Here is a 57,365-nt window from a genome sequence, read left to right as displayed (position 1 = left end):
GGCCTCGTTCAAGCTCGGCGGCGGCAGCAACTGACCCCGACGGGGCGACCCGACGCCGGCCGGGCCCGGGCCGACGCGACACCGGCCCGGCCGGGCCGACGCGACGTGGTGATCCGCCGCCGTGCTATCAAGAGCCATGGCGGCGGAACCCACTGACCTTGACGACACCCGCGACCGCGACGACGCACGCGGGCTCGACGACCTTCGCGACCGGGCCCGGCGGTGGCTCGACGACGACCCCGACCCGGCCAGCCGCGACGAGCTGCAGGCCGTGCTCGACGGGCTGCCGGCGAGCGCGCCCGAGCTGGCCGACCGGTTCGCCGGGCCGCTGACCTTCGGCACCGCCGGGCTGCGCGGCCCGCTGCGCGCCGGCCCCAACGGGATGAACCTCGCCGTCGTCACCCAGGCCGCCGCCGGGCTCGTCGCCTGGCTCGCTGCCCAGGACGCCACCGGCCCGCTGGTCATCGGGTACGACGCCCGGCACGGCTCGCGGGAGTTCGCCGAGCGCACCGCCCAGGTCGCCACCGGCGCGGGCCGCGCCGCCCTGCTGCTGCCCCGCCCGCTGCCCACCCCCGTGCTCGCGTACGCGGTGCGGCAGCTCGACGCGGCGGCCGGCGTGATGGTGACCGCCAGCCACAACCCGCCGCAGGACAACGGCTACAAGGTCTACCTCGGCGCGCAGCTCGGCGGCGAGCTGGGCGCGGGGGCGCAGATCGTGGCGCCCGCCGACACCGGCATCGAGGCCGCCATCCGGGCGGTCGGTCCCCTCGCCGACGTGCCGCTGGGCCCGGCCGGTCAGGTCGTCGGCGACGACCTCGTCGTCTCGTACGTCGACCGGGCCGCCGCCGTGGTCGAGCCGGCGGGAGCCCGGCGGCTGAAGGTGGCCTACACGCCGCTGCACGGCGTCGGCGCGGCCGTGCTGACCGCCGCCTTCGCCCGCGCCGGCTTCGGCATCCCCGGCGTGGTGCCCGACCAGGCGGTGCCGGACCCGGACTTCCCCACCGTCAGCTTCCCCAACCCAGAGGAGCCGGGGGCGATCGACCGCCTCGTCGGCCTCGCCCGGCGCACCGACGCCGACCTGGCCATCGCCAACGACCCCGACGCGGACCGCTGCGCGGTCGCCGTCCGCGACGGGGGTGCGGCGGGCGCTGCCGGCCCGGCGACCGTTGCCGGCCCCGCGGGCGCGAACGGGGGCGGCGGCTGGCGGATGCTGCGCGGCGACGAGGTGGGCGCGCTGCTCGCCGACCACCTCATGCGCCGGGGCGTGCAGGGTCTCTACGCCACCACCATCGTGTCGTCGTCCCTGCTGCGGGCCATGTGCGCCGCCCGGGGCCTGCCGTACGACGAGACGCTCACCGGGTTCAAGTGGATCGTCCGGGCCGGCGGCGGTTCCGCGCCCCTCGTCTACGGCTACGAGGAGGCGCTGGGCTACTGCGTCGCCCCGGACCACGTACGCGACAAGGACGGCATCACCGCCGCGCTGACCGTCGCCGAGCTGGCCGCCGGGCTCAAGGCGCAGGGGCGCACCCTCACCGACCGGCTCGACGAGCTGGCCGCCGAGTTCGGCGTGCACCACACCGACCAGCTCTCGGTGCGGGTCGACGACCTGCGGATCATCGCCGACACGATGGCCCGGGTGCGGGCGGCAACCCCGACGACGCTGCTCGGGCAGCCGGTGACCGAGGCGCTGGACCTGCTCCCCGAGGCGGACGTGGTGATCCTGCGCAACGAGGCGGCCCGGGTGGTGATCCGCCCGTCGGGCACCGAGCCGAAGCTGAAGGCGTACCTGGAGGTGGTGGAGCCGATCGCGGACGGCGACGTGCCGGCGGCCCGCAGCCGCGCGGCGACGGCGCTGGCGGCCCTCCGCACGGAGATCGCCGCTCTGGTGCAAGGAAGGGCACCTTATTAACGCCTGCGGTATAGAAGGGTCCCCTTCTTACAGTTGAGGCGAGTGGCGGGGCGGCGCCCATTCTCGAATGGGCTCGGTTTGGCACGGCGAGTGTGCGGTGGGCCCGGAGAGGGCGTTGCGGGCGGCGTCCGTGGCCGCCTCGCCGGGCCCGCTGGCTGCGCGGACCACGGCGGCCGGCGGTGCCGGGGCCGACACGGCAACACACCAACCCGGCGTGACCCCTTGCTTACCGAAGGTTCGACTCACTAGCATCGGCGCATCAGTTCCCCCATTTCCCGGCCCTCTTTGGCATTCGCATTCTTCGACGTTGCGAATGCGGTGTCCGGGTGTTGCATTTCTGGCGGAAAGGTGTTGCACGGTGCGTGAAACACACGGCTCGACCGTGCCGCGGCGGCAGCTCGGCAGGCTGCTCACCCAGCTCCGCGAGAGCGCCCACGTCAGCATCGACGCGGCGGCCGGCGAGCTGGACTGCTCGCGGCAGAAGCTCTGGCGGATCGAGCGCGGCCTGACCTCGGCCAAGACGCCCGACGTGCGGGTGCTCTGCGAGCTCTACCAGGCGACCCCCGACCAGGCGCGCGTGCTGCTCGGGCTCGCCGAGGTCAGCCGGGCCGAGGGGTGGTGGCACGCCCACGGCAGCTCCGTGCCGTCGTGGTTCTCGCTCTACGTCGGCCTGGAGAACGCCGCGAGCAGCATTCGCTACTACCACGCCGAGCTGGTGCCAGGGCTGTTGCAGACCCCCGGCTACGCCACGGCGCTGTTCCAGCACAACCGGCCCGAGCTGGCCGAGGAGGAGCGCAAGAAGGCGGTCGGCTTCCGGCTCCAGCGGCAGGGGCTGCTCACCCGACGGCTGCCCCCGGCCCCCGAGCTGACCGTGATCCTCAGCGAGGCGGTGCTGCGCCGTCCGGTGCCGGGCCGGTCGGTGATGGCCGACCAGCTCCGCCACCTGCTGGCCGTCGGCGAGCGGCACAACATCACCGTCCGGGTGCTGCCGCTGGCCGCCGGGCCGCCGCTGGCCGCCGAGGCCGGCACGTTCGTGCTGCTCGACTTCCCGCTCTCGGCGCTCGGCGCACCGACCGAGCCGCCGACCGTCTACGTCGAGGGGCTCACCGGCGCGCTCTACCTCGACCAGCCGGCGGAGATCGCCGCGTACGAACGGGTCTGGCAGGGGCTGGAATCCCTCGCCCTCGGCGAGGGACAATCAGCGGAGCTGATCGATGCCATCCGGGGAGAGTGCTATGAGTGACCTGACCGGCGCCCGCTGGCGCACCAGCACCCGCAGCGGCACCAACGGCGGCGAGTGCGTCGAGGTCGCCGACAACCTCGCCGGCATCGTCGGCATCCGCGACAGCAAGGACCCGGGCGGGCCGGCCCTCACCGTCCCGCCCGCCACCTGGTCCGCCTTCGTCGCCGGGGTCAAGGCGGACCGCCTCGCCCCCTGACGACCCCTCGCTCCCTCAGGGGCGCTGCCCCAGACGCGCCGCCTCAGGGGCCGCCGCCTCAGGCACACTGTCTCCGGGGGCGCCGCCTCGGGGGGCCGCCGCCTCAGGCGCGCTTGCCGAGGGCGGCGTCGACCGCCTGGCCGAGGGCGGTGACGACCAGGGCCACCGAGGGGCGCACCACCGAGTCGTCCAGGCTGACGGTGCCGGAGAAGCCGGCCCCGCCCGCGATCTCCTCCAGCCGCCGCCGGGCATCGACGGCGGCATCGCCGGTCAGGCCGAGCGCCGGTTCCATCCGCAGCACGGCGACCAGGGTGGCCAGCGCCGCCGTCGCCTCGTCGGGGAGCTGGCCGCCGGCCAGCGCCTCGGCGAGCCGCCGCCGGGTGTCCTCCTCCACCGTGGCGTCCGCCGTCGGGTAACGGTGCACGTGGATGAAGCCCAGCTCCGTCTCCTCGACGTCGCGCACCACGCCCTGGGCGACCAGGGTCGCCAGGATCCGGTCGCGCAGGCCGTGCCGCAGCCGCTGCACCCAAGACGACGGCGTGTGCGGGGTGTCGGCGGCCATCCGGCCCAGGACCTCGTCCAGGATCGGCTCGCCGGTGGGCGCCGGGTCCGTGACCACCAGGTTCCCGTCGGCGTACGCGACCCGGCCGGCGAGGGCCAGCTCGATCAGTACGGCGGCGGCCATCCCGAGGTCGAGGCTGATCCGCGGCATGGTCGCCTTGCCGGATTCATCGTCGTACGCGAGGAGCAGCAACTCCTCGGCCAGCGCAACACCAGTCATGGCCGGAGACGGTAGCGCCTGAGCGCACCTCCGCGCGCCCCAACTCGCCCCGACGAGCGCACCCGCCCGACGGGCCCGCCCGCCCCGCGCCTCCCGCCCGGGTGAGAAGGGGACCCCTCTATACCGTAAGCGTTAATAAGGGGCCCTTCCTTACACATCAGAAGCGGGGCATGCCGCCGAACTGGCGGTCACCGGCGTCGCCGAGGCCCGGAACGATGAACATCTTGTCGTTGAGCCCCTCGTCGATCGAGGCGGTGACCAGGCGCAGCGGCAGGCCGGACTCCTCCAGCCGCCGGATGCCGACCGGTGCGGCGAGCACGCAGAGGACGGTGATGTCGGTGCAGCCCCGGTCGGCGAGCAGCCGGCAGCAGTGCTCCAGGGAGCCGCCGGTGGCGAGCATCGGGTCGAGGACGAGCACGGGCAGGCCGGCGAGGTCGCGGGGCAGCGACTCCATGTAGGCGCGCGGCTCGTACGTCTCCTCGTCGCGGGCGAGGCCGACGAAGCCCATGGACGACTCGGGGAGCAGCCCGAGCGCGGCGTCGGCCATGCCGAGGCCGGCCCGCAGCACGGGCACGAGCAGCGGCGGGTTGGCCAGCCGGGTGCCCTCGGCGCCGGTGACGGGGGTCTGCACCGGGTACTTCTCGACGGGGAAGGAGCGGGCGGCCTCGTACACGAGCATGGTGGTGAGCTCGTGCAGCGCGGCCCGGAAGGAGGAGGAGTCGGTGCGCGCGTCCCGCATGGCGGTCAGCCGCGACTGGGCGAGCGGGTGATCGATGACGTGTACGTCCACGATCGGTCAACCTACCGAACGGTCGGGTCCCGGGACATGGGGAGCGACGCCGCTCACCTCCACGGCCGACGGGGCGGTCGCGTGACCAAGATCACGCGGCGCGCGGGTGCGTAGACTTCCGGGCATGACGGCGACAGCGACGTCGGCCCGGTCGGACCTCTCCGAGCTGGGACGATCCGAGACCGCTCTGCGGACCTTCCTGCACGGCCTGCCGGGCGTGGACCAGGTCGGCGCGGAGCAGCGGGCGGCCCAGCTCGGCACCCGCTCCATCAAGACCACGGCCAAGGCCCAGGCGATCGACCTGGCCATCCGGATGGTCGACCTGACCACCCTCGAAGGGGCCGACACCCCCGGCAAGGTGCGGGCGCTCGCGGCCAAGGCGCTGCGCCCCGACCCGGCCGACCCGTCCTGCCCGCACGTCGGCGCGGTCTGCGTCTACCCGGCGATGGTCCCGCACGTGGCCGAGGTGCTGCGCGGAAGCGGCGTGCACCTGGCCAGCGTGGCGACGGCGTTCCCGTCCGGGCAGGCGCCGCTGGAGGTCAAGCTCGCCGACACCCGGGCGGCCGTGGCGGCCGGCGCGGACGAGATCGACATGGTGATCAACCGGGGCGCGTTCCTGGCCGGGCGTTACCAGGAGGTCTACGACGAGATCGTGGCCACCAAGCAGGCGTGCGGGGACGCCCACCTGAAGGTGATCCTGGAGACCGGCGAGCTGGCCACCTACGACAACGTGCGCCGGGCGTCCTGGCTGGCGATGCTGGCCGGCGGCGACTTCATCAAGACCTCCACGGGCAAGGTGCCGGTCGCGGCCACCCTGCCGGTGACCCTGGTGATGCTGGAGGCGGTCCGCGACTTCCGCGCCGCCACGGGGCGGCAGGTCGGCGTGAAGCCGGCCGGCGGGATCAAGACCACCAAGGACGCGATCAAATACCTGGTCATGGTCAACGAGACCGTCGGCGGCGACTGGCTGGACCCGGACTGGTTCCGGTTCGGCGCGTCCAGCCTGCTCAACGACCTGCTCATGCAGCGCACCAAGCTGACGACCGGCGTCTACTCCGGTCCCGACTACTTCACCCTGGACTGAGCGTGATCTTCGAATACGCCCCTGCGCCCGAGTCGCGCGCGATCGTCGACCTCAGGCCGTCCTACGGTCTGTTCATCGACGGCGAGTTCGTCGCCGGCGAGGATCTCCACAAGACGGTCAACCCGGCCACCGAGGAGGTGCTCGCCGAGGTCGTCTGGGCCGGCGGGGCCGAGGTGGACCGCGCGGTCCGCGCCGCCCGCACCGCGTACGAGAAGGTGTGGGGCCCGATGCCGGGCCGGGACCGGGCCAAGTACCTGTTCCGGATCGCCCGGCTCGTCCAGGAGCGCTCCCGCGAGCTGGCCGTGCTGGAGTCCCTCGACAACGGCAAGCCGATCCGGGAGTCCCGGGACGTCGACCTGCCGCTGGTCGCCGCGCACTTCTTCTACTACGCGGGCTGGGCCGACAAGCTGTCCCACGCCGGGTTCGGCCCCGACCCGAAGCCGCTGGGCGTGGCCGCGCAGGTCATCCCGTGGAACTTCCCGCTGCTCATGCTGGCCTGGAAGATCGCCCCGGCGCTGGCCGCCGGCAACACGGTGGTGCTCAAGCCGGCGGAGACCACCCCGCTGACCGCGCTGCTGTTCGCCGAGATCTGCCAGCAGGCCGACCTGCCGGCCGGCGTGGTCAACATCGTCACCGGCGCGGGCGACACCGGCCGGGCGCTGGTGGAGCACCCGGGCGTGGACAAGGTCGCCTTCACCGGCTCGACCGAGGTCGGCAAGGCCATCGCCCGGTCGGTCGCGGGCACCCGCAAGAAGGTGACGCTGGAGCTGGGCGGCAAGGCCGCCAACATCGTCTTCGACGACGCCCCGGTCGACCAGGCGGTCGAGGGGATCGTCAACGGCATCTTCTTCAACCAGGGGCACGTGTGCTGCGCCGGGTCGCGGCTGCTGGTGCAGGAGTCGGTCGCCGAGCAGGTGCTGGAGTCGCTGAAGCGCCGGATGGCACTGCTGCGGGTCGGCGACCCGCTGGACAAGAACACCGACATCGGCGCGATCAACTCGGCCGAGCAGCTCGCCCGCATCCGCGAGCTGTCCGACGCGGGCGCGGCCGAGGGGGCGCAGCGCTGGTCGCCGCCGTGTGAGCTGCCCGAGCGCGGGTTCTGGTTCGCGCCGACGATCTTCACGGGGGTTACCCAGGCGCACCGGGTCGCCCGGGAGGAGATCTTCGGCCCGGTGCTGTCCGTGCTGACGTTCCGCACCCCGGCCGAGGCCGTCGAGAAGGCCAACAACACGCCGTACGGGCTGTCGGCCGGGATCTGGACCGACAAGGGTTCCCGGATCCTGTGGATGGCCGACCGGCTGCGCGCCGGGGTGGTGTGGGCCAACACGTTCAACAAGTTCGACCCGACCTCGCCGTTCGGGGGCTACAAGGAGTCGGGCTACGGTCGCGAGGGCGGCCGGCACGGGCTGGAGGGGTACCTCGATGTCTGAGCGGGTCGCGGTGCGCAAGACGTACAAGCTCTTCATCGGCGGGAAGTTCCCGCGCAGCGAGTCGGGACGGTCGTATCTCGTGCAGGACTCCAACGTGTCGCTGGCCTCCCGCAAGGACGCACGGGACGCCGTCGTGGCGGCCCGCGCCGCCGTGAAGGGGTGGGCGGGGGCGACCGCGTACAACCGGGGTCAGATCCTCTACCGGGTCGCCGAGATGCTGGAGGGCCGCCGCGAGCAGTTCGTGGCCCTGGGCGTGCCGGCCGACGAGGTCGACGCGGCGATCGACCGCTGGGTCTGGTACGCGGGCTGGTCCGACAAGCTCCCCCAGGTGTACGGCGGCGCGAACCCCGTCGCCGGGCCGTACTTCAACCTGTCGGCGCCCGAGCCGACGGGCGTGGTGGCCGTGGTGGCCCCCGCGTCCCCGGCGCTGCTGGGCCTGGTCAGTGTGATCGCCCCGGCGATCGTCACCGGCAACACGGTGGTGGTGGCCGCGTCGCCGACGCAGCCGCTGGCGGCGGTGACCCTGGCCGAGGTGCTGGCCACCTCCGACCTGCCGGGCGGGGTGGTGAACATCCTCACCGGTGCGCTCACCGAGACCGTGCCGACGCTGGCCGCGCACATGGACGTCAATGCGATCGACCTGACCGGGGTGGGCGACGCCGCGCTCGCCGCCGACCTGGAGGTCAGGGCGGCGGAGAACCTGAAGCGGGTGCTCCGGCCGGCCCCGGCCGACCACGACTGGCACGCCGACCCGGGCGTCACGCGGATGACGACGCTGCTGGAGACGAAGACGGTCTGGCACCCCAAGGGGGTCTAGGGTGCCGGCCCTGGGAGTCGGGTCTACTACGGGGGGTAGGATTCATGTCGTGACGCGGTTGGGTGATCTTGAGCGAGCGGTGATGGACGTGCTGTGGGACACCGTCCCGGGCACGTCGGACGGGGTGACCGTGCGCGAGGTCGCCGAGGCCCTCGACGGCCGCGAGCTGGCGTACACGACGGTGATGACCGTGCTGGACCGGCTCGCCGGCAAGGGCATGGTGTGCCGCCAGCGGGAGGGGCGGGCCTGGCGCTACCAGGCCGCGGCCAGCCGCGAGGCGCACATCGCCCAGCTCATGCTCGACGCGTTGGACCTCGGCGGCAGCCGGGACGCCGCGCTGGTGCGCTTCGCCCGGTCGGTGACCGGCACCGAGGCCGAGGTGCTGCGCGCCGCCCTCGGCGCGGAGGCGGGCGCCCCGTCGACCGAGCGCACCGGGGCGGAGCCGCTGACCGGCCGGGTCGACGCGCCGCGTGCCGACCGGGCCGGGCAGCCGGCCCTCGCCGACGAGGCGACGGACCGGTAGGGCCGGCGTCATGGCGTACGCCGTGCACTTCGCCGCGACGGTCCTGGCCTGCTACCTGACCGCGCAGGTCCTGGCGGCGTCGACCTGGACGTGGCGGGCCCCCCGCGTGGCGATCGTCTGCTGGCAGGCGGTCGGGCTGGCGCTGGGGCTCTCCGCGATGGGCCTGCCGATGGCACTCGGCGTGGCCCCGTACGACCGGCCGACCGGGAGCGCGCTGCTCGCCCTCGCCGACGACCTGGCCCACGGCACCCTGCCGGCCGGCGTGGGGGCGGTGCACCTCGGCCTCGTCGGGGTCGGGTTCGGCATCGGGGCGGTGCTGCTCGGCACGACCGTACGCAGCGTGCACGCCACCGTCCGGGCGCAGCGGCGGCACCGGGACCTGCTCGCCCTGGTGGCCCGGCGGGACCCGGAGGTGCCGGGGGCGCTGGTGCTGGACCATCCGAGCGCGGCGGCGTACTGCCTGCCGGGAGTGAAGCCCCGCGTGGTGGTGAGCGCCGGGGCGCTCAGCATGCTCGACCGGGCCGAGTTGGCGGCGGTGCTGACCCACGAGCGGGCGCACGCCCAGGAGCGCCACGACCTGGTGCTGCTGCCGTTCACCGCGCTGTGCCGGGCGCTGCCCTGGTTCGGGTGGGTACGCGACGCGCACGAGCGGGTCGCCCTGCTGGTCGAGATGCGCGCCGACGACAAGGCCCGCGAGCTGCACGCCGAGGCTCCCCTGGCGGGGGCGCTGCGCCGGTTCGCGGCGGCCGGCCACCGCATCGCCCCGGCCGGCACGCTCGGCCTCGGCGACCGGGACCTGGACGTGCGGGTCCAGCGGCTGCTGGTCGCCGACCGGCCGCCCCGGCTGCTCGGGGCCGCCGCGCTGACGGTGGCGGCCACCCTGGTCTCGCTGCCGGTCTCCCTCTTCCTGAGCTGAGTCCTCGCCTCCCGACGGAGGCCCGCCCGCCGGCCTCGCCCTGCCCCCCGGCCTCGCCCTGCCCCCGGCCTCGCTCGGCCCGCGGGCCGGGACCTGATCGACTCCACGTCGGCGACATGGGGGCATCTGGCTCTCGGGATACCCCCATGTCGCCGACATCGCCGGCGCGCCAAGCGCGGCGGCGCGGGTCGGCCCGCGTCCCCCGTTGCCGAACGCGTCCCCCGTTGCCGGATCGCCGACATGCGGGCCGATATGTAGCGAGCACGCGGTCACCCCGTTCACGGCCCTCGCCGGGCTGGCGATGGCGGCCCTGATGGCGGCGCACGGTGCGACGTTCCTCACGCTCCGGCTGCCGGCCAAGGCCGCCGGGCCGCTGACCCGTACCGCGCGCCGGCTGGTCGCGGCGGCGCTCGCCGCGGTCGCCCTGGCCGCCGCCGCGGGCCTGCTCTCCGATCGGGTACGCGCCGCGACACAGCGCCCGCTGCCGGCCGTAATGCTGCCGTTGGTGCTGGTGGCGGCGCTGCTGGCGGCCCGGGCGTCGCTCGGGCGACGGCGGCCCGGGGTGGCCTTCGCCGCCACCTCGGCGGCGCTGGCCCTGCCGGTGGCCGGGGTCGGCGCGGCACTCTGGCCCTACGCGCTGGTCTCCACCGTCGCACCGACGGCGTCACTCAGCGTGGCGGACGCGGCGGCCAGCGGGCCGACGCTGACGCTGCTGGGTTGGCTGGTGCTGCCGCTCCTGCCGGCCCTACTAGGCTTCCAGGCGATGTGCTGGTGGGTGTTCCGGGGACGGACCGACGGCAGGACACCGGTGTACTGGTGAACCGCCGTCCCTTCGACCCGCGTCTGCTGCGCCGGGTCCCCGCGGCCCGGCGCGACCTCGCCGTGCTCGCGGTCCTCGGCGGGCTCACGGCGCTGCTGGTCGTGGGGCAGGCCACCGCCCTGGCCACGGTGCTGGCCACCGCGCTCGACGGGCGGCTGGCCCGGCCGGCGCTCGCCGGGTTCCTGGTCGCCGTGGCGGGGCGGGCGCTGGTCGCCTGGGCGCAGGGCACGGTGGCGGCGCGGGCCGCCGCGACGGTCAAGGCCGCGCTCCGGGCCGACCTGCTCGCCGCCGTCGGCCGGCACGGGCCCGGCTGGGTCGCCGGGCAGCGGGCCGGGCAGCTCGCCACGCTGGCCGGGCGCGGGCTGGACGCCCTGGACGCGTACTTCACCGGCTACCTGCCGCAGCTCGTGCTGAGTGTCACCGTGCCGGTGGCCGTGCTGGCCCGGATCACCTTCGCCGACTGGGGCTCGGCCGTCATCATCGCGCTGACCCTGCCGCTGCTCCCGGTCTTCGGGGCGCTGCTCGGCTGGCAGGCGCAGGCCGCCACCGAGCGGCAGTGGCGGCGGCTGTCCACGCTGGGCGGGCACTTCCTCGACATGGTCGCCGGGCTGCCCACGCTGCGCGCGTTCGGCCGGGCCCGCAGCCAGGTCGAGGTGGTCCGCCGGATGGCCGACGGGCACCGGGCCGCGACGATGCGGACGCTGCGGATCGCGTTCCTGTCCGCGCTGGTGCTGGAGCTGGTCGCCACGCTGTCGGTGGCGCTGGTCGCGGTGCCGGTCGGCATCCGGCTGCTCGGCGGCGGGATCACGCTCTCCACCGCGCTGCTGGTGCTGCTGCTCACCCCGGAGGCCTACCTGCCCTTGCGGGCCGCCGGCAGCCGGTTCCACGCCAGCATGGAGGGGCTCACCGCGCTGGACGAGGCGCTGACCCTCTCCGCCACCGACCCGAGCGCCCCCGCCGGGCCCACGGACGCCGCGACGGCCGCCGGGGCGCGACCCGCCCCCGACGGGCGCGGCGAGATCCGGTTCGAGGGCGTGACCGTCGCGTACGAGCGGACCGTGGCGCTGCGGGACGTCACGCTGACGATCCGGCCCGGCGAGCGGATCGCCATCGTCGGGCCGAGCGGGGCGGGCAAGAGCACCCTGCTCAACCTGCTGCTCGGCTTCGTCGCCCCGACGTCCGGCCGGGTCACCGTCGGCGGCGTCGACCTGGCCGGCGCGGACCCCGACGGGTGGCGGCGCCAGGTCGCCTGGGTGCCGCAGCGGGCCCACCTCTTCGCCGCCCCGCTCGCCGACAACATCCGGCTCGGCGCACCCGGCACACCCGACGCCGCGCTCGCCGACGCGGTCACCGCCGCCGCGCTGGACGAGGTCGTCGCCGCCCTGCCCGACGGGCTCGACACCGTGCTCGGCGAGCGCGGGCACGGCCTGTCCAGCGGCCAGCGGCAGCGGGTCGCGCTGGCGCGGGCGTTCCTGCGGGACGCGCCGGTGGTGCTGCTGGACGAGCCGACCGCGCGCCTGGACACCGCCAGCGAGGCCGGGGTGCTGGCCGCCACCCGCCGGCTCGTCGCCGGGCGGACCGCCCTGCTGGTGGCCCACCGTCCGGCGCTGCTCGCCGACGCCGACCGGATCCTGCGGATCGACGACGGCCGGGTCACCGAGCTGACTCCCGCCCCGGCGGCTCCCGCAGCGGGGGTGGCTGCCACGTCGGCCCCTCCCGGCTCCGGTGCGGGAGTGGCCACCGCGCCGGCCGGAGAGGAGAAGGCCCGGTGAGCAGCGGGAGCAGCCGGGCTGGCGACAACAGCGGCCAGCCTGGCAACGGGAGCGTCCGGGCAGGCGACAACAGCGGCCGGGCTGGCGACGGGAGCGTCCGGGCCGCCGAGCGGGCCGTGCTGCGGCTGGCCCGGCCGTACCTGGGCCGGCTGGTCGGCGCGGGGCTGCTCGCCGCCGCCACCGAGTTCGCCGGGCTGGCCCTGATGGCCACCGCCACCTGGCTGCTGATGAGCGCCGCCGGCCGGCCGCCGCTGGACCGGCTCACCGTGGCGATCGTCGCGGTGCGGGCGCTGGCGATCAGCCGGGGCGTGTTCCGCTACACCGAGCGCCTCGCCGGACACGACGCCGTACTGCGGATGATCACCGACGTGCGGGCCGGGGTCTTCGCCGCCCTGGCCGCCCGGCGCGACGCCGCCCGGCAGCGCACCGGGGACGCCCTGAGCCGGCTCGTGTCCGACGTGGAGGCCGTGCAGGACCTGCTGCTGCGGGTGCTCGTCCCGGGGGCCGCCGCCGCGACGGTCAGCGTGCTGGCCGGGGCCGGGGCCGCCGCCGTGTCGCTGCCCGCCGCCGGGGTGCTGGCGCTGGGCCTGCTCGTCGCCGGGGTGGCCCTGCCGCTCGCGGCCACCGCGCTGACCCGGCACGCCGCCGACCAGGTGGCCCCGCTGCGCGGCGCCCTCGCCACGGACGCCGTGGACCTGACCCACGGCGCGGCCGACCTGGCCGCGTTCGGGGCCACCGGGCACGCGCTGGACGCCGCCGCCGACCGGGCCCGCCGGCTGGCCCGGCTGGAACGGCGGCTCGCCGCGACCGGCTTCGCCGTGGACGCCGCCGGGGTGCTGGTCGCCGGTGCTACCGCCGGCGCGGTGGTGGTCACCGCGCTGCGCGGCGGCGTCGGCGGGGTGCTGGTCGGCGTGCTGGCGGTGGGCTCCCTGGCCGCCGTCGAGGTGGCGCTCGCGCTGGTCGGGGCCGCCCGGCAGCGCACCCAGCTGCGGGCGGGGCTGGTCCGGGTGGCCGCCCTGCTGACCGCTCCGGAGACCGACGCGGCCGCTGCCGGGGTCGGGGCCGGGGCCGAGGTGGGGGCCAGGGCCGGGGCCGAGGTGGGGGCCGCTCGGGCCGCCGGGGTCACCGCCGTCGTCCCGGGCTCGCACGACGTGCGCTTCGACGAGGTCACCGTGCGGTACCGGGCCGGCGCCGCCCCGGCCCTCGACCGGTTCACCCTGGATCTGCCGGCCGGTCGCCGGATCGCCTTGGTCGGGCCCAGCGGCGCCGGCAAGAGCACCCTCGCCGCCGTCCTCACCGGCTCGGTGGGCCCGGCGGAGGGCCGGGTCACCCTCGACGGGGTCGACCTGTCGGCGTACCCGGCCGAGGAACTCCCCCGGGCGGTCGGTGGCCTGCTCGCCGAGGCGTACGTCTTCCACGCCACGGTCCGGGAGAACCTGCTGCTCGGCCGGCCCGCCGCCGACGAGGCGGAGCTGGCCGCCGCGACCCGGGCGGCCGGGCTGCTGGACTGGGTGCACGCCCAGCCGGCCGGCTGGGACACGGTGGTCGGCGAGGAGGGCGGTCAGCTCTCCGGCGGCCAGCGGCAGCGCCTCGCGCTGGCCCGGGCGCTGCTCGCCGCGCCCGGGGTGCTGGTGCTCGACGAGCCGACCGAGGGGCTCGACCCGGCCGCCGCCGACGCGGTGCTCGCCTCGGCGCTGGCGGCGACCCCCGCCGGGCACTCGGTGCTGCTGATCAGCCACCGGCTCAGCGGGCTCGCCGACCTCGACGAGATCGTGGTGCTCGACGCCGGCCGGGTGGTCCAGCGCGGCCGGCACGACGAGTTGGTCGCCGCGCCGGGCTGGTACCGGGACCAGTGGCTGCTCCAGGAGGCGGCCGAGCGCGGGTACCTGGCCCTGACGCCCCGCCCCTGAGCCGGCCTCCGGGATTCCCCCGGACGCGCCGCCCGCCGCCGCGTGGCAGGCTCGGTCGCATGGCGCGCGGCGACGACGTACTCGTGGAGGAGCGGCTGCGCGAGCTGGGCGACCGGCTGCACGGCCCGGCGCGGCTGAAGGCCGATCTGCTCACCGAGGCCCGCCACGCGTTGCAGGACGCCGTGGAGGCGTACCGGGACGGGGGTCTGCCGGCAGCGGAGGCCGCGCGGCGGGCGGTGGCCGAGTTCGGCGAGCCGGCCCGGCTCGCCCCGGCGTACCAGGCGGAGCTGGCCACCGGGTCGCTGCGCGGCCTGTCCCTGCGGGTGCTCGCGGTCGCCGGCGTGCTGGTCGTCGCGGGCGACCTGACCTGGCAGGGGTCGAGCTGGAGCGGCGGGCCCGGCCCACCGGTGGCCTACCGCCTGCTGTCGGGCGCGGTGAACGGCATCTGGCTGGGCGCGGCCGTGCTGGCGGTGGCGGGGCTGACGGTGGTCGCCGCGTCGGCCCGGTCGGCGCACCCGGCGCTGCCCCGCCTCGCCCGGCTGACCGGCTTCGCGCTCACCGCCGCGCTCGTCCTCGGCGCGGCCAGCGGCGCGGCCCTGTACGGCTGGTCCGTCGGGCTGTGGGAGGCGGCCCGCACCTGGCCACCGATGCTGGTCGGCGCGCTGGCCAGCGGCGCGGGGTTCCTGTGGATCGGCCGGGCGGCCCGGTCCTGGCTGCTCGCGACCCGCCGCCGGCCGGCCGAACCGGCATAGGGTGCGCCCGAGCCGGCTCGCCGGCTCGCCGACCCGCCGACCCGCCGCCCCGGCGTGGGTCCGGCGCTCCGCCGGAGTCGGCCGCGCCCGGACGCACCACGTCCCACGCACCCACGCCCCCGTTCGTCACTCCCCGCAACGGCCCCGCCCAGCACCACCACGCCCACTTCACCCCTTTGCTCTGCACCCACATACGCAACACCTGACGCAGGGTGACCGCACGTCGACCCGCCCGGCACCGCCGACTCCACATCCGAGCAGCTCAGCCGGGTGTTGCGCGGATGGGTGCAGAGCAAAGGGAAGACGAGTCGTCATGCCGGGCAGGCCGACCGCCACGCGGAGTGACGCACGCTCTCCCGCACCGACGATGGCCCCCGCCATGACAGAAAGTGACATGAGTGCGGCGAACCCGAGGGCGGGCCGCAAGCCCGGGGCGCGGGCCCGGGACGCGGGCGTAGGGGCCGCCGGCGGGCGCGGGCGTAGGCGCCGCGGGCGGGCGCGGGCAGCCGGGCGGGGTCAGGCCGGCGCGGGCGGGGTGTCGCCGAGGAACTGGCCGACGGTCGCGCTGAACTCCCGCCAGCCGGCCCGCTCACCGGCGAGGGCCCGACGACCCGAGTCGGTCAGCTCGTAGGTGCGGCGCTCCCGGCCATTGACGGTGCTCCAACTGCTGGCCACGTGCCCCGCCCGCTCCAGTCGGCGCAGCGCCGGGTAGATCGTCCCGGTGGGCAGGTCGAGGGCGCCCTCGCTGCGGGCGCGCAGCGCCTCAATGATGGCGTAGCCGTGCAGGGCCCCCCGCTCCAGCACCGCGAGCAGCAGCGCGTCGAGGTGTCCGTGCAGCGCCTGGGCCTTCATAGGTAGCAAGACTACGTGTGGGCCACGCGGGCCGCCACCGGGGTGCGGGCATCGGCCTCCCGGAGTCGCCCACTAGGGTATGTGCCCAGAGTCACTCGACGGCCGGAGACGCCGCCGGGTGGGCAGCCCGAAGCACACGGAGGTCAGCGTGGCCCGCCAGTCGCCCCAACGGCCCGACGCCGACGAGCCCGAGCTCGACGAGACCGACGGCACCCTCGAAGAGATCGACGAGGACGCCGAGCGCCCGTCGGCGCGCGAAGCCGACCGCGCTCTCTGGGACGAGCTGCGGATCGACCCGGTCGAGATCGCCCTGCCCGCCGGCACCGGCTTCACGCTGCGGGCGTACCGGCCGGCGCGGGAGCTGACCCCGACCGACGTCGCCGAGCGCGACCAGGACGACCCGTTCCTGGCCCGCAGGCAGGCGGTCGAGACCGACGACGAGGACGACGACGAGGTCGTCATCCTCGACGAGGAACTGGCCGCCGAGTTCGCCGAGGCAGAGGCCGAGGAGGCCGAGGAGGGGGACGGGAAGTCCCGCCGCCGCAAGCCGACCGCCGACGCCGACGCGGCTGACGCCGACACCGCTGACGCCGACGCGGACGCGACGGAGGAGTCGGACGCCGACGACGCCGAGGACGAGGCGGGCGACGAGGAGGTGCCGGTCTTCCTCAGCCACCGGGGCAAGTTGCTGCTGTTCAAGACGCCGGAGTCTCTCGTCAGCTTCGTCAGGTCCGGCGCGCCCAACGACATGTCTCAACTGGACAGCTGGAATGAACTGTCCGAACGGGTGGAACCGGCCGACATCGTTCCGCTCGACGAGGACACCTACGAGCTCGACCTGGTCGTGGAGAACCTGCGGGGCGGGCACGACACCTGGGACTCGACCCTCCTGATCGAGGCCGGCGAGGTGGCCCGGGACATCGCGTACGCGCTGCGGCTGCCCGCGGTGCTGGACATGCTCTCCGCCGGCTCCAGCCTCGACGACCTGGACGAGGCGCTGCGCGCCACCGCCAACGGCGGGATCGGGGGCTTCCTCGGCCGGCGTCGGCTGAGGAAGATCGGCGCGCAGACGGCGAGTCTCGGGTGGCGCACCATTGTCGGCAAGATCTCTGCAGTCGTGGACTGGCGCGACTGACGCGTTCCAGGGAGCATCAGTCTCTGGCAGAGAAAGACCTCAGTCCCGGGAGGAGGACGACGCCGTGGCGCTCGTGCGCGTGTACTGCGGTCTGGCCTCGGCGGATCCGGCCGACCGACCGGCCTCGGCCGGTTCGACGCTGACGTCCGCTGTGGTCGACGACGCAGGTCGGCTGCTCCATGTCTGCGAGATCGGCGACGACCCGGCCGGCTATGCCCAACTGGTCGCGCTGCTCGTGGAGCGGTCGGGCGGGCCGAGCGGGGCCGCGATCGCCGCCGACAGCGACGACCACACGGTCACCTCGCTGCTGAGCGCCGCCGGGCGTCCCCTGGCCATCGCGGACGACGACTCCGTCGACGACTTCGCCGAGCGGTTCGCCGACGACGACTCGCTGGAGGAGATGCAGTCCCCGCCGGCCGAGCGGCGGGCGGTCGGGCTGGCCCGGGCTCTCCAGGCCGGCGCGCTGTCGGCGGTCACCCTGCCGGCGCCCCGGGACCTCGCCGGCTACAAGCAGGTCCTCTCGGCGCACGCCGCGCTCGCCAGCGGCCGGCACTCCGCCGCCGTGGCGCTGCGCGAGGTGCTGCGGGAGCTCTACCCCGCCGCCCTGCGCGCGTACCCGGACCCGGCCGAGCCGGTCGCCCTGGCCGTGCTCGACGCCCTGCCGGAACCCGGCATGCTGGGCGGGACGATCGCCCGGGGCCGGGAGGTGTCGGTGGCGGCGGACGCCATCGCCGCCCACCTCGCGGCCGACGGGGTGGCCGACGAAGGCAAGATCAACGATGCGGTGACCGCGCTGCGGGTCGCCATCGCCGAGACCCCACGCCGCGCGGCGGTGAGCCGGGCGCTCACCTCCGCCGTGGCCGAGACCGTCCGCCAGGCGGTGGCCTCGGTGCGGGCGTGCGACGCGGGCTGCGAGGCCCTGGTCGGCGCGCTCGACGCCCTGGTCACCACCCCCGCGCCCGCGTCGGGCCGCCGGGCCGCCGCCCGCCGGGGGGAGCCGATCGCCGAGCTTCCCGGCTCGGGTCTGCGCGCGCTGCGTCCCACCGAGCCCGAACCGGTCGCCGGGCGGCGCAGCCGTCCCGAGCCGGTCGTAGGCGGCGGCCTGCCCGCCCAGCCCCGTCCGCTCGGCCCGCCACCGGTCGCGCCGGAGCCCGTCGCCCCGCCGCCGGTCGCCCCGCGCCCGGTCGTCCCGGCCGCCTTGGCCACCCCGCCCGTCTCCGGCCCGCCGTCGCCCGACCCGCGCCGCCTGATGGACGGTCCCCCGTCGCCGGAGCCGCGCCGCCTGATGGACGGCCCGCCCGTGTCCGCGCCGGAGCCGCGCCGCCTGATCGATGGCCCGACCAACCGGCCGGTCTCCGCGCCGCCGCCCCCGCCACCGGGCATCACGCCGATCGCGCCGAGCCAGCGCGAGCGCGGGTCCGTGCCGCCGGCCGAGGCCGGCGAGCCGTTCCGGCCCACGCTGACCACGGCCGCGATCCAGAACGCGCGGGCGGAGCGGCAGCGCACCATCATCCCACCCCGGCCCAAGACGACGGGCGAGTCCGCGCCGCCCACCGGCGGCTTCAGCGCCACCGACCTGAGCGTCCCGGTCCCGGCCCCGCGACCCGGCCAGGAGGCCGCTCCCCCCGGCTCGCGGGCGAACTGGCCGCTGGTCAACAACCCCGAGGACCCGGCGGACAGCTCCCCGAACAACCCGGTCGTGCGCCCCTTCGAGGAGCGGGCGAAGCGGCAGATCGACGCCCCGACCGAGGTCGTCCCGGCGACCGAGGGCCGGGTCACCCCGCCGTGGCTCGCCGACGACCTGCCCCAGGAGCCGCCGATGCTGCGGCTGGTCGAGCCGCCGCCGTTGGCCGACCGGGCACTGCGGGAGGGGTCGGGCCCGACCGGGGACCCGCGTCTGGAGCCCCCGCCGCTGCGGCTGGTTGACCGGGGCGAGGCAGCCCGCGCCGAGCGCCCCGCTCCGGAGCCCCGGCCCGAACGGCCGGCGATGGAGCACCGCTCCCCGCTCGGGCAGCGGGTCCCTGCGGAGCAGCGGCCCACCATGGAGCACCGGTCGGCCCCGCCCCAGCCGCCGCGTCCCGCCCCGATGGAGCGGCGTACCCCGCCGATCTCCGACGAGGGAGACGGTGACCTGCTGATCTTCGCCGCCGCCAAGTCGGCCTGGTTCGTCGGCCACGGCGACGAGGCCGAGCTGGACTGGTCGAGCACCGCCGACACCGGGTGGCAGGCCGCCGAGCAGGCCGCCCGCCCGGCGGTGGGTGCCGAGACCAAGGCCGGGCTGCCCAAGCGGGTGCCGCAGGCCAACCTGGTGCCGGGCTCGCCCCTGCGCGAGGAGCGTCCCCTGCGGATAGTCCGCGACGCGGCCAGCCTCGCCGAGAACACGACCGGCTACTTCCGGGGCTGGCGTCGCGGGCAGGAGATCGGCGGTTTCGCCGTCGGCGGCCGACCGGGTCGCGAGGCGGCGGGCGGCTGGGACTTCACCCGGGACACCGGCGACCGCGACGACGACCGGGAGTACGAGTACCGCTCCGCCGGCTACCGCTCCTGACCACCGCGCCGGGGCGGCCTCGCCGCCCCGGCTTCCCGTCCCGGCCACCGGAGCGTTGCGGACACCGGAGCGTTGCGGCATACGGCCGCCACGACGACGGGGAGCTCCCTGGTGGACTCGGGGACCTCGGCCGACCAGACCCGGCCGCAACCACCCCACGCCGACGGCTACACCTGCCCTGCGGCGGCCTGACGTCCCCTGGGGACGGTTGACGTCGAGGGACCCACACCCGGTTAGGGGTTAGGACGCAGGGCAGCGCGTCCCGGCGCAGGAGCAGGCGACCACCAGCAACGGCGGCCGGTCGCCACCCGCGCCCGGACAGCAGGACGCGCCCGACGACCCCGGCGGAATGCCGATCGTCGGGCGCGTCCCGTCGTCGATCAGGCCGGCGCGACCGCGCGCGAGCGACGCATCGTGAGCACGTACTCGACCAGCGAGATCAGCACGTGCTTCGTCGACTCCCGGTTACGGGCGTCGCAGGCCACCACCGGCACCTCGTGCGAGATCGCGAGCGCGTCCCGGACGTCCTGCGGGTCGTGGTACTGCATCCCGTCGAAGCAGTTGATGGCCACCAGGTACGGCAGCCGCCGGTGCTCGAAGAAGTCGATGGCCGCGAAGCAGTCGGCCAGCCGCCGGGTGTCGACCAGGACCACCGCGCCGATGGCGCCCCGGACCAGCTCGTCCCACATGAACCAGAACCGGGTCTGGCCGGGGGTGCCGAACAGGTACAGGATCAGATCCCGGTCGATCGAGATACGGCCGAAGTCCATCGCCACCGTGGTCGTCGTCTTGCCCGGCACCTGCCGGGTGTCGTCGACGCCCACGCCGGCGGAGGTCATGATCGCCTCGGTGGTCAGCGGCGTGATCTCCGAGACCGAGCCGACCAGCGTCGTCTTGCCGACGCCGAAACCACCGGCGATAACGATCTTCGCCGACGTCACGCGCCCGCTCGGGACGGGCGGGCGGTGCGACATGTCAGAGCCTGCGAAGTCCACTCAGCACCCTCTCCAGCAGTTCAGTGCCCACCGCGTCGTCGGAGTCGTCCAGGATGGTCGGCTCGTGGACCGCGACCAGGCCGTCGGTCGCCATGTCGGCGATGAGCACCCTAGCCACGCCGAGCGGGAGCTGCATCCGCGCCGCGATCTCGGCAAGCGACTGCACCCGTCCGTCGCACAGCGCGGCGATGTACTGGTGCTCCCGGCCCTGGCCGCCGTTGGAACCGGCAGCGGCCCGACCACGCACCGTCGTCTCGACGAGTGCCTCCAGCGCGATGTCCAGCCGGGGTCGGGTACGACCGCGGGTCACGGCGTACGGACGGACCAACGCTCCGGTCGGTTCGTCACGATCCATGTCGCCGCTCACCTCCTTCGTCCCCGACACCGGCTGGACCGGTGGAACCCGTCGTTTCTGTCGTTGCCGCCCCGCCTGACCCACCGGCCAGCGCGCGGGTCAGCCCATCATCCCCACAGCCGTACGCGGCTGCGGGGTCAACGCGTCGCCCACCCGGTCGACCAGGAGGGCCATCTCGTATCCGACCTGCCCGACGTCGCAGCTGCGGGCGGCGAGCACGGCGAAGGACGAGCCGTCCGAGATGGACATCAGGAACAGGAAACCGTTGTCCATCTCGACCACGGTCTGCAGCACCGCGCCGCCCTCGAAGCAGCGGGCCGCCCCCTGCGTGAGGCTGACCAGGCCGGACGCGATCGCGGCGAGCTGGTCGGCCCGGTCACGCGGAAGGTCTCGTGACGACGCGAGGAGCAGACCGTCCGCGGAGACGGCGACCGCGTGCGCGACACCGGGCACCCGGTCGGCGAAGTTGGCCAGCAGCCAACCGAGATCCTGCGTAGTTGTCATCCTTGTTGCTCCTTCTGCCCGCTCCCGGCCACCGGGCCTGAGCCAGACTGCGAGGATTGCTGCCCACCCGAAGCTTCCTCCGGGTTGGTCGGGTTGCCGTCGGGCTGGGTACGCCCGCGCTGCACGCCTCGATGGTATGCCGAGAGCAGACCGCGGACACCCTCCGGTGTGCGGCGCTGGACCGACGTGGTGGGCTTCTCCACCCCGCCGGGCACGAGCTGGGCCATCGGCACCCGCTTCGGCAGGCCCTTGCGGGTGGTCTCCGCAACCGGGACCTCGGTCGCCGCCGAGGCGGCCCGCCAGCCGTCGTCCGCGGCCGTCTGCCAGGCGGTGCCCTGCGACGCGGGCCGCCGGCCGGTGAAGGCATCGGCGGGACCGGGGCGACCGCCGCCGTTGGTCGGCGATCCGTTGTCGCGGGGCACTCCTCCGGCCATCGGGGTGTCTGCCATCGGTGCGTTACCTGTCGTCCGGGGTGCTGGTGTCTGGACGGCCCGGCCGGTGACGTCGACCGCGGAGAACTGCTGGGTCACGGCGCTGTTCGCCGAGCTTCCGGCGCCGTTGGTCGCTGCGGGCTGGGTGGGGCCCGCCGCCTCCTCCGCGCCCGCGCGGCGGGTGCGGAACCAGGCCGACTCCAGCTCCCGGAAGATCGGCAGCTCCATCGTCTCGTCCGCGTACCGCTGCTGCCGGGTCTGGGCCTGCGGGGGCGTCGGCCGGGCGGGGGTCGGCGGGGTAGCCGGAGCGCTGGGCACCTCGGTGCGCGGCACCCGGGGCAGCTCCGTGGTCATGTCCAGGGCGGCCGCGAGGCGCTCCGGCACCGGCGGGGCGGCCGGCTCCGGGGCCGCCACCGGAGGCCAGGCCGGGGGTGCCACCGGCGCCTGGGCCAAGGGGACCGGCCGGCTGGGCAGTGGCTGCGCCGAGTACGGCTGACCGGAGACGGGCGTGCCGGCCGGCTGACCGGACACCGGTTGAGCGGAGACGGGCTGGCCCGACACCGGTGCGGCCGAGACGGGCTGGCCCGACACCGGGAAGGCGGAGGCAGGCGGTGCCGAGACCGGCGGAATCGGGGGCGCGGAGACCGGCGGCACCGAAACCGGCGGCGAGGTCCATCCGCGGGCCTCCGGGCTGCTCGGCAGCTGCCGGGGAATCGCCGGCTGCTGGCCGCTGCTGGCCGGGTCACCGTCACCGGGGGACCGCCGCTGCGGCAGCGGGTCGATCTGTTGCCCGTTGGAGGTGCGGGGGGCCGGGACGCCGCCTGCGGCACCACCGGCACCGGTGAGGTCCGACCAGGCCGGCATCGACCGCGTGGAACCGGCCGACGCGGGCGTGCCGTGGCCGTTGCGCGAGGCCGGGTCGAAGGAGCGGCCGCCCAGGGTGACCTGGTTGCCCGAGTGCCCCGGCCGCTGGCTGGGCGCGGGGGCGGCGGGGCCGTTGCCGAAGGCCGCGAAGGCGCCCAGGGTCGGGGTGGGCCCGCCCGACTGCGAGCCGGTGAGCTGCGCGGGCGGGGCCGGCAGCGCGCCGGGCTGCTGGACCCGGCCGGAGAGCGCCCGGGGCACCAGCACGGTGGTGGGCAGGGTCACGTCGGCGACGGTGCCCCGGTCGTTGCCGGGCCGAAGCTCGACCTTCACGCCGTGCCGGGAGGCCAGGCGGGCGACCACGACCAGACCCATCATCCGGGAGACGGCCACGTCCACCTGCGGCGGCGTGGCGAGGCGCTCGTTGAGCTCGTGGAGCTGCTCGACGCTGATGCCGATGCCCCGGTCCTCGACGTAGAGGCTGGCCCGGTCGCCGACCCGGCGGGCCTCCACCATCACCTGCGAGTCGGGCGGCGAAAAGGCGGTCGCGTTGTCGAACAGCTCGGCGACCAGGTGGACCAGGTCGTTGACCGCGTGCGCGGCGACCTCGATGTCGCGGTCGATCACCCCGAACTCGATGCGGGTGTAGTGCTCGACCTCGGACTGGGCGGCCCGCAGCACGTCGATCAGCGCCGCCGGCTCGCGCTGCACGCGGGTGGAGTCGGCGCCGGCGAGCACCAGCAGGTTCTCGTCGTTGCGGCGCATCCGGGTCGCGAGGTGGTCGAGCTGGAACAGCTCGGCCAGCCGGTCCGGGTCCTCCTCGCCGCGCTCCAGCCGGTCGAGGTGGCCGATCAGCCGGTCGACCAGGATCTGCGAGCGGCGGGCCAGGTTGACGAACATGGTCGCGACGGAGGCGCGCAGCGCGGCCTGCTCGGCCGCCGTCCGCACGGCCTCCAGGTGGACCGCGTTGAACGCCTCGGTCACCTGACCGAACTCGTCCTTGCTGCGCACCGGCAGCGGCTCGGCGATCTGGTTGGCCGCCTGGACCGGGGAGAGCTGGCTGGACAGCTGCGGGTCGCGCAGCCGGGCGACGGCCTGGGGCAGGCCGTACTGGGCGATGTTGAGCGCGCCCTGCCGCAGGTCGCGCAGTGACCGGGCCATCGACCGGGCGACGAGGTACGCGAACAGGATGGCCAGCAGCAGCATGCTGAGCAGCAGGCCGGTCTGGAGGAACACCGTGCGCTGCACGTCGGAGCGGAGCGCGTCGGCCTGCTTGACGACGTCGCCGTCCAGCGTCGCCTCGACCGTACGGATCAGCTTGGCGTTGGCGACCATGGCCGCGTCCCACTGGTCCGGCCCGAACGGCGCGTCGGCCATGCTGCCGTTGATGTTGCCGTCGAGCCAGCCGGTGTAGTTCTGCGCCTCGCGCCGGTCGCCGCCCGCGACGGTCTGGTCGTGCAGGTCCGCCTCGGCCTGGCTGGCCACCGCCTTGAAGCTCTGCAGCGCCTGCTGCTGACCGGTGCCGCTGGCGATGTAGTCGGTGCGCAGGATGGGGGTCAGCTCGCGCTGGATGAGCGCCCGGTGCACCACGACCCGGCGGACCGAGAGGTATTCCTTCTCCCGGGCGACGGCGGCCGCGGCGCGCATCCGGTCGCTCAGGTCGTTGTCACCGGCGAGCTGGGTGGCGGAGTCGCGGATGGAGAGCAGGTCGTTGATCAGACCCTCGTACGCCTGCATGGCGTCGATGATCTTCAGCTTGCCGTTGAAGACCTGACTGCGGGTGCCGGGCAGGTCCTTCAGGTTCTGGTCGATGCCGTCGAGGATGTTCTCCAGGCTGTTCGGCAGGTCTTCGACCTTGGCCCGCTGGCTCAGGTACGGCGCCTTGTCCCGGTCGACCCGGCCGTTGACCCGGTTGTACGCCTCCTGGTATTGCGCCTTGGCCTGGTCGCCGTTCGCGCCGAGCAGCAGCACCGCGGAGGTGCGCTCGTCCTGCAGGCTGTTGACCAGGTCGCCCGAGTAGCCAACCAGGTTGGCCAGGTCGCCGGAGCGGTTGGCGTTGTTCAGCGTGTCCAGGTTGTCGACGAGGCCACTGGTGCCGACGACGACCGTGGCGATGGTCGGCACGATCATGATGAGACCGAGCTTGGACCAGATCGGCATGTCGCGGAGCCGGCCGGCCGGCCGACGCAGTCGCGACAGGAAGGAACCCGCCGTCTTCGGTCGTTTGCTCACGTCACCGCCCTCGCGATCACAGCGCCCGCGCGTTGCCCCGGGCAACGCCCAGCGACCGACCCGGCGGGTCGGACCTCCGAGATTCCATCACGCCGTGTTCCAAAGAGAAAGCCCAGGCCGGCCGTCGCCGAAGGTGTGATGAGATGTTGATGCAATTTGCTCGCAATCCGTCTGGCCGGAGTGACTGAGAGTAATGGAACACCCCCGTCGTGTCATCCTTCTAGCCGGCCCCTCTGGCTCCGGAAAGTCGTACATAGCCCAACGAACCGGGCTTCCCGTCCTCTGTCTCGACGACTTCTACAAGGACGGTGATGACCCTACGTTGCCGCGCCACGACGGCCTTGTGGACTGGGACTCGCCCCGCTCGTGGGACGCCGGGGCGGCCGTGGAAACGATTGCCCGACTGGCCCGCGACGGCAAGGCCGAAGTGCCGGTTTATGCGATCGGCGCGGACCGGCAAGTGGCCACCCGGCCATTCGAGGTGACCGGATCGCCACTTTTCGTCGCCGAAGGGATATTCGCCGCCGAGATCGTCGAGGAGTGCCGGCGGCAGGGGCTGCTCGCCGGGGCGTACGCGCTGCGCCGGCCGCGCGGCACCACCTTCCTCCGGCGGCTCGCCCGCGACCTGGCCGAGCAGCGCAAGGCCCCCCGGGTGCTGCTGCGGCGCGGGCTGGCCCTGCTGCGGGCGGAGCCGGCGGTGCTGCGCCGTCAGGCGGGGCTCGGCGCCCGTCCGGCCCCCGCCCGCGAGGTGCTGCGCCGGGTGGCCGACCTGCTCGCCGGCCACCCGCACCACCCGTGATCAGCCCAGCAGCTTCGCGTACGCCGGCTTGATCACCTCGTCGATGATGACCAGCCGCTCGTCGAACGGGATGAACGCGCTCTTCATCGCGTTGATCGTGAACCACTGGAGTTCCTTCCAGCCGTAGCCGAAGGCCTCCACCAGCAGCGCCATCTCCCGGGACATCGAGGTGCCGCTCATCAGCCGGTTGTCGGTGTTCACGGTGACCCGGAACCGCAGGTCGCGCAGCAGCCCGATCGGGTGCTCGGCGATCGACGCCGCCGCGCCGGTCTGCACGTTCGACGACGGGCACAGCTCCAGCGGGATCCGCTTGTCCCGCACGTACGCGGCCAGCCGGCCCAGCGTCGGCCGGTCGTCGCCGGGGGTGATGTCGTCGACGATCCGCACCCCGTGGCCGAGGCGGTCCGCGCCGCACCACTGGATGGCCTGCCAGATCGACGGCAACCCGAACGCCTCGCCGGCGTGGATGGTGAAGTGGAAGTTCTCCCGCTGGAGGTATTCGAACGCGTCGAGGTGCCGGGTGGGCGGGAAGCCCGCCTCCGCCCCGGCGATGTCGAAGCCCACCACCCCGCCGTCGCGGTGCCGTACGGCCAGCTCGGCGATCTCCTGCGACCGGGCGGCGTGCCGCATCGCGGTGAGCAGGGTGCCCACGCGGATCTGGTGGCCGGCGTCGGCGGCGAGCGCCGTGCCCTCGGCGAACCCGGCGACGACCGCCTCGACCACCTCGTCCAGGGTCAGGTCCCGCTCCAGGTGCTGCTCGGGGGCGAACCGCACCTCCGCGTAGACGACGCCGTCGGCGGCCAGGTCCTGGGCGCACTCCCGGGCCACCCGGCGCAGCGCGGGCGCGGTCTGCATGACGGCCACGGTGTGGGCGAACGTCTCCAGGTAGCGCTCCAGCGAACCGGAGTCCGCCGCCTCGACGAACCAGCGGCCGAGCGCCCCGGGTTCGGTGGTGGGCAACTCGTGGCCGACCTCGGCGGCCAGCTCGACGATCGTCGCCGGCCGCAGGCCGCCGTCGAGGTGGTCGTGCAGCAGCGCCTTGGGAGCCTTGACGATGTCCTCGTATGAGATTGCGACCATGCTGAGACCCTAGTGGCCACCGGACGGGCCGCCGACGCGACCGGCTGGGAGGATGGCGCGGTGATGGACCCCCGCATCGTCGGCCGGCTGCGCTGCCCGGTCTGCGCGGAACCGCTCACCGAGGCCGCCACCGGGACCGCCCGGGCGCTGCGCTGCCCGCGCCGGCACAGCTTCGACGTCGCCCGTCAGGGCTACGTCGGCCTGCTCGCCGGCCGGGCCCCGCACGCGGGCGACACCGCCGAGATGGTGGCCGCCCGGGCCGACTTCCTCGCCGCCGGGCACTACGACCCGGTCTCGGCCGCGCTCGCCGCCGCCGCGCTCGCGGCGCTGGGTGCCGCGCCCGTGGCCGACGAGGGACAGGACGGCCCGGCGGCTGGTGCCCCCGCCGCGACGGGCCGGCTGGCTGACGCCCCCGCGACAGGCCGCCCGGCGGCTGACGCAACCGGGACAGGCCGTCCGGCGGCTGACGCACCCACCCCGCAGGCCCTTTGCTCTGCACCCACGGGCGCAGCGGTGACGGTGGGTGAGCGCTGCGTATGCGGGTGCAGAGCAAAGGGGGCACACGCAGTCGGTCGCCCCGGCCCGCGACACGCCGGGCCCGCAACGCCCACCGGGCCCGCAACGCCCGCCGAGCCCGCAACACCCACCGGGACCGGCCGGGCCCTCGGGGCGTACCCGCTGGTGGTGGACGCCGGGGCGGGCACGGGCCGGCACCTCGCCACGGTGCTGGCGGCGCTGCCCGACGCCGTGGGTTTGGCCCTGGACGTCTCCAAGCCGGCGCTGCGCCGGGCGGCGCGGGCCCACCCGCGCGCGGCGGCCGCGCTCGCCGACACCTGGCGGCGGCTTCCGCTGGCCGACGGCAGCGTCGCGGTGCTGCTCGACGTCTTCGCCCCGCGCAACGGCGCGGAGTTCCGCCGGGTGCTCCACCCGGCGGGCGTGCTGCTCGTGGTCACCCCGGCCGAGGACCACCTCGCCGAACTGGTCGACGCGCTCGGCCTGCTGAAGGTCGATCCCGACAAGGCGGACCGGGTCGCCGGGAGCCTGGCCGACCACTTCGACCAGGCCGCCGAGAGCGTGCTGCGGGCCCGGCTGGAACTGACCGCGCCGGAGGTCGCCACGCTGGTCGGGATGGGGCCCAGCGCCCGGCACACGGACCCGGCCGTCCTCGCCGCCCGGATCGCCGCCCTGCCCGAGCCGGTCGGGGTGACCCTCGCGGTCCGGCTCGGCGTGTACCGTCCCCGCTGAACGCCCGCCGCCTCAGGTGGACAGGTCGACCTCTTCCCAGCCCGGCGGTTCGTCGTGGTAGGGCCCGCGCAGGACCACCGCCCACTCCAGCGCCCACCGGCGCTGACCGATCGCGTTGGCGTCGACCAGGCCGGGCCGCGACCGCCCGTCCCGCTCCAGTTCCAGGTACGCCCAGTCGAGGCAGTAGTGCAGGTCGAGCAGGGCCGCCGCGTCGGCCGGGTGCTGGGGCGCGGCCAGGATGCGGGAGCGCCAGTGCGCGAAGGTCTCCCCGCCCGCGATGTGCGGCAGCCGCTCCACCAGCCGCTCGTCGACCGGCAGCGTCGGGTCGAGCTGCTTGGTCAGGCCGAGCACCCAGGCCAGCGAGAACAGCGCGTCGTGGTGCAGCACGAACGACCGGTGGTCGCCCCGGCCGCCCATCACGAACTGCCACTCGGGCGGGGTGACCATGTCGACCAGGTGGGAGTTGAGCAGCCAGCTCATCGCCGCCTGCGCGGGCATGCCGAAGCACCGGGCCAGGATCACGTGCAGCACGGCGATGCGCGCCTCGATCTCCACCGTCGGCCGCAGCTCGATCTCGTCCCCGGGCTCCCACACCAGCGGGAACTGCTCGGGTGGCAGCGGCAGCCCCAGCCGGGACAGCTCGTCCAGGCTGGCGTCACGGACCTCGCGCGGGTCGGGAGCGGGTACGCGCACGGCTCAGACCCCTGTCAGTCGCATCGGCTAAGCGCCGGTCGTCCCCCTGGCCTGGGAGAATAGCGGTTAACGGCGGTCGGCACCACGACAGGTGGGTGCCGGGACGGACGCGGGGACAGGTCAGCCGATCCGCTCGATGACCAGCGGCTTCGCGGCCGGGGCGGTCGGCGAGATGCGTACCGCCCGGGCGGCCTCGGCCAGCGCCGCCGGGATCCGGGCGGCTTGCTCGGCGCGCAGCTCGTACAGCGGCTCGCCGGCCCGCACCGGGTCGCCGGGGCGCTTGTGCAGCACCACCCCCGACGGGACGCTCACCGGGTCCTCCTTGCGGGCGCGGCCCGCGCCGAGCCGCCAGGCGGCCACCCCGATCGCGTACGCGTCGACCGACGCCACGAAGCCGTCGGCGTCGGCGCGGACCACCTCCACCTCGGGTGCGGTGGGCATGGGCGCGTCCGGGTCGCCGCCCTGGGCGCGGATCATCGCCCGCCAGGCGTCCATGGCGCGGCCGTCGCGCAGCGCCGCGCCGGGGTCGGCGTCGGGCAGCCCCGCCGCGTCGAGCATCTCCCGGGCCAGGGCGAGGGTCAGCTCCACCACGTCGGCGGGCCCGCCGCCGGCCAGCACCTCGACCGACTCGGTGACCTCGACGGCGTTGCCGACGGCCAGCCCGAGCGGGGTGGACATGTCGGTGAGCAGGGCGACCGTCCGGACGCCGTGCGCGCCGCCCAGCTCGACCATCGTGCGGGCCAGCTCGCGGGCGTCGTCGACGGACTTCATGAACGCCCCGGAACCGACCTTCACGTCGAGCACCAGCGCGCCGGTGCCCTCGGCGATCTTCTTGCTCATGATCGAGCTGGCGATCAGGGGGATCGCCTCGACGGTGCCGGTGACGTCGCGCAGCGCGTACAGCTTGCGGTCGGCCGGGGCGAGGCCCGCGCCCGCCGCGCAGATCACCGCGCCCACCTCGCGGAGCTGGCGGATGAACTCGTCGTTGCTCAGCGCGGCCCGCCAGCCCGGGATCGACTCCAGCTTGTCCAGCGTGCCGCCGGTGTGGCCGAGCCCGCGCCCGGAGAGCTGCGGCACCGCGCCGCCGCAGGCGGCGACCAGCGGGGTGAGCGGAAGGGTGATCTTGTCACCGACGCCGCCGGTGGAGTGCTTGTCGACGGTCGGCCGGTCGACGGCGGAGAGGTCCAGCCGCTCGCCGCTGGCGATCATCGCGGCGGTCCACCGGGCGATCTCCGGCGCGGTCATCCCGCGCAGCAGGATCGCCATGGCCAGCGCCGACATCTGCTCGTCGGCGACCAGGCCCTTCGTGTACGCGTCGACGACCCAGTCGATCTGGGCGTCGCCCAGCACCCCGCCGTCCCGCTTGGCGCGGATGACGTCCACCGCCGTGAAGGCACTCATCAGTCTCAACCACCCCACCGAGTCGGGATCTCCTGCGGCGGCTCCCCCTCGCCGGCCCAGAAGATGGTGCCCGTCGCGTCCACCACCACGACGCGCGGGGTGCGGGCGAGCCCCCAGGCGATCGCCTCTGCCGCCTCGTCCCAGCTCGGGCCCTCCTCCAGCACGCCGGTCTCGGCGCCCTCCGTGTCCCCGGCCGACCGCTCCCAGTACGCCGTCCACACCTGCCGCCCCGCCGACAGGTCGGCGTGCACGAAGACGGTGCCCCGCCCCCGCCAGGCGGCCAGCCGGTCCGGCACCACGGGCACCGGCCGTTCGCCGGTCACCGCCTCCAGGTCGGCCACGTCGAACGCGTGCGGCAGCAGCTCCGCCATGGTCAGCGGGCCGCCCTTGGCTTCGATCAGGCAGCGCGGGCCGCCCTGCTCCCAGAGCAGTTGCCGGCACCGGCCGCACGGCATCAGCGGCTCGCCGGTGGCGTCGACGCAGGACAGGGCGACGATCCGGCCGCCGCCGGTGGCGTGCAGCGAGGAGACCACCCCGCACTCGGCGCAGAGCACCACCCCGTACGCGGCGTTCTCCACGTTGCAGCCGACCACGATCCGGCCGTCGTCGACGAGGGCGGCGGCCCCGACGGGGAACTTCGAGTACGGCACGTACGCGTGCCGCATCACCTCGGTGGCGGCGGCCCGCAGGCGCTCCCAGTCGATCTCGGTCATCCCGCCATTCTGCCCAATTCACGCCGGTCAGGGGCGGGCAGGGCAGGGGCGACGGCGACCCAGTTCAGCGGACGGCCAGTTCCGTCAGCTGCTCGGGGGTCACCTCGGTCAGGTTCGCCGCTGCTGCCGCCACGTCGGCGGCGGGGGTGTCCGGCCCGGGTCGCAGGAGCACGAGCGCCTCGCCGCGGCGGACGAGGTGCACGTCCCCGCTGCTCTCGGCGCGGACCCAGTGCTCGTGGCCTGCCACCCGGCACGGCTGCGGGGCGGGCGCCCCGTGCCCGTCGTCCGACACCGAGCGGTCGGTCATGGCCGGCCCGCAGCTCACGGGCGGGGCGAAGTCCGCAGGCAGCGGCACCACGCGTACCATTATCGAGTCCTCCCCTCGCTCGATGCGTACGGAGAGGACCCGTTCCTGGCCGAAGGCATGGGCATTGGCCACCTGGTAGCCCTCCACCTGCGGCACGACGAGCGGAAGCCCGAGATGGGCGAAGCCGTCGCGAAGGGCGTACCGCCTGCCCGGCTCCCGCAGCGCGGGCGCGGCCGCCCACGGTAGGAGCAGCGCCAGGGCCAGCCCCACCCGGACGACCCGGTGACGGGCCTCCATGGCCGCGACGCCGGCGGCGAACCCGACCGTGCCGAGCAGCACCGCCAGCCACACCGGCAGCGGCCCCGAGAACGGCCGGAAGGCTTGGGCGACCAGGGCCCCGCCGCCCGAGGCCACCGCGCCGAGCAGGGCCGCCGGAAGCGGCCGAGCGGCCCGTGTCGCCCGCAGCAGGAGCCACCCGATCGCGGTGACGACCACCGGCCCGACGATCAGGGCGGGAAAGGCGAAGCCGAGGCAGGCACCGATGGTGTCGGTCTTGCAGGACCGCTGAAAGCGGACCTGTTCGTGCCAGAGCGCGGCGAGCACGCCGGCCCCGGCCCCGCCGCACAGAGCCGCGGCGGCCATGCCACGGAACAACCTCAACGGGCCCTCCGGGGTTCAGGCGGAAGGCCCGGCGCGGACGCCGGACCTTCCGCATCGATCACCAACGGTAGTTGTACAGGTCCATCCCAGTGGGCCGCCGTTGGCCACGCGCCGGGCCGAGATGTCCACCCGGTCCGCCTGACCGCTGTCCGGTCGTTCCGCCGGCCGCCCGGCCGCCTCGCGACCGGTGGTCGCCCGGGACACCACGAGCGCCCCGGTCGTCGACACGTCGCTGTCCGGCAGGCCGTCGATCGCCGACCAGCCCGGAGGCAACTGCTCGGTCATCCGGGCCTTCGCCCGCCCGCCGACCGCGAAGACCCGCCCGCCCGCGCCGGCGCGGAGCTTGATCTCACCCTTCGGTGCCGATCCGTGATCGCTGATCCGGCCGGCAGCGAACCGCTTGAACTCGGTCCGTCCGTCTTGGACGACCTGGAAGGCGACCGCGTCGCGGCCGTCGGCGAGCAGGCGGAACGGGCTGGCCGAAGCGGTCGCCACGGTGGTGGTCCTGCCCTTGGCTCCGATGCGCATCAGGCTCGCGCCCTTGGAGCCGATCAGCTTTTCACCGACGGGCACGGTCGAGGTGACCTGACCGGCGGCCCGGACCGCGCGGATCGCCCGGGTCGGGTGCGCCGCGTCGACGGTGCCGATCCAGGTGTGCGCCGCCCCGCCGGTCGGGGCGGGCATCTCCAGCCGGGAGAGGACGGCCCGCTCGCCGGCACCGCAGCCCGGGTTGTGGTAGGCCAGCGAGACGCGTTCACGCAGCTTCGTGACCGCGCCGGTGTCCAGGTCGACGACGGCGGTGAAGCCGCCCCGCTGCATGAGGGGTTCCCGGTTGGTAAAGGTCCGGGGGCCGTAGACGACCACGGCGCGGCGGCCGGAGCCGGTGACGCACGCCTGGCCGATCCACTGGTCGGCGTCGAGGCCGGGCTCGGCGAGGGTCGCCGCCGTGCGCCAGGCGTAGGCCTGCGCCTCGTCGGCGACGAGCAGGTGCAGGCCGGTCGCATCGCTGGAGGTGGTGACGGCGCGGTCCGTGGACCGCCGCCACCCCGCCCCCAACCGGGCGTCGGGGTCCGGCACCCGGTCGCGGTGGACGGTGCGGACAGCAACGTGGTGGCGCAGAGCAACGCCGCCAGGGCTGTCAGGGGCCGTTTCATGGTCATCTCACGCAGACGAGGGAATCTGCGCGAAGGGTCGACCATCCCGTCACCGTCAGGTCATCGATATGGCACAGGACGGAGACGCCCGTGCCCGGCGGGCAGGCCGCCGGGCACGGGCAACGGTAAGGTGTCGGCGACCGGGCGTCAGCCCTTGATGTACGGCTTGCCGTCGGCGGCGGGCGCCCGGACCCGGCCGACGAGCCCGGCCACGGCCAGCATGGTCGCGAGGTAGGGCAGCATCGCCAGGAACTGGCTCGGGATGCCGCTGCCGATCGCGCCGAGGTACGTGCCGAGCTGGTCGGCGAAGCCGAAGAAGAGCGCGGCGAGCAGCGCGCCGGTGGGGCTCCACCGGCCGAAGATCAGCGCGGCGAGGGCGATGAAGCCCTTGCCGCCGATCATGTTCTTGGTGAACGAGTAGAGCGCGAGCGTGTACGACGCCCCGCCGATCCCGGCCACCACCCCGGCGAGCAGCACGTTGCGGTAGCGCACGCGCAGCACCTTCACGCCGAGGGTGTCGGCGGCGGTCGGGTGCTCGCCGACGGCCCGGGTCCGCAGGCCCCACCGGGTGCGGAACAGCGCGATGTGGATGACCAGCACCAGCAGCAGGCCGAGGTAGAGGAAAAGGTTGCTGCGGAACAGCGCCGGCCCGAGCACCGGGATGTCGGAGAGCAGCGGGATCTCCCAGGTGCCGAACCGGGGCGCGGAGTTGTACTTCTGCGCGTCGGTCTGCATCAGCCGCTCGTAGAGGAAACCGGTGACGCCGACGGCCAGCAGGTTGAGCACGATGCCCATGACGACCTGGTCGACCAGGTAGCGGATGGCGAACACGGCGAGCAGCAGCGAGATGAACGCGCCGCCGATCGCGGCGGCGACCAGGCCCACCCACACGCTGCCGGAGAGGCTGCCGAACAGGGCGCCGCTGAACGCCCCCATCAGCAGTTGGCCCTCGATGGCGACGTTGACCACGCCGGACCGCTCGCAGAGCACGCCGGCGAGGGCACCGAAGATCAGCGGCAGGGCCAGGATGAACGTGCCCCGCACCATGTTGACCATCGGCATGAAGTTGCGCCCCTCGGGGGCGGCCGAGACCTGCCAACACAGGAACGACAGCACGAAGCCGACGAGCCCGACCCCGAGCAGCACGGTCAGCCAGCGCTTCGGCACCCCGGCGAGCAGGGCCGCGCCGGCCGCCGCGGTGATGACGCCGAACAGGATCGCGCCGATGGTGCCGTTGATCTCCAACGCCGCGCCGCCCTCGGTCTCACTGAGGGTGAAGCGGGCCTGCTGGTCGGTGGCGAGTGCCCCGAAGAGCACCGTCGAGATCACCCCGAGCGCCAGCAGGACGGCGCCCATCTTGCGGGTACGGGTCCAGAAGCCCTCGTCGACCTGGGCCACCGCCACGTCCGGGACAGCCATGGTTGACATGCCTTACCAGCCCTTCGCCAGGCTTGTCTGCAACCGGGCGGCGCGGGCGGCCCGGAGCTGGAAGATCGCCTTCACCAGGGCCGGCGCGGCGATGAAGATGACGATCAGCGCCTGGAGCACGGTGACCAGCTCCAGCGAGATGCCCGAGTAGCTCTGCATCCGATTGCCGCCGGCCTGGAGCGCGCCGAACAACAGCGCGGCCAGCAGCACGCCCCACGGCTTCACCCGGCCCAGGAGGGCCACCAGGATGCCGTCGAACCCGATCTGCGCGACCACCTGCGGGGTGAGCGCGTCCGCCGTCGAGCCGAGCACCATCTGGCTGCCGCCGAGGCCGGCGAGCAGACCGGCGATGGCCATCATCAGCACATACGTGCGGGCGACGCTGATGCCGGCGGTGCGGGCCGCGTCCGGGTTGGCGCCCACCGCGCGCAGCTCGAAGCCGAACGTGGAGCGGTTGAGCAGCCAGGCGACGAACCAGGTGGCCAGGACAGCCAGCAGGATGCCGGCGTGTACCCGCAGGTTGTCGCCGAGCAGCCGGGGCAGTTGGGCCGAGGAGTCGACGGGCCGGCTGATGGCGTCGGCCCGGTTCGGGCTCTGCACCCCGTTCTGAACGATGATCCAGGCGAGGAAGTACACCGCGACGTAGTTGAGCATGATCGTGTTGATCACCTCGTGGGCGCCGGTGCGCGCCTTGAGGATGCCCGGGACGAACCCCCAGAGCGCGCCGCCGGCCGCGCCGGCGAGCAGGGCGACGAGCAGGTGCAGCACCGGGGGCAATGGCAGCAGGAAGCCGGCCAGCGCGGCGAGGATGACGCCGACGGTGGCCTGGCCCTGCGCGCCGATGTTGAACAGGCCGCCGCGGAAGGCGAGCGCCACCGACAGGCCGGTGAACACCAGCGGCGCGGTGTAGGTCAGCGTCTCCGAGATCGGGCTGAGCGCGGCGGTGAAACCGGACGCCTCCGGGTCGAAGACCGCGCCCTTGAACAGGTTCGCGTACGCCTCGCTGACCACCGCCCAGCTGGAGGTCAACGCATCGGACGGGCGGGCGGTGACGTAGCCGTAGGTGGCCAGCACCTCCGGGTCCGAGACGATGATCAGCACGGCGCCGACGAGCATCGCCAGCAGCACCGCGAGCAGCGTGACGGTCACCGTGTTGGCCGCCCACAGGTTCTCCAGGAACAGCCGGCCCAGGGCGGGCCGGTCCGGCTGCGGCTTTGTCGGCTGCGGCTGCCCAGCGGTGGCGGTGGCCGTCGCGGCGCGGTCGACGCCGCCGGCCGCCACCTGCGCGGGTCGCGCCTCGGTCGCCGACGCCAGGTCCGGCGAGCCCGACGCCGGGTTGGGGTTGGTCATGTCTCGTCCTCGCTACCGGGGCCCACGGGGGCCGGGGTCGCCGCGTCGGGGGCCCGCCTCTGCGCCTTGGGGGCCGGCGACGCCGCGCCGACGGCCGACTCGGCGGCGGGGGCCGCGTCGGGGGTGATGCCGGCCATCAGCAGGCCGATCTCCTCGCGGGGGGTGTCCGGGCCGACGATGCCGATGACCCGGCCGCGGTACATGACCGCGATCCGGTCGGCCAGGCCGATCACCTCGTCCAGTTCGCTGGAGACGACCAGGACGGCGGTGCCCACGTCCCGCTCCCGGATGACCCGGGAGTGGATGAACTCGATGGAGCCGACGTCGACGCCGCGAGTCGGCTGGGCGGCGATGAAGAGCTTCAGCGGCCGGGACAGCTCCCGCGCCACGATCACCTTCTGCTGGTTGCCGCCTGAGAGGGTGCCGACCGGCGCGTCCGCCGAGGGGGTACGGACGTCGAACTGCGCGATCCGTTCCCGCGCCGAGGACGCGATGGCGTCCGGTTGCAGGGACAGGCCCCGGCCGAAGGGCGGTCGATCGTAGATGTCCAGCACCAGGTTCTCGGCGACGCTGAACTCCTTGACGAGGCCGTCGACGCTGCGGTCCTCGGGGACGTAGCCGACGCCGGCGCGCAGCACCTTCTTGGTCGACCAGCCGTTCACCTGCTCGCCGTCCAGGGTGACCGTGCCGGCGAGGACGGGCCGCAGCCCCATGATCGCCTCGATCAGCTCGGTCTGTCCGTTGCCCTGCACGCCCGCGACGCCGAGCACCTCGCCCGCGTGCACGGTCAGGTCGACCCCGTCGACCGCGCGGACCTGCCGGTCGTCGTCGACGACCAGGCCGGCGACCTCCAGGATCGGCCTGCCGGCGGCGGCGGGCTGCTTGTCCACGGTCAGCCGGACGCTGCGGCCCACCATGAGGGAGGCCAACTCGTCCCGGCTGGCGGTCGGCGAGGCGGTGCCGACGGTCCTGCCGCGCCGGATCACGGTGATCCGGTCGGCGATGGCCTTGACCTCGCCGAGCTTGTGGGTGATGAAGACGATCGACTTGCCGGCGGCCTTGAGCGACCGCATGACGGCGAGCAGTTCCTCTGTCTCCTGCGGAGTGAGCACGGCCGTCGGCTCGTCGAGGATCAGCAGGTCGACGTCCCGGGTGAGGGCCTTGACGATCTCCACCCGCTGTTGGATGCCGACCGGCAGGTCCTCGATCACCGCGTCCGGGTCGACCCGCAGGTTGTAGCGCTGCGAGACCTCGGCGACCTCGCGTCGGGCCCGCCGCCGGTCGAGGAAGCCGGCGATGCCGCCCCTGACCTGCTCGGCGCCGAGCATCACGTTCTCGGCCACGGTGAAGACGGGCACCAGCATGAAGTGCTGGTGCACCATCCCGATCCCGGCCGCGATGGCGTCGGACGGGCCCTTGAGCCGCAGCGGCGCGCCGTCGACCAGGATCTCGCCCTCGTCGGGGTGGTAGAGCCCGTAGAGGACGTTCATCAGGGTCGACTTGCCGGCGCCGTTCTCGCCGAGCAGGGCATGGATCTCTCCAGGCTCCACCGTCAGGTCGATGTGGTCGTTGGCGACCAGATCACCGAACCGCTTGGTGATGCCGCGCAGTTCGAGTCTCAGCGCAACCTCCTGGAGTGCGAAGGGTGGTGCAGCGTAGCCGCTGCCGAGCCGGTCACGGTGCCTGCCGGGGCGTGGGGTGGTGCGGACCGGCCGCCCCGACCACGCGGGTGGGTCCCCGCGTGGTCGAGGCGGCCGGTCGTCATGCCAGGGCCCGCCGGCCCACCGCGGGAGGGCGGCGGGCCGGCGGGGTGGTCACTTGGTCGGCTGGGCCTTCGAGGTGACGGTGATGGTGCCCGCGGCGATGTCGGCCTTGATCTTCTCGACCTCGGCCTTCAGGTCCGCCGGGACCTTGCTGTCGAACTCGTGGTACGGGGCGAGCGACACGCCGTTGTTGGCGAGCGTGCCCACGAAGCCCGGGTTGACCTCGAGCTTCTCCCCGCCGGCGGCCTTGACCACGGCCTCCTTGACGGCGTCGGCGATGTTCTTGACCACGGTGGTCAGCAGCGCCGGGCAGTTCGGGGTGCTCTCACAGCCGTCGGCGTCGACCCAGATGACCGAGTACTTGCCGCCGGAGGCCTGCGCCGCCGCGGTGGTGCCGAGGCCCGCGCCACCGGCGACCGGCATGATGATGTCCGCGCCCTGGGCGACCAGGGTGTCGGAGACCTTCTTGCCCTCGTCCTGCTTGGCGAAGTCGTTGGTGAAGGAGCCCTTCTGGGTCTCCTTGTTCCAGCCCAGGACCTGGACGTTCTTGCTCTTGGTCTTGTTGTAGTGCGCTACGCCGTCGACGAAGCCGTCCATGAAGATCGTCACCGGCGGGATCGGCAGGCCACCGTACGTGCCGACCTTGCCGCTCTTGCTCATCCCGGCGGCCAGGTAGCCGGCCTGGAACGCGGCCTGCGCGGTGTCGAACTGCATCGGGTAGACGTTGGACTCCGGCAGCTTCGAGTCGACGATGCCGAACTGCTGGTTCGGGTTCGCCTTCGCGATCTTCGAGGTCGCGTCGCCCATCAGGCCGCCGACGGCCAGGATGAAGTCGCACTTCTGGTTGACGAACTGGGTCATGCTGACCTCGTAGTCCGCCTGGGACTTCGACGCGACGTACTTGATGTCGATCTTGTCGTTGGCCTTCTTGGCCTCCTGCAGGCCCTTCCAGGCGGAGGTGTTGAACGACTTGTCGTCGATGCCGCCGACGTCGGTCACCATGCAGGCGCTGTACTTCTTGCCACCGGCGTCGCCGGCACCGGCGCCGTTGTCGTCCTTGGGGGCCTCACCACACGCGGCGGCGCCCAGCACGAGCCCACCCGCCACGAAGGCGGAGGCGATCCGCATCCCACGCACAGAGCGCAAGACGTCTCCTTCCCATTGCACACCGCTCTGCGCGGTGGCAGCCCTTGAGCCGGCCTGCTTTGTGGCCGCCGGCGTCTCACGTTACGGACGGGAGCGTACGCCCGCGCCCACCCACCGGCCGACAATCGTGCACGACTGTTGAGTGCCTGTTACCCCTACGTAACCCTTGGGTGGGGCACATCACTTCTCGTGCAGGTAGTGGACCGGTCGGGCGTCACGAACGTCCGGTTCCCGTGGCCTCTCCCCTGGCCAGGGCGTTAGCGCCAGAAGACCGCCACCGCCGCGTTGACCAGGGTCAACCCGACGATCGCGAGGAAGTGGCCACGGTTGACCGTCTCCCGCTTACGGGAGAAGAAGACCATGACAAAGATCAGCAGCGCGAGCACCAACTTGGTAACAAGTTTGGCGGGGGCCGGCTCGTCGCCGTCGCGCAACGGGGCGGACAGCCCGATTCCGGTCAGCAGGCCGATGACCGACCCCCAGAGCATGGCCGCATTGATCCGCAGCCGACCGCTGACGTACTGGGCGATCGCGCCGCCGAGCAGCAGCGCGAAGCCGATCAGGTGAACGTAGAGAAGTACCAGGCGAAGAGCTTCCATCGGGCCATCCTCCCCCATCAACGACGTCTCGTAGTAGGGACCCGCCCATGCCCTCCCCCGCACACAAGGAAGGGCCCCCTGTTAACACCCCCGCGTGAGAGGGGTCCCCTTCTCTACCGAAAGCGTTAATAGGGGGCCCTTCCTTGCACCTACAGCCGCCAGAGCTGGAAGGTGGGGCCGTCGGCGGGGAGGGTCACCGTGCCGTCGGCGTCCGGGCGCAGCGCCGGGGCACCGCCGTAGGCGTTCTCGACGGCCGGCAGGCCGGCGATCCGGACCGGGGTGCCGGCGGCGCGCCGGGCCAGCACCAGCACGCCGCCGGTGGGCGTCTCGCGGAGGAAGACCAGCGTGTCCGCGTCGACGTGCACCCAGCGCAGGCCGCCGTGGCGCAGCGCCGGCTCGGCCCGGCGCAGGGCGATCAGCCTCCGGTACGCGGCGAGCGTGCCGGCGTCCCAGCTGTCCGGCCGGTGCCACGGCATCGGGGTACGCGAGCCCTCCCCGTTAGCCCCGGTCAGCCCCAGCTCGTCCCCGGCGAAGATCACCGGAGTGCCCGGCATGGTGGCGAGCAGCCCGGCGGCCACCTCCTGCCGGGCGGCGTCGCCGACCACGGTGCGGATCCGGGCCGAGTCGTGCGAGCCGAGGAGCTGCCACGAGTGCACGTACGACCGCCAGGAGACCAGCGACCGGTAGGTGTCCAGGGTGGCCCGCACGGCGTGCGCGTCGCGCCGCCGCACCCCGCCGGGGGTGCCGAGGAAGTTCGGCACGGGCTCGTCGCCGTGGCGCAGCCAGGAGGCGTCACGCAGCCCGGAGTCGTGGCGCAGCCAGGACCAGACGGGGTCGGTGAAGCCGACGTAGTTCATCGTGCCGTGCCAGCCGTCGCGGTCCAGGTCGCCGGTGTGGTCGTGGCCGTGCTCGGCGAGCACCAGCCCGTCGGCCCTGGTCTCGGCCACCACCTCGCGCAGCAGCCGCGCCACCTCGTGGGTGTACGCGTCCGCGCCGCGCCGCCCGGTCATGTTCGCCACGTCGACCCGCCACCCGTCGAGCGAGTACGGCGGGCGCAGCCAGCGGCGCAGCAGCGAGTCCTCGGCGGTGGCGAAGCGGCGGCGCAGTTCCGCGCTGCCCCAGTTGAGCTTCGGCAGCGACTTCACCCCGTTCCACGACTCGTAGTCCCCGGTCACGGCGTCGAAGTAGTACAGCTCCCGTTCGGGGGCGGTCACGTCGGAGACGGCGGCGGTGAACCAGTGGTGGGCGTCGCCGGTGTGGTTGCTGGTGATGTCGCCGAGGAGCCGCCAGCCCCGGGCGTGCACCGCGTCGGCGAGCCGGGCCAGCGCGGCGTCGCCGCCGAGCAGCGGGTCGACGGTGTCGAAGCTGGCCGCGTCGTAGCGGTGGTTGGAGCGGGCCGGGAAGATCGGGGTGAGGTAGACGGTGTTGACGCCGAGCCGGTCGAGGTGGTCGAGCCGCTCGGCGATGCCGTCGAGGTCGCCGCCGTAGAACTGGCGGGGGGTCTGCGGGCCGCGCCCGATCACGGGGGTGTCCCAGTCGCAGGGGACGGCCCAGTCCGGGGCGGCCCGGCCGTCGGCGGCGGCGGAGCGGGCGAACCGGTCGGGGAAGACCTGGTAGATCACCGCGTCGCGGGCCCAGGCCGGCGGCGGGGCGTGGGTGACCAGCTTGAAGTCGCCGTGGTCGGGCACGTCGTGGTCGGCGAGGCCGGCGGCGGTGAGCCAGCGGTAGTCGCCACGGGCGTCGGTGAGCAGGAACCGGTAGTTGCTGACCGGGTTGCGTACCTCGACGTCGGCGCGCCACCAGACGTCGGAGCCGGTGCGGCGGTCGACGGTGGCCTCGGCGAAGCGCGGCTCGCCGTCGGGGGTGCTGCGCACGTGCACGGAGCGCACGTCGGCCCCGGCGGGGACCCGGACGAAGACGGGGACGGTCTGCCCGAGGGCGGGTTCCTGCTCGGGGACGTAGGCGGCGGAGCCGTCGTGGTGCGGGCCCGGGGAGACGGTGCGGCCCGGGGCGGCGGTGCGGCGTGGGGACATGGTGCGGCCTTTCGGGTCGGGTCGACGGGGAGTGGGCGGGCACCCGCCGCGGTCGGTCACCCGACCGCGGCGGTCCGCCCGGAAACCGCTCCGGTGTACGTCGACACGACGCCCTTGCCGCAGCGTGAGCCGAGGAGGCTCAGCCCTTGACCGCTCCGGCGGTGAGGCCGGAGACGATGTACCGCTGGAGGAGCTGGAAGACCAGCACGGTGGGGACGGCGGTGAGCAGGGTGCCCGCCGCGAACATCCCGAAGTTGTTGTTGCGCTCGCCGGCGACCAGGCCGAACATGCCGACGGCGAGGGTCTTCGACTCGGTGTCGGTCAGGAACACGTTGGCGATCATGAACTCGTTGATCGTGCCGATGAACGACAGCAGGGCGGTCACCGCCAGGATCGGCGCCACCAGCGGCAGCATGATCCGGAAGAAGACCTGGGCGTGCGACGCGCCGTCCATCGTGGCGGACTCGTCCAGTTCCCGGGGCAGCGTGTCGAAGAAGCCCTTCATCAGCCAGGTGTTCACGCCGAGCGCGCCGCCCATGTAGAGCAGGAACAGGCCCCACGGGGTGTTGAAGCCGATCGCCGGCCACAGGTCGGTGACCGTGGTGAAGATCAGGAAGATCGCCACGATCGCCAGGAACTGCGGGAACATCTGGATCAGCAGCAGGGTGAGCAGCCCGACCCGGCGGCCGGCGAAGCGCATCCGGGAGAACGCGTACGCCGCCAGCGAGGACAGGAAGATGGACACGAAGCTGGCGAGCCCGGCGATCAGCAGCGAGTTGACGAACCAGTGCCCGAACGCAGTGTCGGCGAACAGGTTGGCGAAGTTCTCGCCCGACACCCCGCCGGTCGGCACGAGGGAGGTCGACGAGAGGGTGCCGAGCGGGTTGAGCGCGGCCGAGAGCACGAACAGGATCGGGAAGAGGCTGAACGCCACGGCCAGCACCCCGACGACGTGCCGCCAGCCGACCTGGGCCAGCCAGCGGTTGCGCCGCCGGCCGGCGGCGGTGCGGTCGACGGCCGGGGGGTGCGCGTAGGTGGTCACGAGTAGACCTCCTCCTGCTTGCGGGTGTTGCGGAAGCTGATCGCCGACACCGTCGCCACGATCGCGAAGATGAAGATCGACACCGCCGCCGCCATGCCGAACTCCGCGCCCTGCGCGCCGAAGGCCAGCCGGTACGTGTAGGTGATCAGCAGGTCGGTCGCCCCGTTGCGCGGGTTGTCCGCCGGGAACGGGCCGCCCTCGGTGGTCAGCCAGATCGCGTTGATGTTGTTGAAGTTGTACGCGAACGACGCGATCAGCAGCGGCGACAGCGCGACGAGCAGCAGCGGCAGGGTGACCGCGCGGAACGACTGCCAGGGCGACGCGCCGTCGACGGAGGTGGCCTCGGTCAGCTCCTTGGGGATGGCCTGGAGCGCGCCGGTGGCGACCAGGAACATGTACGGGTAGCCCAGCCAGAGCTGCACCAGCAGCACCGCCACGCGGGCCGACCAGGCCTCGCCGAACCAGTCGACGCCGAGGCCGAACAGGTTGTTGATCAGGCCGAAGTCGGTGTTGAACATGTCCCGCCAGACCAGCAGCATCGCGAACGACGGCATCGCGTACGGCAGGATCAGCAGCACCCGGTAGAGGTTGGTGCCGCGCATCCGGGGCGAGTGCAGGGCCAGCGCGATGGCCATGCCGAGTCCGAAGGTGAACCCGGTGGAGCCGATCGCGAAGGCGAAGTTCCACAGCAGGGTGCCGAAGAACGGTCCGGAGATGTTCGGGTCGGTGAGGACCCGGGAGAAGTTCTCCAGCCCGACGTTGACCTGCCAGCCCTGCGCGAGGCGCTCGCCGTCGGCGGCGACGAACGACCCGGTCGCCGCGTCGGCGGTCCACCGCTTGCTGCTCTCGCTGTCGGTGACGCAGTCGCACCCGGCGTCGTACGCCCGGATGGCCCGGCCCTCGTAGGCGCGGGACAGGCCGGAGGAGCGCAGCGCGCCCCCGGCGGTGGGCACCACCAGGTCGGTGATCTCCTGGCTGCGGGCGCTGGCCTGGCCGAAGTTGAGCACGGTGTAGCCGTCGGCGGCGGTGACCTTGCCGCCGGAGCCGACGGTGACGTCGGCGGCGTCGAGCCGGCGCAGCCCGTCGGCGTCCCCGGCGGAGACGGCGCCGGTGGCCGGGTCGGTGACCAGGAAGACCAGCGCGCCGGTGGCGGGGTCGCCCGCGGTGGCGACCGACAGGGCGTACTCGGTGGAGCCGGGGACCTGCTTCACCGAGGAGCTCTGGATCGCGACGATGGCGTCGTCCTTGCTGCCCCGGTGGCCGTCGCCGAAGTTCGTGAAGGCGGTGCTGGCGGTGTAGAGCACCGGGAAGACCTGGAAGGCGATCAGGAAGAGCGTGCCGGGGACCAGGTACTTGGCGGGGATGTGCCGGGGGGTGAGGTAGAGGTAGAACAGGCCGGCGGTGGTGGCCGCGAGCAGGGCCAGCCCGACCCACTTCTCGGCCTCGACGAGCGGGAAGGCCGCCCAGAGCGCGATCCCGGCCACGAGGCCGAGCAGGATCACCTTGACGACGAGGCCGGTCGCGGTGACCGGCGCGTGGTGCCGCGCGGTGCGGGCGGTGCGCGGGAGCCCGGGGCCGACGGGCCCCCGGCCCGAGGTCCGCGTGGACCCCGGGCCGGACAGCTTCGTGCTCATTACTTGATCTGGCCGGAGATCGTCTTGCCGGCCGCGGTGATCGTCTTGGCCGGGTCGGCGCCGCCGATGATCGCGGCCTCGGCCTTGCCGAACGGGTCCCAGATCGCGGCCATGGCCGGGATCGCGGGGAGCACCTGGCCGTTCTTGCCGGCCTCGGTGAACTTGGCCAGGTCCGGGTCGCTGCCCTTGACCTGGTCGAGCGCGGCGGTCAGGGCCGGCGGGCGCGGCTCGGCGTTGTACAGGGCCACGGCCAGTTCCGGCTTGGTGGTGTAGTTCGCCACGAACTCCTGGGCCAGGGCCTTGTTCTTGCCCTTGGCGGCCACGTAGAACGCCTGGACGCCCACGAACGGCTGCGCCTGGCTGCCGCCGGCGAAGCCGGGGACCGGGGAGATGTCGTAGGAGATGTTGGCCTTCTTGGCGTCGGCGATGGCCCACGGCCCGGAGACCAGGAAGGCGCACTTCTTGCCGGTGAAGGTGGCGATCGAGTTCTCGGGGGTGATGGAACGCTTGAGCGCGCCCTCGCCCTTCTCGCCGAGCTTCGCGATCTTCTGGAACGCGGCGATCGACTCCGGCTTGCCCACGCCCAGGTCCTTCGGGTCGTAGTCGCCGTTGGCGGCGGTGCCGAAGAGGTAGCCGCCGGCCGAGGTGTACAGCGGGTAGATGTGGTAGGCGTCGCCGTTCTGGCCGGACTGGAGGCAGAGGATCTCGCTGGCCTTCTTGTCGGCCTTGAGCTTCTTGCCGGCGGCGACCAGGTCCTCGATCGTCTTCGGGGCCTCCGGGGCCAGCTCGGTGTTGCGGATCAGCGCCAGGTTCTCCATGGCGTACGGCACGCCGTAGAGCTGGCCGTTGAAGGTGACGGCCTTGACGGCGGTCTCGTTGAAGCCGCTCTTCTGGTCGGCGGCGAGCTGCACCGGGTCGATGGCGCCGTTCTGGACCAGGTTGCCGATCCAGTCGTGCGCGCCGACCACGACGTCGGGGCCGCTGCCCTGCTGGGAGGCGGTGACGAAGTTGGTCTGCAGGTCCTTCGAGACAGCCTGGACCTCGACGGTCACGCCGTTCTCCTGGCCGAACTTCTCGGCGAACGGCTTCAGGGCGGCGGTCCGCTTGTCGTCGGCCCAGATCACCAGCTTCCCGCCGGTGGCGCCGGCGGACTCCTTCGCGGCCGGCGCGCTGCTGTCGTCGTCGCTGCCACCGCAGCCGGAGGCGGCCAGCGCCAGGCCGAGGACGGCGACCACACCCGCGGTACGGATGCGCATCGGTACTCCTGTCGTCATGGCGATCCGCCGGGGGAAGGGCGGCCCGCCAGTGGGAACCTCTGTAAGTTCTTTCCAACCGGCGCGGGGATGCTGCGCCGCTGCTCTCGCGTGTTGCCGGGACGTTAGCAAGATGTTGCGGATGATGGAAGGGCTTGCAGAAAGGTACGCAAGAACTTGCCCGTGAGCTAAAGTGCCGCCATGCGCGCTCGACTGTCCGACATCGCCCAACAGGCCGAAGTCAGCGAGGCCACGGTGTCGCGGGTGCTCAACGACCGCCCCGGCGTGGCCCCGGAGACCCGGCAGGCCGTCCTGACCGCCCTCGACGTCCTCGGCTACGAGCGCCCGGCCCGGCTGCGCAAGCGCAGCGCCGGCCTCGTCGGCCTGGTGGTGCCGGAGCTGGACAACCCGATCTTCCCCGCGTTCGCCCAGGTGATCGAGTCGACCCTGGCGCAGAGCGGCTTCACCCCGGTGCTGTGCACCCAGACCCCGGGCGGCGTCACCGAGGACGAGTACGTCGAGATGCTGCTCGACCGCCAGGTCTCCGGGATCGTCTTCGTCTCCGGGCTGCACGCCGACACCGCCGCCAACCACGACCGGTACCGCGCGCTGATCGCCCGGCCGCTGCCCGTCGTCATGATCAACGGGTACGTCCCCGGAATCGCCGCGCCCTTCGTCTCCTGCGACGACCGGGAGGCGACCGAGCTGGCCGTCGCCCACCTGATCGCCCTCGGGCACCGGCGGATCGGGCTGATCACCGGCCCGGACCGGTTCGTCCCCGTGCAGCGCCGGGTGGCCGGCTGGCGGGCCGCCATGGGGCGCCTGGCGGGCCTGCCCGAGGCCGAGCTGGCCGACCTGGCCGAGCTGACCCTGTTCGGCGTGGAGGGCGGCGAGGCCGCCGCGGGGCGGCTGCTGGAGCGCGGGGTGACCGGCGTGGTGTGCGGCTCCGACCTGATGGCCCTCGGCGCGATCCGGGCCGCCCGCCAGCGCGGCCTGTCCGTCCCCGGCGACCTGTCCGTGGTGGGGTACGACGACTCGCCGCTGATGGCCTTCACCGACCCGCCGCTGACGACGATGCGCCAGCCGGTGGCCGCCATGGCGGTGGCCGCCGTCCGGGCCCTGGTCGACGAGATCAACGGGCACGCCGCCCCGCACTCGGAGTATCTGTTCCGGCCCGAGCTGGTGGTGCGCGGCTCCACGGCGGTCGTCCGGCAGCCGGCCGCCCGGCAGCCCGCCGCCGCTCTCGCCAGGAGCGCCGGCTGACCGCCGTCATTTCTTGCGCAAGCCCTGCTTGACTCTTGCAGCCGTGGGGCGGCATTCTGCTCTGACCACCCGGTGGCACACCGCCGTGCCACGCACCCCACGCCGTCCCGCGCCACAGAACGGGGATCGCCACCCATGACCGCCAGCACCCCCACGCCGCTGACCTCCGACGACGACTGGTGGCGCTCCGCGGTCGTCTACCAGGTCTACGTCCGCAGCTTCGCCGACTCCAACGGCGACGGCGTCGGCGACCTCCAGGGCATCCGCGAGCGGCTGCCGTACCTGCGCGACCTCGGGGTCGACGCGCTCTGGCTGACCCCCTTCTACACCTCGCCGATGGTCGACGGCGGCTACGACGTGGCCGACTACCGCGACGTCGACCCGATGTTCGGCACCCTCGCCGACTTCGACGCCATGATCACCGACGCGCACGCGCTCGGCCTGCGGATCATCGTCGACATCGTGCCCAACCACACCTCCAGCGCGCACCCGTGGTTCGTCGCCGCGCTCGCCGCCGCCCCCGGCTCCCCGGAGCGGGCCCGCTACCTGTTCGCCGAGGGCCGGGGCGAGCACGGCGAGCTGCCGCCCAACGACTGGGAGAGCATCTTCGGCGGGCCGGCCTGGACCCGGGTGCCCGACGGCCAGTGGTACCTGCACCTGTTCGACCCGGCCCAGCCCGACCTCAACTGGCGGCACCCCGAGGTCCGCGCCGAGTTCGAAGGCGTGCTGCGCTTCTGGCTCGACCGGGGCGTCGACGGGTTCCGCATCGACGTGGCCCACGGCATGATCAAGGCCGAAGGGCTGCCCGACGTCGGCTTCAACTCGATGACCGGCGGCCGACGCCAGTCCGAGCTGCTCGGCAAGGGCCGGCTGCCGTACTTCGACCAGGACGAGGTGCACGAGATCTACCGGGCCTGGCGGCCGATCCTGGACAGCTACCCCGGCGGCCGGATGGCCGTGGCCGAGGCGTGGGCCGAGACGCCGCAGCGGCTCGCCCGCTACATCGGGCCCGACGAGCTGCACCAGGCGTTCAGCTTCGACTTCCTCGACGCCACCTGGTCGGCCGACTCGTTCCGCAAGGTGATCGACACCGCGCTGGCCGAGGCGACCATCGTCGGCGCGCCGACCACCTGGGTGCTGTCCAACCACGACAAGCAGCGGCACGTCACCCGCTACGGCGACGGCGAGGTCGGCCTCCGCCGGGCCCGCGCCGCCAGCCTGCTGATGCTGGCCCTGCCCGGCTGCGCCTACCTCTACCAGGGCGAGGAGCTGGGCCTGCCGGAGGTGCTCGACCTGCCCGACGAGCTGCGCCAGGACCCGTCGTTCCTGCGCACCGGCGAGAGCCGGGACGGCTGCCGGGTGCCGATCCCGTGGAACGGCGAGCTGGCCCCGTACGGCTTCGGGCCGGCCGGCAGCGAGCTGAGCTGGCTGCCGGTCCCCGCCACCTGGGCCGCCCTCTCGGTCGCCGCCCAGGCCGGCACGCCCGGCTCGACCCTGGAGCTCTACCGCGCGGCGCTGCGGGCCCGGCGCGCCCACCCGGCGCTCGCCCGCGACGCCGACGGCGTGACCTGGCTGGAGACGACCGGCCCCGGCGTGCTGGCGTTCCGCCGCACCGGCGGCGGCGCGGAGCTGACCTGCGTGGTCAACCTCAGCGACGCGCCGGTGCAGATCGACGGGTACGGCCAGCCGGTCGTGGCCAGCGCGGAGCTGACCGGGCAGGGCACCGGGCACGTCCTGCCGGTCGACGCCGCCGCGTGGTTCGAACGGCGCTGAGCCGGGTACAGCCCGCAGTGGACCCCTGGTCGTCCGTCGTGCTCCGCGCCGACGGGCGGCCGGGCAGCCGACCCCTTGTGGTGGGGGGTGAAGGTGGCGCCGGCGCCCCGTGGAGTTCCGCTCCACGGGGCGCCGACGTCCGTCCGGGACGGCACGCGGGGTGTCCCCGATCACCGTCCACCCGGGAAGTTTCAGGGCCCCGGGCGACTTCCTGCATCCAGAAGCGCCAATCGCAGGGACAGGAGCCGGGACAATGGACACCGCATTCGACGCCCTCACCGTCGGCCGCCACACCCTCCGCAACCGGGTGGTCATGGCACCCATGACGCGCAGCCGGGCGGACGGGCCAGGGGCCGTCCCCACGGAGCTGATGGCCACCTACTACGCCCAGCGCGCCGGCGCCGGGCTGATCGTCACCGAAGGCGTGCAGCCCTCGGCGGTCGGCCAGGGCTACCTGAACACCCCCGGCCTGCACACCGCCGACCAGGTCGCCGGCTGGCGGCGGGTGACCGACGCGGTGCACGAGCGGGGCGGCGTGATCTTCGCGCAGCTCATGCACGTCGGGCGGATCGCCCACCCGGACAACACCGCCCACGGCTCGGCCCCGGTCGGCGCGTCCGCCGTGCCGGCGGCCGGGACGATCGTCACCCCCACCGGCCCGCAGGAGTTCCCGACCCCGCAGCCGCTGGACGCCGAGGGCGTCCGGGCCACCGTCGCGGACTTTGTCGCGGCGGCCCGCAACGCCGTCGACGCGGGCTTCGACGGGGTGGAGCTGCACGGGGCGAACGGTTACCTGCTTCACCAGTTCCTCTCCACCAACGCCAACCGGCGCGACGACGGGTACGGCGGCGACCCGACCGGCCGCATCCGGCTCGTCGTCGAGGTGGCCACCGCCGTGGCGGAGGCGATCGGCGCCGACCGGGTCGGGCTGCGGATCTCGCCGGCCAACCCGTACAACGACATCGCCGAGGACGACCACCGCGAGACGTACCTGGCCCTGGTCGACGCGCTGAACCCCCTCGGGCTGGCGTACCTGCACGTGGCCGAGGGGGCGGACACCGAGTTCACGCCCGTGCTGCGCGAGCGGTGGGCCGGGGCGCTGCTGCTCAACCCGTACACCCCGGGGGCCTGGACCGGGCCGGAGGCGCTGAAGCTGGTCGAGCGCGGCGACGCCGACCTGGTCTCGTACGGCGCGCTGTTCCTCGCCAACCCCGACCTGCCCCGGCGGCTGGCCGAGGGCGGTCCGTTCAACAGCCCCGACTACACGACCGCGTACGGCGGCGGGCACGAGGGCTACACCGACTACCCGGCGCTGCCCGACCAGGGCTGACCCGGAACCCGGGCGCGTCCCCGGCCAACGGGGACGCGCCCGCGACCGGCGCGGGCAGAATCGCCGCATGGCGTATCTGTTCCTGGTGCTCGCGATCGCGTCCGAGGTGGTCGGGACGAGCCTGCTCAAGGCGACGCACGGGTTCACCCGGCTGTGGCCGACGCTCGGGCTGGCGGTGGCGTACCTGGCGGCGTTCGGGCTGCTCTCGCTCGCGGTGCGGGAGATCCCGGTCGGCGTCGCGTACGCGATGTGGTCCGGGCTGGGCACGGCGGCGATCGTCGCGGTCGGGGCGGCCTTCCTCGGCGAGCCGCTCAGCGTGACGAAGGTCGTCGGCGTGGCGCTCGTCATCGCCGGGGTGGTCGTGCTCAACCTGGGCGGGACGCACTGAGCGGCGGGCGGGCGGATCCGGCGGGCCGACGGTCAGCGGCTCGGCGGGCGGGCCGGCACGGCGGGGCCGACGGTCAGCTCCCCTTCTCGGTGAGCAGCTTGGCGATGCGGGCGAAGCCGGCCCGCAGCTCGGCCTCGGCGGGCGCGGGGCGGGGCCCGGCCGGCTCCCCGGCCGCCTCCAGCTCCTCGTCGATGACGTCGTCGAAGTCGCCGTAGAGGTCGGACGCCTCGATCCGGGCCGCCTCGTCGGAGGCGGCGATGCGGGCGGCGGCGATCTCGCCACGGATCTCGTCGGGCGACAGGGCGGGCACCAGGGGCTCCACCACGGCCATGAGCTGCTCCTCGGCCACCACCGACTCGGCGAGGGCCAGCGCGTGCGGGCGCTCGTAGGGGCCGCAGACCACCGGCTCCCACTCGTCGGCGTCGTCGAGCGGGCCGAACGTGATGATCCACGGCAGGCCGAGCATCGGCGAGTCGTCCGGCAGGTCCAACGTCACGAGTGCGCCCACGCGCTCATCATGGCCGGTCCTCACATTCACGTGTGAGGCATTTACCCGAATTGACCGATCGGTTGCGCGGGTCACCCCGCCCCGCCGGGCGTGCCCGGGCCGGCGTCGGCGTCGGCCTCGGCGTCGAGGTCGGCCGGCGCCGCCCCCTCGGCCAGGTCCACCACCCGGCCGTACGGGCTGGTCGCGGCCAGCGCCGCGCCGAACAGCACGAGCTGGTTGAGCAGGTAGAGGTAGAGCAGCAGGCCGACCGCGCCCGCCACCACCGTGTACGCCGGGTTCCGCTCGGTGCGCACCACGTAGAACCGCCCGACCGTGTTCAGCAGGGTGATGCCCACCGCCACGGCGAACACCACCGGACGCAGCCGGCGGCGGCTCATCCGCAGCCGGGGCACCGCCACCAGGAGGGCGGCGGCCAGCACCGCGTTGACCAGCACGCTGAGCACGGCGCTGATCACGGTCAGCCCCACCGAGCCGGTGCTGCGCAGCAGGAAGCGCAGCAGCGACTCCAACGCATCCACGGCGGCCACCGACAGGCCGAGCAGGACGAACACCCCCACCAGCACGCCCAGGTCGACCAGCCGGCGCACCACCAGGTTGCCGGGCTGCTGGTTGAGCCCGTACATCAGCCGCTGCGACGAGCGGATCGCCTCCACCCAACCGATCCCGGTGAAGACCAGGATGACCAGGCCCACCACCCCGACGGTGTTGCTGCTCTGCGCGATCTGCGCCGGGTCGAGGAAGGGCAGGTTCTCCTTGAGGAAGCCGGCCGCCGCGTCGCTGACCTCGTCGTTGTCCTCCAGGATCGCCCCGAAGATCGAGTACGCCACCAGGGCCAGCGCGAAGACCGCGAAGAAGCCGTAGTAGGCGATCGCCGCCGCCAGCCGCCCGCCGAGCACCTCCGCGTAGAGGTTGCCGGCCCGCCACAGATGGTCGAAGGTCCGCGACCGGCGGCGCGCCGCGCTCACCCGCCGGTCGATGCCGGCCTCGATCCGCCCGAAGACCTCCACGCCGTCATCCTCGCCGATCCGCCGCCCGCACGGGAGAGCGTCGCCGGCTCAGGACACGCCGAGCAGGAAGTCCCGGCGCGGCTGCCACCGGGTCTGACCGCTGTGCGAGAAGAGCGTGAACGAGTCGACCTCGAACATCGCCGAGAAGTCGGCCAGGTCCTCGTACGCCCGGTCCAGCGCCTCCGGCGCGACGTCCTGCGCCACCGTGACGTGCGGGTGGTAGGGGAAGCGGGTCTCCCGGTGCAGCTCGGGGGCCGAGTTGATGGCGGCGGCGAGCAGCTCGCACTCGCTGATCCCGGCGGCCACCGCCACGAACACCACCTGCGTCACCGGGCGGAACGTGCCGGTGCCCCGCAGGTGCAGGGTGAACGGCAGGTGCGTGGCGGCCACCCCGGCGAGGTGCCGCTCGACCGCCGGCAGCGCCGCCGTCGGGATCTCGGTGGGCCCGAGCAGCGTCACGTGCGCGGGCACCACGAGGGGGTCGCCGGCCTCGACCCGCCGCCGGGTGAGCATGCCGCCCCACGGCTCCGGGATGTCCACCGCGATCCCGATCTGGATGGTGTCGCCGGCCTGCGGCGCCCCGTCCCTGCGATCCACGCTCCGCGCCACCCCTCCGGCCACCGACCCGCCCGTCTCCACCCGTACCCGTCGCGCCGGGCGGTCAGCCGAGGCGGACCGGCGGGAGGAACCCGACCCGCTCGTACGTCTCGTGCAGCGTCGCCGAGGCGACCGCGCGGGCCTTCTCCGCGCCGGCCGCGAGCAGCTTGTCGAGCTGCGCCGGGTCGTCGAGGTAGGCCCGGGTGCGCTCCTGGATCGGCGTGACGAACTCCCGGACCACCTCGCCCAGGTCCTTCTTCAGGTCGCCGTAGCCCCGGCCCGCGTACGCGGCGACCAGGTCGTCGATGCTGCGGCCGGTCAGCGCGGAGTAGATGGTGAGCAGGTTGGACACGCCCGGCTTGGTCTCGCTGTCGAAGACGATCTCCCGGCCGGTGTCGGTGACCGCGGAGCGGATCTTCTTGGCCGAGCGGGCCGGGTCCTCCAGCAGGTCGATGATGCCGCTCGGCGAGGACGACGACTTCGACATCTTGGCCGTCGGGTCCTGCAGGTCGGTGATCTTCGCGGTGTCCTTGACGATGTGCGGCGCGGGCACGACGAACGTCTTGCCGAACTGCGAGTTGAACCGCTGCGCCAGGTCGCGGGACAGCTCCAGGTGCTGGCGCTGGTCCTCGCCCACCGGGACGGCGTGCGCCTGGTAGAGCAGGATGTCGGCGGCCTGGAGGATCGGGTACGTGAACAGGCCGACGCTGGAGCGGTCGCTGCCCTGCTTCTGCGACTTGTCCTTGAACTGGGTCATCCGGCTGGCCTCGCCGAAGCCGGTGATGCAGCCCAGCACCCAGGCCAGCTGCGGGTGCTCGGGCACCTGCGACTGGACGAACAGCGTGCTGCGCTCCGGGTCCAGGCCGACGGCGAAGAGCTGCGCGGCGGCCACCCGGGTGCGCTGCCGCAGCACCTTGGGGTCGTGCCCGGCCGTGATGGCGTGCAGGTCGACCACGCAGTAGAAGGCGTCGTGGGTGTCCTGCAACGCCACCCAGTGCCGCACCGCGCCCAGGTAGTTGCCGAGGTGGAACGAGTCGGCCGTCGGCTGGATGCCGGAGAACACGCGGGGGCGGGCGGGTACGTCGGACATGCCGGCATTCTGTCAGCAACCCCCGGCGTACGTCATGACGGGCCGGCGGGTCGGCTCTCCGCCGCCGCCAGCGGGCCGGTGACCTCGCGTCGCGGCTCGGGCAGGCGCACCACGGAGACCGCGAGCCGGGACACCCGCCGGCCCTCCAGCGCGAGCACCCGCAGCAGCCACCCGCCGGGCGGGTCGTCCGGGTCCCGGTCCCCGCCGTCCGCCGCCGGCGGGGCCACCGGCACCTCGTCCCCCACCACCGGCAGCCGGCCCAGCGCGGCCATCACGTACCCGCTGGCCGTCTCGTAGGGGCCGGCGGCCAGCCGCACGCCGGTGCGCTCGGCGAAGTCGGCGAGGTTGAGCCGGCCGTCGACCACGGTGGGCAGGCCGGTCGGCTCCGGCTCCGGGTCGCCGTCGTGCTCGTCGTGGATCTCGCCGACCAGCTCCTCGATCAGGTCCTCGCAGGTGACGATGCCGGCGGTGCCGCCGTACTCGTCGACCACCACCGCGAGGTGGTGGCCCTCGCGGCGCATCTCGGTCAGCGCGGCCAGCACCCGCTTGCTGCCGGGCAGCCGCTTGACCTCCCGGGCCAGCTCGCCGACGGTGGTGCCCGGGTCGAGGTCGGGGCGCAGCAGCACGTCGCGCAGGTGCACGAAGCCGACCACGTCGTCGTGGGTGCCGTCGACGACCGGGTACCGGCGGTGCGTCTCGGCCCGGACCAGCCGCTCCGCCTCGGCGACGGTCATCCCGACCGACAGGAACACGACCTCGGTGCGGGGCATCATCACCTCGCGGACCAGGCTCGCCCCGGCGGCCAGCACCTCGTCGATGATCCGCCGCTCGTCGGCGTCGAGGACGGTGCTGGCGGCGACCAGGTCGCGCAGCTCGGCCTCGCTGATCCGCTCCCGGCCGGCGGCGGGGCTGGCCCCGAGCAGGTCGGTGACCAGCCGGGTCGCGCCGTCGGCGGCCCGCACCACCAGCCGGGCGACGGCACGGGCCAGGGGGCCCGGTTCGCGTCGGAGCCGCCCCACCGGTCGCCGGCGGAGCCCGGGACCACCCGCTTCCCGCATGACAACTCATCGTAGGGCCCGCAACGGTTCGGCACAGGTCGTCCACCCGGAGTGACGGTGTGCGTATCTGTTCAGTCGTGAAAGATTGTGATGGAATGGCGGTGCAACGACGCGGAGCGCGGCCACAGCCGGCCGCCGTAGGGTGAGCGCGGACGGCCGCGGCGAGGCGCGGCCAGGCAGGAGGACCCCGACGTGAAACTGCTCGTCACCGGCGGCGCCGGCTACATCGGCAGCGTGGTGACCCGGATGCTGCTCGACGCCGGCCACGAGGTGGTCGTCCTCGACGACCTGCGCACCGGGCACCGCGAGGCGCTCGCCCCGGACGCCACCTGGGTCGACGCGCCCATCCACGAGGCGGCCCGGGTGCTCACCCCCGAGGCGGGCTTCGACGGGGTGCTGCACTTCGCCGCCCTCATCGCCGCCGGCGAGTCCATGATCCGCCCGGAGCTGTACTGGCAGAACAACACCGTCGGCTCGCTCGCCCTGATCGACGCCGTCCGGGCCGCCCGGGTCCCCCGGATGGTCTTCTCCTCCACCGCCGCCGTCTACGGCAACCCGACCGAGCTGCCCATCCCGGAGACCGCCGTCAAGGCCCCCACCAACACGTACGGGGCCACCAAGCTGGCCGTGGACATGGCGCTCACCTCCGAGGCGATCGGGCACGACCTGGCCGCCGTGTCCCTGCGCTACTTCAACGTCGCCGGGGCGTACCTGCGCGGCGACGTCGCCATCGGCGAGCGGCACGACCCGGAGACCCACCTCATCCCGATCGCCCTCGACGTCGCCGCCGGCCGGCGGGAGAAGCTGCAGCTCTTCGGCGACGACTACCCCACCGTCGACGGCACCTGCGTGCGCGACTACATCCACGTCGAGGACCTGGCCCGCGCCCACCTGCTGGCGCTCACCGCCGCCGTGCCCGGCCGGCACCGCGTCTACAACCTGGGCAACGGCGCCGGGTTCACCAACCGGCAGGTCGTCGACGTGGTCCGCGAGGTCACCGGCCGGCCGCTGCCGGTCGAGGTGGCCCCGCGCCGCGAGGGCGACCCGGCCGAGCTGGTCGCCTCCTCCGCCCTGGCCCGCGAGGAGCTGGGCTGGACGCCCGAGAAGCCGACCCTGCACGACATGGTCGGCGACGCCTGGGCCTTCTACCGCACGCACATCCTGGAGCGTCCGTGACCGACCCCGCGCACCCCTCGCCCCCGCCGGCCGACGCCGTCGCCCCCGCGCCGGCCGGGGAGGTCGCCTCTCCCGCGCCGGCCGGGGACGTCGCCGACCGGGCCGCCGCCGGCTTCCGCCAGCGCTACGGCGCACCCGCCGCCGGCCGCTGGGCGGCACCCGGGCGGGTCAACCTGATCGGCGAGCACACCGACTACAACGACGGCTTCGTGCTGCCGTTCGCGCTGCCGCTGCGTACCGTCGTCGCCGCCGCCCCCGACGACGGCGACCGCTGGACGGTCTGGTCGGAACTCACCGGCGACCAGGTCGGGTTCGGCGGCGACGAGGTGGCCGCCCCCGGCCGGGTCGCCGGCTGGGCCGCGTACGTCGCCGGGGTGGTGTGGGCGCTGCGCGAGGCCGGCCACCGGGTGCCCGGGGCGCGGCTGGCCGTCGCCTCCGACGTGCCGCTCGGCTCCGGGCTGTCGTCGTCGGCCGCGCTGGAGGCCGCCGTGCTGGCCGCCCTCGTCGACCTCGGCGGGCTGGACCTGCCGGCCGAGGGGCGGCCCCGGCTCGCCCAGCGGGCCGAGAACGCCTACGTCGGCGCGCCCACCGGGATCATGGACCAGTCCGCGGCGATCCGCTGCCGCGCCGGCCACGCCCTCTTCCTCGACTGCCGCACCGAGGCCGTCGAGCACATCCCGTTCGACCTGGCCGCCGCCGGGCTGGCCGTGCTGGTGATCGACAGCCGGGCCCCGCACCGGCACGCCGACGGCGAGTACGCCTCCCGCCGCGCCGCCTGCGAGAAGGCCGCCGGGCTGCTCGGGGTGCCCGCCCTGCGCGACGTGGCCGCCGCCGACCTCGACGACGCCCTCGCCCGGCTCGACGACGACGAGACCCGCCGCCGCGTCCGGCACGTCGTCACCGAGGACCAGCGGGTGCTCGACGCCGTGGCGCTGCTGCGCGCCGGCCGGGTACGCGACATCGGGCCGCTGCTGACCGCCTCCCACGCGTCGATGCGCGACGACTTCGAGATCACCGTGCCGGAGGTCGACACGGCGGTCGAGGCGGCCCTCGCCGCCGGGGCGTACGGGGTCCGGATGACCGGCGGCGGCTTCGGCGGCTGCGTCCTCGCCCTGGTCGACGCCGACCGCGCCGACGCGGTGGCCGACGCCGTCACGACCCGGTACGCCGAGCGCGGCTTCCGCGCCCCCGGCTTCCACCTGGCCACCCCGGCCCCCGGTGCCCACCGCTTGTAAGGAAGGGCCCCTTGTTAACGCATTCTGCCTAGCAAGGGGCCCCTGTTAACAACGCCGGGCGGGCGTCCGCCGGGCACCGGCGGGGGCCGGGAAGAGGCTCAGGCGGCCTCGACGATCATGCCCGCGCCGACGGTGCGGTTGGTGGCCTCGTCGATGATCACGAAACCGCCGGTGGTGCGGTTGCGGCGGTACTCGTCCGCCAGCAGCGGAATCGTCGTGCGCAGCCGCACCCGGCCGATCTCGTTGAGCTTCAGCTCGGTGGCGGTTTCGTCGCGGTGTAGGGAGTTGATGTCGAGGCGGTAGTGCAGGCCCCGCACGATGGCCCGGGCGGAGCGGGTGGTGTGTTTGATGGCGTAGCGGCCGCCGACGGTCAGGGGGCGGGTCTCGTCCATCCAGCAGACCATCGCCTCGATGTCCTGCGCGACCGTGGGGGCGTTGTGGGGGCGGCAGATCATGTCTCCGCGGGAGATGTCGATCTCGTCTTCGAGGCGGACGGTGACCGACATCGGGGGGAACGCCTCCTCGACCGGCCCGTCGGCGGTCTCCACTGCCGCGATGCGCGAGGTGAACCCCGACGGCAGCACCATCACCTCGTCACCGGCCTTCAACACCCCCGAGGCGACCTGACCGGCATACCCCCGGTAGTCCGTCACCGTGGTCGACTGCGGCCGGATCACGTACTGCACCGGGAACCGCACGTCCTGCAGGTTCCGGTCCGAGGCGATGTGCACCCGCTCCAGATGGTGCAGCAACGACGGCCCCTCGTACCACGGCATGTTCTCCG

At 74.0% G+C, this 57,365-nt stretch carries 51 protein-coding genes (1 of these 51 running past the window's edge); 23 read left to right on the top strand and 28 right to left on the bottom strand.

The window, feature by feature from the left end:
- From GA0070558_RS12920 to GA0070558_RS12905, 4 genes are all read left to right on the top strand, one after another.
- On the top strand, positions 1-34 hold the 3' end of the coding sequence (locus GA0070558_RS12920) for a serine/threonine-protein kinase (protein WP_256091909.1). Its footprint begins 2,282 nt before the window's first position; 34 of the gene's 2,316 nt are visible here — the last part of the coding sequence; the start codon falls outside the window, past its left edge; its stop codon occupies positions 32-34.
- A 102-nt stretch (positions 35-136) separates the two neighbouring features.
- A complete protein-coding gene (locus GA0070558_RS12915; protein WP_091279043.1) occupies positions 137-1,909 on the top strand; it encodes a phospho-sugar mutase in 1,773 nt (590 codons plus the stop codon).
- 358 nt (positions 1,910-2,267) lie between these two features.
- Entirely contained in the window at positions 2,268-3,152 is an 885-nt protein-coding gene (locus tag GA0070558_RS12910) for a helix-turn-helix domain-containing protein (RefSeq protein WP_091279039.1), read from the top strand.
- Positions 3,145-3,348: a DUF397 domain-containing protein gene (locus GA0070558_RS12905; protein ID WP_091279034.1), complete on the top strand. Its 204-nt coding sequence runs from the start codon at positions 3,145-3,147 to the stop codon at positions 3,346-3,348. The genes GA0070558_RS12910 and GA0070558_RS12905 overlap by 8 nt, the downstream gene beginning before the upstream one ends.
- A 103-nt stretch (positions 3,349-3,451) precedes the next feature.
- Here the strand turns inward: GA0070558_RS12905 and GA0070558_RS12900 are convergent, their stop codons facing one another.
- Positions 3,452-4,129: a GOLPH3/VPS74 family protein gene (locus tag GA0070558_RS12900; RefSeq protein WP_077936100.1), complete on the bottom strand. Its 678-nt coding sequence runs from the start codon at positions 4,127-4,129 to the stop codon at positions 3,452-3,454.
- 157 nt (positions 4,130-4,286) lie between these two features.
- Positions 4,287-4,919 (bottom strand): uracil phosphoribosyltransferase, encoded by a 633-nt coding sequence (gene upp, locus GA0070558_RS12895; protein WP_043961846.1) that lies wholly within the window; start codon positions 4,917-4,919, stop codon positions 4,287-4,289.
- 124 nt (positions 4,920-5,043) lie between these two features.
- Between upp and deoC the strand changes: the two genes are divergently transcribed.
- From deoC to GA0070558_RS12850, 9 genes are all read left to right on the top strand, one after another.
- Entirely contained in the window at positions 5,044-6,003 is a 960-nt protein-coding gene (deoC, locus tag GA0070558_RS12890) for a deoxyribose-phosphate aldolase (protein ID WP_091279031.1), read from the top strand.
- A 5-nt stretch (positions 6,004-6,008) separates the two neighbouring features.
- Positions 6,009-7,433 (top strand): aldehyde dehydrogenase family protein, encoded by a 1,425-nt coding sequence (locus tag GA0070558_RS12885; RefSeq protein WP_091279335.1) that lies wholly within the window; start codon positions 6,009-6,011, stop codon positions 7,431-7,433.
- Entirely contained in the window at positions 7,426-8,250 is an 825-nt protein-coding gene (locus tag GA0070558_RS12880) for an aldehyde dehydrogenase family protein (RefSeq protein ID WP_091279028.1), read from the top strand. Before GA0070558_RS12885 ends, GA0070558_RS12880 begins: the two co-directional genes overlap by 8 nt.
- A 49-nt stretch (positions 8,251-8,299) precedes the next feature.
- Positions 8,300-8,773 (top strand): BlaI/MecI/CopY family transcriptional regulator, encoded by a 474-nt coding sequence (locus GA0070558_RS12875; protein WP_091279024.1) that lies wholly within the window; start codon positions 8,300-8,302, stop codon positions 8,771-8,773.
- A 10-nt stretch (positions 8,774-8,783) separates the two neighbouring features.
- Positions 8,784-9,689 (top strand): M56 family metallopeptidase, encoded by a 906-nt coding sequence (locus GA0070558_RS12870; RefSeq protein ID WP_077936095.1) that lies wholly within the window; start codon positions 8,784-8,786, stop codon positions 9,687-9,689.
- A gap of 313 nt (positions 9,690-10,002) precedes the next feature.
- Positions 10,003-10,509 (top strand): cytochrome d ubiquinol oxidase subunit II, encoded by a 507-nt coding sequence (locus GA0070558_RS12865; protein ID WP_256091908.1) that lies wholly within the window; start codon positions 10,003-10,005, stop codon positions 10,507-10,509.
- Positions 10,506-12,281 carry a thiol reductant ABC exporter subunit CydD gene (cydD, locus tag GA0070558_RS12860; protein WP_256091907.1) on the top strand — a complete coding sequence of 592 codons (1,776 nt, stop codon included), beginning with the start codon at positions 10,506-10,508 and terminating at the stop codon, positions 12,279-12,281. The genes GA0070558_RS12865 and cydD overlap by 4 nt, the downstream gene beginning before the upstream one ends.
- 116 nt (positions 12,282-12,397) lie before the next feature.
- Positions 12,398-14,191, top strand: a complete 1,794-nt coding sequence (gene cydC, locus GA0070558_RS12855) for a thiol reductant ABC exporter subunit CydC (protein ID WP_439709594.1) — start codon at positions 12,398-12,400, stop codon at positions 14,189-14,191.
- A 59-nt stretch (positions 14,192-14,250) separates the two neighbouring features.
- Positions 14,251-14,943, top strand: a complete 693-nt coding sequence (locus GA0070558_RS12850) for a permease prefix domain 1-containing protein (RefSeq protein ID WP_077936091.1) — start codon at positions 14,251-14,253, stop codon at positions 14,941-14,943.
- A 516-nt stretch (positions 14,944-15,459) separates the two neighbouring features.
- Here GA0070558_RS12850 and GA0070558_RS12845 read toward each other — a convergent pair.
- Positions 15,460-15,795: a PadR family transcriptional regulator gene (locus GA0070558_RS12845; protein ID WP_077936089.1), complete on the bottom strand. Its 336-nt coding sequence runs from the start codon at positions 15,793-15,795 to the stop codon at positions 15,460-15,462.
- 118 nt (positions 15,796-15,913) lie between these two features.
- Here GA0070558_RS12845 and GA0070558_RS12840 point away from each other — a divergent pair, with 118 nt between their 5' ends.
- Both GA0070558_RS12840 and GA0070558_RS12835 read left to right on the top strand, forming a co-directional pair.
- Positions 15,914-16,930: a SatS C-terminal domain-containing protein gene (locus GA0070558_RS12840; protein WP_091279016.1), complete on the top strand. Its 1,017-nt coding sequence runs from the start codon at positions 15,914-15,916 to the stop codon at positions 16,928-16,930.
- 64 nt (positions 16,931-16,994) lie between these two features.
- Positions 16,995-19,478 carry a transposase gene (locus GA0070558_RS12835; protein ID WP_091279013.1) on the top strand — a complete coding sequence of 828 codons (2,484 nt, stop codon included), beginning with the start codon at positions 16,995-16,997 and terminating at the stop codon, positions 19,476-19,478.
- Between the two features lie 380 nt (positions 19,479-19,858).
- Here GA0070558_RS12835 and GA0070558_RS12830 read toward each other — a convergent pair whose 3' ends face one another.
- The 4 genes from GA0070558_RS12830 to GA0070558_RS12815 all read right to left on the bottom strand — a co-directional run bounded on the left by GA0070558_RS12830 (position 19,859) and on the right by GA0070558_RS12815 (position 24,856).
- Positions 19,859-20,452, bottom strand: a complete 594-nt coding sequence (locus tag GA0070558_RS12830) for a GTP-binding protein (protein ID WP_043961834.1) — start codon at positions 20,450-20,452, stop codon at positions 19,859-19,861.
- Between the two features lies 1 nt (position 20,453).
- A complete protein-coding gene (locus GA0070558_RS12825) occupies positions 20,454-20,828 on the bottom strand; it encodes a DUF742 domain-containing protein (protein ID WP_043963940.1) in 375 nt (124 codons plus the stop codon).
- A 99-nt stretch (positions 20,829-20,927) separates the two neighbouring features.
- Positions 20,928-21,332 (bottom strand): roadblock/LC7 domain-containing protein, encoded by a 405-nt coding sequence (locus tag GA0070558_RS12820; protein WP_013283992.1) that lies wholly within the window; start codon positions 21,330-21,332, stop codon positions 20,928-20,930.
- Positions 21,329-24,856, bottom strand: coding sequence for a sensor histidine kinase (locus GA0070558_RS12815; RefSeq protein ID WP_091279010.1), 3,528 nt, complete (start codon positions 24,854-24,856; stop codon positions 21,329-21,331). Before GA0070558_RS12815 ends, GA0070558_RS12820 begins: the two co-directional genes overlap by 4 nt.
- A gap of 460 nt (positions 24,857-25,316) precedes the next feature.
- Here GA0070558_RS12815 and GA0070558_RS34285 point away from each other — a divergent pair, with 460 nt between their 5' ends.
- On the top strand, positions 25,317-25,655 hold the full coding sequence (locus GA0070558_RS34285; protein WP_228987028.1) for a hypothetical protein: 339 nt from the start codon (positions 25,317-25,319) through the stop codon (positions 25,653-25,655).
- Here the strand turns inward: GA0070558_RS34285 and GA0070558_RS12805 are convergent, their stop codons facing one another.
- A complete protein-coding gene (locus tag GA0070558_RS12805) occupies positions 25,656-26,735 on the bottom strand; it encodes an adenosine deaminase (RefSeq protein ID WP_091279008.1) in 1,080 nt (359 codons plus the stop codon). It lies immediately after the preceding gene.
- Positions 26,736-26,798: 63 nt separating this feature from the next.
- On the opposite strand from GA0070558_RS12805, the gene GA0070558_RS35185 reads away from it, so the two are divergent.
- Positions 26,799-27,980 (top strand): putative RNA methyltransferase, encoded by a 1,182-nt coding sequence (locus GA0070558_RS35185; RefSeq protein WP_091279328.1) that lies wholly within the window; start codon positions 26,799-26,801, stop codon positions 27,978-27,980.
- Between the two features lie 12 nt (positions 27,981-27,992).
- Here the strand turns inward: GA0070558_RS35185 and GA0070558_RS12795 are convergent, their stop codons facing one another.
- From GA0070558_RS12795 to GA0070558_RS12730, 14 genes are all read right to left on the bottom strand, one after another.
- The gene (locus tag GA0070558_RS12795) at positions 27,993-28,673 is read right to left on the bottom strand and encodes a DUF4272 domain-containing protein (RefSeq protein ID WP_091279005.1); all 681 of its coding nucleotides are present in this window, start codon (positions 28,671-28,673) and stop codon (positions 27,993-27,995) included.
- Positions 28,674-28,793: 120 nt separating this feature from the next.
- Positions 28,794-30,074 (bottom strand): thymidine phosphorylase, encoded by a 1,281-nt coding sequence (locus GA0070558_RS12790; RefSeq protein WP_091279001.1) that lies wholly within the window; start codon positions 30,072-30,074, stop codon positions 28,794-28,796.
- A 5-nt stretch (positions 30,075-30,079) separates the two neighbouring features.
- The gene (locus GA0070558_RS12785; RefSeq protein ID WP_091278998.1) at positions 30,080-30,787 is read right to left on the bottom strand and encodes a cytidine deaminase; all 708 of its coding nucleotides are present in this window, start codon (positions 30,785-30,787) and stop codon (positions 30,080-30,082) included.
- A 64-nt stretch (positions 30,788-30,851) separates the two neighbouring features.
- Entirely contained in the window at positions 30,852-31,736 is an 885-nt protein-coding gene (locus GA0070558_RS12780; protein WP_091278994.1) for a hypothetical protein, read from the bottom strand.
- 33 nt (positions 31,737-31,769) lie between these two features.
- Positions 31,770-32,831 carry a hypothetical protein gene (locus GA0070558_RS12775; protein WP_176734202.1) on the bottom strand — a complete coding sequence of 354 codons (1,062 nt, stop codon included), beginning with the start codon at positions 32,829-32,831 and terminating at the stop codon, positions 31,770-31,772.
- 224 nt (positions 32,832-33,055) lie between these two features.
- Positions 33,056-34,336 carry an ABC transporter permease gene (locus GA0070558_RS12770; RefSeq protein ID WP_091278991.1) on the bottom strand — a complete coding sequence of 427 codons (1,281 nt, stop codon included), beginning with the start codon at positions 34,334-34,336 and terminating at the stop codon, positions 33,056-33,058.
- Positions 34,337-34,339: 3 nt separating this feature from the next.
- Entirely contained in the window at positions 34,340-35,686 is a 1,347-nt protein-coding gene (locus tag GA0070558_RS12765) for an ABC transporter permease (RefSeq protein WP_091278988.1), read from the bottom strand.
- Positions 35,683-37,248 (bottom strand): ABC transporter ATP-binding protein, encoded by a 1,566-nt coding sequence (locus tag GA0070558_RS12760; RefSeq protein ID WP_369523379.1) that lies wholly within the window; start codon positions 37,246-37,248, stop codon positions 35,683-35,685. Before GA0070558_RS12760 ends, GA0070558_RS12765 begins: the two co-directional genes overlap by 4 nt.
- Positions 37,249-37,500: 252 nt before the next feature.
- A complete protein-coding gene (locus GA0070558_RS12755; protein WP_091278982.1) occupies positions 37,501-38,577 on the bottom strand; it encodes a BMP family lipoprotein in 1,077 nt (358 codons plus the stop codon).
- Between the two features lie 275 nt (positions 38,578-38,852).
- Positions 38,853-39,194, bottom strand: coding sequence for a hypothetical protein (locus tag GA0070558_RS12750; protein WP_043961820.1), 342 nt, complete (start codon positions 39,192-39,194; stop codon positions 38,853-38,855).
- A gap of 149 nt (positions 39,195-39,343) precedes the next feature.
- On the bottom strand, positions 39,344-41,227 hold the full coding sequence (locus GA0070558_RS12745; RefSeq protein WP_091278979.1) for a glycoside hydrolase family 13 protein: 1,884 nt from the start codon (positions 41,225-41,227) through the stop codon (positions 39,344-39,346).
- A 139-nt stretch (positions 41,228-41,366) separates the two neighbouring features.
- On the bottom strand, positions 41,367-42,269 hold the full coding sequence (locus tag GA0070558_RS12740; protein ID WP_077936074.1) for a sugar ABC transporter permease: 903 nt from the start codon (positions 42,267-42,269) through the stop codon (positions 41,367-41,369).
- Positions 42,266-43,903, bottom strand: coding sequence for an ABC transporter permease subunit (locus GA0070558_RS12735; RefSeq protein WP_091278976.1), 1,638 nt, complete (start codon positions 43,901-43,903; stop codon positions 42,266-42,268). The genes GA0070558_RS12740 and GA0070558_RS12735 overlap by 4 nt, the downstream gene beginning before the upstream one ends.
- The gene (locus tag GA0070558_RS12730) at positions 43,903-45,159 is read right to left on the bottom strand and encodes a sugar ABC transporter substrate-binding protein (protein WP_091278973.1); all 1,257 of its coding nucleotides are present in this window, start codon (positions 45,157-45,159) and stop codon (positions 43,903-43,905) included. Before GA0070558_RS12730 ends, GA0070558_RS12735 begins: the two co-directional genes overlap by 1 nt.
- Positions 45,160-45,357: 198 nt before the next feature.
- Here GA0070558_RS12730 and GA0070558_RS12725 point away from each other — a divergent pair, with 198 nt between their 5' ends.
- The 4 genes from GA0070558_RS12725 to GA0070558_RS12710 all read left to right on the top strand — a co-directional run bounded on the left by GA0070558_RS12725 (position 45,358) and on the right by GA0070558_RS12710 (position 49,910).
- On the top strand, positions 45,358-46,419 hold the full coding sequence (locus tag GA0070558_RS12725; protein ID WP_077936072.1) for a LacI family DNA-binding transcriptional regulator: 1,062 nt from the start codon (positions 45,358-45,360) through the stop codon (positions 46,417-46,419).
- A gap of 135 nt (positions 46,420-46,554) precedes the next feature.
- Positions 46,555-48,192, top strand: coding sequence for a glycoside hydrolase family 13 protein (locus GA0070558_RS12720; RefSeq protein WP_091278970.1), 1,638 nt, complete (start codon positions 46,555-46,557; stop codon positions 48,190-48,192).
- A gap of 253 nt (positions 48,193-48,445) precedes the next feature.
- Complete coding sequence (locus tag GA0070558_RS12715; protein WP_091278966.1) at positions 48,446-49,522, top strand: alkene reductase; 1,077 nt, start codon at positions 48,446-48,448, stop codon at positions 49,520-49,522.
- Positions 49,523-49,589: 67 nt separating this feature from the next.
- Positions 49,590-49,910 (top strand): DMT family transporter, encoded by a 321-nt coding sequence (locus GA0070558_RS12710; protein WP_077936069.1) that lies wholly within the window; start codon positions 49,590-49,592, stop codon positions 49,908-49,910.
- A 73-nt stretch (positions 49,911-49,983) separates the two neighbouring features.
- Here GA0070558_RS12710 and GA0070558_RS12705 read toward each other — a convergent pair whose 3' ends face one another.
- The 5 genes from GA0070558_RS12705 to GA0070558_RS12685 all read right to left on the bottom strand — a co-directional run bounded on the left by GA0070558_RS12705 (position 49,984) and on the right by GA0070558_RS12685 (position 54,170).
- Positions 49,984-50,418 (bottom strand): hypothetical protein, encoded by a 435-nt coding sequence (locus GA0070558_RS12705; RefSeq protein WP_077936068.1) that lies wholly within the window; start codon positions 50,416-50,418, stop codon positions 49,984-49,986.
- 71 nt (positions 50,419-50,489) lie between these two features.
- The gene (locus tag GA0070558_RS12700) at positions 50,490-51,425 is read right to left on the bottom strand and encodes a YhjD/YihY/BrkB family envelope integrity protein (RefSeq protein WP_091278963.1); all 936 of its coding nucleotides are present in this window, start codon (positions 51,423-51,425) and stop codon (positions 50,490-50,492) included.
- 48 nt (positions 51,426-51,473) lie between these two features.
- Positions 51,474-52,064, bottom strand: a complete 591-nt coding sequence (locus GA0070558_RS12695) for a 2'-5' RNA ligase family protein (protein ID WP_077936066.1) — start codon at positions 52,062-52,064, stop codon at positions 51,474-51,476.
- 22 nt (positions 52,065-52,086) lie between these two features.
- Positions 52,087-53,112 carry a tryptophan--tRNA ligase gene (trpS, locus tag GA0070558_RS12690; RefSeq protein ID WP_091278959.1) on the bottom strand — a complete coding sequence of 342 codons (1,026 nt, stop codon included), beginning with the start codon at positions 53,110-53,112 and terminating at the stop codon, positions 52,087-52,089.
- 32 nt (positions 53,113-53,144) lie between these two features.
- Positions 53,145-54,170, bottom strand: a complete 1,026-nt coding sequence (locus GA0070558_RS12685) for a hemolysin family protein (RefSeq protein ID WP_091278956.1) — start codon at positions 54,168-54,170, stop codon at positions 53,145-53,147.
- 192 nt (positions 54,171-54,362) lie between these two features.
- On the opposite strand from GA0070558_RS12685, the gene galE reads away from it, so the two are divergent.
- Positions 54,363-55,346, top strand: coding sequence for a UDP-glucose 4-epimerase GalE (gene galE, locus GA0070558_RS12680; protein ID WP_091278952.1), 984 nt, complete (start codon positions 54,363-54,365; stop codon positions 55,344-55,346).
- Positions 55,343-56,581 (top strand): galactokinase, encoded by a 1,239-nt coding sequence (galK, locus tag GA0070558_RS12675; protein ID WP_176734201.1) that lies wholly within the window; start codon positions 55,343-55,345, stop codon positions 56,579-56,581. The genes galE and galK overlap by 4 nt, the downstream gene beginning before the upstream one ends.
- 98 nt (positions 56,582-56,679) lie before the next feature.
- On the opposite strand, the gene GA0070558_RS12670 is transcribed toward galK, so the two are convergent.
- Positions 56,680-57,365 (bottom strand): elongation factor 1-alpha C-terminal domain-related protein (locus GA0070558_RS12670; RefSeq protein WP_439709592.1); only part of this gene is annotated, 686 nt, incomplete at its 5' end.

Source organism: Micromonospora haikouensis (assembly GCF_900091595.1).
Lineage (GTDB): Bacteria > Actinomycetota > Actinomycetes > Mycobacteriales > Micromonosporaceae > Micromonospora > Micromonospora haikouensis.
Note: the sequence above shows the minus strand (reverse complement) of the source record. Positions and strands in the feature narration are given on the sequence as shown.

What these genes read in the sequence shown, in the direction of transcription:
- GA0070558_RS12820 (WP_013283992.1), bottom strand. Translation starts at nt 21,332, where the DNA reads ATGACAACTACGCAGGATCTCGGTTGGCTGCTGGCCAACTTCGCCGAC.
- GA0070558_RS12780 (WP_091278994.1), bottom strand. Translation starts at nt 31,736, where the DNA reads ATGGCCGCCGCGGCTCTGTGCGGCGGGGCCGGGGCCGGCGTGCTCGCC.
- GA0070558_RS12845 (WP_077936089.1), bottom strand. Translation starts at nt 15,795, where the DNA reads ATGAAGGCCCAGGCGCTGCACGGACACCTCGACGCGCTGCTGCTCGCG.
- GA0070558_RS12765 (WP_091278988.1), bottom strand. Translation starts at nt 35,686, where the DNA reads ATGACCAACCCCAACCCGGCGTCGGGCTCGCCGGACCTGGCGTCGGCG.
- GA0070558_RS12905 (WP_091279034.1), top strand. Translation starts at nt 3,145, where the DNA reads ATGAGTGACCTGACCGGCGCCCGCTGGCGCACCAGCACCCGCAGCGGC.
- GA0070558_RS12745 (WP_091278979.1), bottom strand. Translation starts at nt 41,227, where the DNA reads ATGTCCCCACGCCGCACCGCCGCCCCGGGCCGCACCGTCTCCCCGGGC.
- GA0070558_RS12850 (WP_077936091.1), top strand. Translation starts at nt 14,251, where the DNA reads ATGGCGCGCGGCGACGACGTACTCGTGGAGGAGCGGCTGCGCGAGCTG.
- GA0070558_RS12710 (WP_077936069.1), top strand. Translation starts at nt 49,590, where the DNA reads ATGGCGTATCTGTTCCTGGTGCTCGCGATCGCGTCCGAGGTGGTCGGG.
- GA0070558_RS12825 (WP_043963940.1), bottom strand. Translation starts at nt 20,828, where the DNA reads ATGGATCGTGACGAACCGACCGGAGCGTTGGTCCGTCCGTACGCCGTG.
- GA0070558_RS12755 (WP_091278982.1), bottom strand. Translation starts at nt 38,577, where the DNA reads ATGCGGATCGCCTCCGCCTTCGTGGCGGGTGGGCTCGTGCTGGGCGCC.
- GA0070558_RS12880 (WP_091279028.1), top strand. Translation starts at nt 7,426, where the DNA reads ATGTCTGAGCGGGTCGCGGTGCGCAAGACGTACAAGCTCTTCATCGGC.
- GA0070558_RS12785 (WP_091278998.1), bottom strand. Translation starts at nt 30,787, where the DNA reads ATGACCGAGATCGACTGGGAGCGCCTGCGGGCCGCCGCCACCGAGGTG.
- GA0070558_RS12865 (WP_256091908.1), top strand. Translation starts at nt 10,003, where the DNA reads ATGGCGGCGCACGGTGCGACGTTCCTCACGCTCCGGCTGCCGGCCAAG.
- GA0070558_RS12750 (WP_043961820.1), bottom strand. Translation starts at nt 39,194, where the DNA reads ATGGAAGCTCTTCGCCTGGTACTTCTCTACGTTCACCTGATCGGCTTC.
- GA0070558_RS12720 (WP_091278970.1), top strand. Translation starts at nt 46,555, where the DNA reads ATGACCGCCAGCACCCCCACGCCGCTGACCTCCGACGACGACTGGTGG.
- deoC (WP_091279031.1), top strand. Translation starts at nt 5,044, where the DNA reads ATGACGGCGACAGCGACGTCGGCCCGGTCGGACCTCTCCGAGCTGGGA.
- GA0070558_RS12830 (WP_043961834.1), bottom strand. Translation starts at nt 20,452, where the DNA reads ATGTCGCACCGCCCGCCCGTCCCGAGCGGGCGCGTGACGTCGGCGAAG.
- GA0070558_RS12915 (WP_091279043.1), top strand. Translation starts at nt 137, where the DNA reads ATGGCGGCGGAACCCACTGACCTTGACGACACCCGCGACCGCGACGAC.
- GA0070558_RS12715 (WP_091278966.1), top strand. Translation starts at nt 48,446, where the DNA reads ATGGACACCGCATTCGACGCCCTCACCGTCGGCCGCCACACCCTCCGC.
- GA0070558_RS12685 (WP_091278956.1), bottom strand. Translation starts at nt 54,170, where the DNA reads ATGCGGGAAGCGGGTGGTCCCGGGCTCCGCCGGCGACCGGTGGGGCGG.
- GA0070558_RS12900 (WP_077936100.1), bottom strand. Translation starts at nt 4,129, where the DNA reads ATGACTGGTGTTGCGCTGGCCGAGGAGTTGCTGCTCCTCGCGTACGAC.
- GA0070558_RS12730 (WP_091278973.1), bottom strand. Translation starts at nt 45,159, where the DNA reads ATGCGCATCCGTACCGCGGGTGTGGTCGCCGTCCTCGGCCTGGCGCTG.
- GA0070558_RS12790 (WP_091279001.1), bottom strand. Translation starts at nt 30,074, where the DNA reads ATGAGTGCCTTCACGGCGGTGGACGTCATCCGCGCCAAGCGGGACGGC.
- trpS (WP_091278959.1), bottom strand. Translation starts at nt 53,112, where the DNA reads ATGTCCGACGTACCCGCCCGCCCCCGCGTGTTCTCCGGCATCCAGCCG.
- GA0070558_RS12805 (WP_091279008.1), bottom strand. Translation starts at nt 26,735, where the DNA reads ATGGTCGCAATCTCATACGAGGACATCGTCAAGGCTCCCAAGGCGCTG.
- GA0070558_RS12870 (WP_077936095.1), top strand. Translation starts at nt 8,784, where the DNA reads ATGGCGTACGCCGTGCACTTCGCCGCGACGGTCCTGGCCTGCTACCTG.
- GA0070558_RS12735 (WP_091278976.1), bottom strand. Translation starts at nt 43,903, where the DNA reads ATGAGCACGAAGCTGTCCGGCCCGGGGTCCACGCGGACCTCGGGCCGG.
- GA0070558_RS12725 (WP_077936072.1), top strand. Translation starts at nt 45,358, where the DNA reads ATGCGCGCTCGACTGTCCGACATCGCCCAACAGGCCGAAGTCAGCGAG.
- GA0070558_RS35185 (WP_091279328.1), top strand. Translation starts at nt 26,799, where the DNA reads ATGGACCCCCGCATCGTCGGCCGGCTGCGCTGCCCGGTCTGCGCGGAA.
- GA0070558_RS12770 (WP_091278991.1), bottom strand. Translation starts at nt 34,336, where the DNA reads ATGTCAACCATGGCTGTCCCGGACGTGGCGGTGGCCCAGGTCGACGAG.